This window comes from Saccharothrix obliqua (assembly GCF_019375475.1).
Classification (GTDB): Bacteria; Actinomycetota; Actinomycetes; order Mycobacteriales; family Pseudonocardiaceae; genus Actinosynnema; species Actinosynnema obliqua.
In genome coordinates this window covers 228562-285192 of record NZ_JAHXGQ010000006.1, presented here as the reverse complement: position 1 = coordinate 285192, position 56631 = coordinate 228562, and the positions used below count along the sequence as shown (strand labels likewise).

At 71.2% G+C, this 56631-nt stretch carries 56 protein-coding genes and 2 tRNA genes (2 of these 58 cut by a window edge); 22 read left to right on the top strand and 36 right to left on the bottom strand.

Annotation, left to right across the window (positions count from 1 at the left end):
- Positions 1–786, bottom strand: the 5' portion of a protein-coding gene (locus KZQ38_RS20875; RefSeq protein WP_219443806.1) for an SMP-30/gluconolactonase/LRE family protein. The gene continues 171 nt to the left of window position 1, outside the view; only the first 786 of its 957 coding nucleotides appear in the window; it begins with the start codon at positions 784–786; its stop codon lies off the left edge, out of view.
- Positions 787–865: 79 nt separating this feature from the next.
- Here KZQ38_RS20875 and KZQ38_RS20870 point away from each other — a divergent pair, with 79 nt between their 5' ends.
- Positions 866–1291 (top strand): MarR family winged helix-turn-helix transcriptional regulator, encoded by a 426-nt coding sequence (locus KZQ38_RS20870; protein ID WP_219443805.1) that lies wholly within the window; start codon positions 866–868, stop codon positions 1289–1291.
- Between the two features lie 55 nt (positions 1292–1346).
- On the opposite strand, the gene KZQ38_RS20865 is transcribed toward KZQ38_RS20870, so the two are convergent.
- The 6 genes from KZQ38_RS20865 to KZQ38_RS20840 form a co-directional block, all read right to left on the bottom strand.
- Positions 1347–4469, bottom strand: coding sequence for a carboxypeptidase-like regulatory domain-containing protein (locus KZQ38_RS20865; RefSeq protein WP_219443804.1), 3123 nt, complete (start codon positions 4467–4469; stop codon positions 1347–1349).
- A gap of 174 nt (positions 4470–4643) precedes the next feature.
- Positions 4644–5195 carry a GNAT family N-acetyltransferase gene (locus tag KZQ38_RS20860; RefSeq protein WP_219443803.1) on the bottom strand — a complete coding sequence of 184 codons (552 nt, stop codon included), beginning with the start codon at positions 5193–5195 and terminating at the stop codon, positions 4644–4646.
- Between the two features lie 886 nt (positions 5196–6081).
- Positions 6082–6825: an HAD family hydrolase gene (locus KZQ38_RS20855; protein WP_219443802.1), complete on the bottom strand. Its 744-nt coding sequence runs from the start codon at positions 6823–6825 to the stop codon at positions 6082–6084.
- Positions 6826–6885: 60 nt separating this feature from the next.
- Positions 6886–6967: transfer RNA gene (locus tag KZQ38_RS20850), tRNA-OTHER, on the bottom strand.
- A gap of 160 nt (positions 6968–7127) precedes the next feature.
- Positions 7128–7850 carry a GntR family transcriptional regulator gene (locus tag KZQ38_RS20845; RefSeq protein ID WP_219443801.1) on the bottom strand — a complete coding sequence of 241 codons (723 nt, stop codon included), beginning with the start codon at positions 7848–7850 and terminating at the stop codon, positions 7128–7130.
- Positions 7831–8397 carry a GntR family transcriptional regulator gene (locus tag KZQ38_RS20840; RefSeq protein WP_257901822.1) on the bottom strand — a complete coding sequence of 189 codons (567 nt, stop codon included), beginning with the start codon at positions 8395–8397 and terminating at the stop codon, positions 7831–7833. The genes KZQ38_RS20845 and KZQ38_RS20840 overlap by 20 nt, the downstream gene beginning before the upstream one ends.
- A 226-nt stretch (positions 8398–8623) precedes the next feature.
- On the opposite strand from KZQ38_RS20840, the gene KZQ38_RS20835 reads away from it, so the two are divergent.
- The 7 genes from KZQ38_RS20835 (at position 8624) to KZQ38_RS20805 (ending at position 14998) form a co-directional block, all read left to right on the top strand.
- Positions 8624–8839 (top strand): helix-turn-helix domain-containing protein, encoded by a 216-nt coding sequence (locus KZQ38_RS20835; RefSeq protein WP_257901821.1) that lies wholly within the window; start codon positions 8624–8626, stop codon positions 8837–8839.
- Positions 8836–9036, top strand: a complete 201-nt coding sequence (locus KZQ38_RS20830) for a hypothetical protein (RefSeq protein ID WP_219443800.1) — start codon at positions 8836–8838, stop codon at positions 9034–9036. Before KZQ38_RS20835 ends, KZQ38_RS20830 begins: the two co-directional genes overlap by 4 nt.
- Positions 9037–9494: 458 nt before the next feature.
- On the top strand, positions 9495–10964 hold the full coding sequence (locus KZQ38_RS20825; protein ID WP_219443799.1) for a hypothetical protein: 1470 nt from the start codon (positions 9495–9497) through the stop codon (positions 10962–10964).
- 471 nt (positions 10965–11435) lie between these two features.
- Positions 11436–11669: a hypothetical protein gene (locus tag KZQ38_RS20820; RefSeq protein WP_219443798.1), complete on the top strand. Its 234-nt coding sequence runs from the start codon at positions 11436–11438 to the stop codon at positions 11667–11669.
- 280 nt (positions 11670–11949) lie between these two features.
- Positions 11950–13182 carry a DUF3987 domain-containing protein gene (locus tag KZQ38_RS20815; RefSeq protein WP_308258507.1) on the top strand — a complete coding sequence of 411 codons (1233 nt, stop codon included), beginning with the start codon at positions 11950–11952 and terminating at the stop codon, positions 13180–13182.
- Between the two features lie 145 nt (positions 13183–13327).
- Positions 13328–13522 carry a helix-turn-helix domain-containing protein gene (locus KZQ38_RS20810; protein WP_219443797.1) on the top strand — a complete coding sequence of 65 codons (195 nt, stop codon included), beginning with the start codon at positions 13328–13330 and terminating at the stop codon, positions 13520–13522.
- A gap of 90 nt (positions 13523–13612) precedes the next feature.
- Positions 13613–14998 (top strand): tyrosine-type recombinase/integrase, encoded by a 1386-nt coding sequence (locus tag KZQ38_RS20805; protein ID WP_219443796.1) that lies wholly within the window; start codon positions 13613–13615, stop codon positions 14996–14998.
- 92 nt (positions 14999–15090) lie between these two features.
- On the opposite strand, the gene KZQ38_RS20800 is transcribed toward KZQ38_RS20805, so the two are convergent.
- Positions 15091–15175 (bottom strand) — tRNA-Ser (locus tag KZQ38_RS20800).
- 20 nt (positions 15176–15195) lie between these two features.
- Positions 15196–15666 (bottom strand): MarR family winged helix-turn-helix transcriptional regulator, encoded by a 471-nt coding sequence (locus KZQ38_RS20795; protein ID WP_308258506.1) that lies wholly within the window; start codon positions 15664–15666, stop codon positions 15196–15198.
- Positions 15667–15795: 129 nt separating this feature from the next.
- On the opposite strand from KZQ38_RS20795, the gene KZQ38_RS20790 reads away from it, so the two are divergent.
- Entirely contained in the window at positions 15796–17508 is a 1713-nt protein-coding gene (locus KZQ38_RS20790) for a bifunctional metallophosphatase/5'-nucleotidase (protein WP_219443795.1), read from the top strand.
- 523 nt (positions 17509–18031) lie between these two features.
- Positions 18032–18940: a KPN_02809 family neutral zinc metallopeptidase gene (gene ypfJ / locus KZQ38_RS20785; RefSeq protein WP_219443794.1), complete on the top strand. Its 909-nt coding sequence runs from the start codon at positions 18032–18034 to the stop codon at positions 18938–18940.
- A 33-nt stretch (positions 18941–18973) separates the two neighbouring features.
- On the opposite strand, the gene KZQ38_RS20780 is transcribed toward ypfJ, so the two are convergent.
- Together KZQ38_RS20780 and KZQ38_RS20775 are read right to left on the bottom strand one after the other, a co-directional pair.
- A complete protein-coding gene (locus tag KZQ38_RS20780) occupies positions 18974–20485 on the bottom strand; it encodes a M28 family metallopeptidase (protein ID WP_219443793.1) in 1512 nt (503 codons plus the stop codon).
- A gap of 65 nt (positions 20486–20550) precedes the next feature.
- Complete coding sequence (locus KZQ38_RS20775) at positions 20551–21198, bottom strand: GNAT family N-acetyltransferase (RefSeq protein WP_219443792.1); 648 nt, start codon at positions 21196–21198, stop codon at positions 20551–20553.
- A 56-nt stretch (positions 21199–21254) separates the two neighbouring features.
- On the opposite strand from KZQ38_RS20775, the gene KZQ38_RS20770 reads away from it, so the two are divergent.
- Entirely contained in the window at positions 21255–22226 is a 972-nt protein-coding gene (locus tag KZQ38_RS20770) for an NAD(P)H-quinone oxidoreductase (protein ID WP_219443791.1), read from the top strand.
- A 4-nt stretch (positions 22227–22230) separates the two neighbouring features.
- Here KZQ38_RS20770 and KZQ38_RS20765 read toward each other — a convergent pair whose 3' ends face one another.
- Both KZQ38_RS20765 and KZQ38_RS20760 read right to left on the bottom strand, forming a co-directional pair.
- Positions 22231–22869, bottom strand: a complete 639-nt coding sequence (locus KZQ38_RS20765) for a class I SAM-dependent methyltransferase (protein ID WP_308258505.1) — start codon at positions 22867–22869, stop codon at positions 22231–22233.
- An 11-nt stretch (positions 22870–22880) separates the two neighbouring features.
- Positions 22881–24080, bottom strand: coding sequence for a cysteine desulfurase-like protein (locus KZQ38_RS20760; RefSeq protein WP_219443789.1), 1200 nt, complete (start codon positions 24078–24080; stop codon positions 22881–22883).
- Positions 24081–24270: 190 nt separating this feature from the next.
- Between KZQ38_RS20760 and KZQ38_RS20755 the strand changes: the two genes are divergently transcribed.
- The 5 genes from KZQ38_RS20755 to glfT1 are packed head-to-tail and all read left to right on the top strand — an operon-like array spanning position 24271 to position 28382.
- On the top strand, positions 24271–24801 hold the full coding sequence (locus tag KZQ38_RS20755) for a bacterial proteasome activator family protein (RefSeq protein WP_219443788.1): 531 nt from the start codon (positions 24271–24273) through the stop codon (positions 24799–24801).
- A gap of 41 nt (positions 24802–24842) precedes the next feature.
- Positions 24843–25691 (top strand): class I SAM-dependent methyltransferase, encoded by an 849-nt coding sequence (locus KZQ38_RS20750; protein ID WP_219443787.1) that lies wholly within the window; start codon positions 24843–24845, stop codon positions 25689–25691.
- Positions 25692–25739: 48 nt separating this feature from the next.
- Positions 25740–26651, top strand: a complete 912-nt coding sequence (wzm, locus tag KZQ38_RS20745) for a galactan export ABC transporter permease subunit Wzm/RfbD (protein ID WP_219443786.1) — start codon at positions 25740–25742, stop codon at positions 26649–26651.
- A 14-nt stretch (positions 26652–26665) separates the two neighbouring features.
- Positions 26666–27481 (top strand): galactan export ABC transporter ATP-binding subunit Wzt/RfbE, encoded by an 816-nt coding sequence (gene wzt, locus KZQ38_RS20740; RefSeq protein ID WP_219443785.1) that lies wholly within the window; start codon positions 26666–26668, stop codon positions 27479–27481.
- Positions 27482–27485: 4 nt separating this feature from the next.
- Complete coding sequence (gene glfT1 / locus KZQ38_RS20735) at positions 27486–28382, top strand: galactofuranosyltransferase GlfT1 (RefSeq protein WP_219443784.1); 897 nt, start codon at positions 27486–27488, stop codon at positions 28380–28382.
- Positions 28383–28479: 97 nt separating this feature from the next.
- Here glfT1 and KZQ38_RS20730 read toward each other — a convergent pair whose 3' ends face one another.
- The 10 genes from KZQ38_RS20730 to KZQ38_RS20685 form a co-directional block, all read right to left on the bottom strand.
- Positions 28480–30369, bottom strand: a complete 1890-nt coding sequence (locus tag KZQ38_RS20730) for a glycosyltransferase (RefSeq protein ID WP_219443783.1) — start codon at positions 30367–30369, stop codon at positions 28480–28482.
- Positions 30370–30506: 137 nt separating this feature from the next.
- Complete coding sequence (gene glf / locus KZQ38_RS20725; protein ID WP_219443782.1) at positions 30507–31691, bottom strand: UDP-galactopyranose mutase; 1185 nt, start codon at positions 31689–31691, stop codon at positions 30507–30509.
- A gap of 47 nt (positions 31692–31738) precedes the next feature.
- A complete protein-coding gene (locus tag KZQ38_RS20720) occupies positions 31739–32128 on the bottom strand; it encodes a DUF2304 family protein (protein WP_219443781.1) in 390 nt (129 codons plus the stop codon).
- Positions 32129–32141: 13 nt separating this feature from the next.
- Positions 32142–32882: a glycosyltransferase family 2 protein gene (locus KZQ38_RS20715; RefSeq protein ID WP_372452266.1), complete on the bottom strand. Its 741-nt coding sequence runs from the start codon at positions 32880–32882 to the stop codon at positions 32142–32144.
- 10 nt (positions 32883–32892) lie between these two features.
- Entirely contained in the window at positions 32893–34158 is a 1266-nt protein-coding gene (locus tag KZQ38_RS20710) for a polysaccharide biosynthesis protein (RefSeq protein WP_219443780.1), read from the bottom strand.
- Positions 34155–35150 carry a glycosyltransferase family 2 protein gene (locus tag KZQ38_RS20705; protein ID WP_308258504.1) on the bottom strand — a complete coding sequence of 332 codons (996 nt, stop codon included), beginning with the start codon at positions 35148–35150 and terminating at the stop codon, positions 34155–34157. Before KZQ38_RS20705 ends, KZQ38_RS20710 begins: the two co-directional genes overlap by 4 nt.
- A gap of 27 nt (positions 35151–35177) precedes the next feature.
- A complete protein-coding gene (locus KZQ38_RS20700) occupies positions 35178–37091 on the bottom strand; it encodes a DUF6541 family protein (protein WP_219443779.1) in 1914 nt (637 codons plus the stop codon).
- A 43-nt stretch (positions 37092–37134) separates the two neighbouring features.
- Positions 37135–38100, bottom strand: coding sequence for a Gfo/Idh/MocA family protein (locus KZQ38_RS20695; protein WP_219443778.1), 966 nt, complete (start codon positions 38098–38100; stop codon positions 37135–37137).
- Positions 38097–39194 carry a DegT/DnrJ/EryC1/StrS family aminotransferase gene (locus KZQ38_RS20690; RefSeq protein WP_219443777.1) on the bottom strand — a complete coding sequence of 366 codons (1098 nt, stop codon included), beginning with the start codon at positions 39192–39194 and terminating at the stop codon, positions 38097–38099. The genes KZQ38_RS20695 and KZQ38_RS20690 overlap by 4 nt, the downstream gene beginning before the upstream one ends.
- A gap of 116 nt (positions 39195–39310) precedes the next feature.
- On the bottom strand, positions 39311–40123 hold the full coding sequence (locus tag KZQ38_RS20685) for an HAD family hydrolase (RefSeq protein WP_219443776.1): 813 nt from the start codon (positions 40121–40123) through the stop codon (positions 39311–39313).
- A 60-nt stretch (positions 40124–40183) separates the two neighbouring features.
- Between KZQ38_RS20685 and KZQ38_RS20680 the strand changes: the two genes are divergently transcribed.
- The 3 genes from KZQ38_RS20680 (at position 40184) to KZQ38_RS20670 (ending at position 43401) form a co-directional block, all read left to right on the top strand.
- Complete coding sequence (locus KZQ38_RS20680) at positions 40184–41059, top strand: LLM class flavin-dependent oxidoreductase (RefSeq protein ID WP_219443775.1); 876 nt, start codon at positions 40184–40186, stop codon at positions 41057–41059.
- 11 nt (positions 41060–41070) lie between these two features.
- On the top strand, positions 41071–42237 hold the full coding sequence (gene lhgD / locus KZQ38_RS20675) for an L-2-hydroxyglutarate dehydrogenase (RefSeq protein ID WP_219443774.1): 1167 nt from the start codon (positions 41071–41073) through the stop codon (positions 42235–42237).
- A 66-nt stretch (positions 42238–42303) separates the two neighbouring features.
- Positions 42304–43401: a UDP-N-acetylglucosamine 2-epimerase gene (locus KZQ38_RS20670; RefSeq protein ID WP_219443773.1), complete on the top strand. Its 1098-nt coding sequence runs from the start codon at positions 42304–42306 to the stop codon at positions 43399–43401.
- A gap of 330 nt (positions 43402–43731) precedes the next feature.
- Here the strand turns inward: KZQ38_RS20670 and KZQ38_RS20665 are convergent, their stop codons facing one another.
- Both KZQ38_RS20665 and KZQ38_RS20660 read right to left on the bottom strand, forming a co-directional pair.
- Positions 43732–43971 carry a DUF397 domain-containing protein gene (locus KZQ38_RS20665; RefSeq protein WP_372452265.1) on the bottom strand — a complete coding sequence of 80 codons (240 nt, stop codon included), beginning with the start codon at positions 43969–43971 and terminating at the stop codon, positions 43732–43734.
- Positions 43968–44852, bottom strand: a complete 885-nt coding sequence (locus tag KZQ38_RS20660; RefSeq protein WP_219443772.1) for a helix-turn-helix domain-containing protein — start codon at positions 44850–44852, stop codon at positions 43968–43970. The genes KZQ38_RS20665 and KZQ38_RS20660 overlap by 4 nt, the downstream gene beginning before the upstream one ends.
- Positions 44853–45036: 184 nt before the next feature.
- Between KZQ38_RS20660 and KZQ38_RS20655 the strand changes: the two genes are divergently transcribed.
- Positions 45037–45369, top strand: a complete 333-nt coding sequence (locus KZQ38_RS20655) for a hypothetical protein (RefSeq protein ID WP_219443771.1) — start codon at positions 45037–45039, stop codon at positions 45367–45369.
- Here the strand turns inward: KZQ38_RS20655 and KZQ38_RS20650 are convergent.
- The 10 genes from KZQ38_RS20650 to KZQ38_RS37180 form a co-directional block, all read right to left on the bottom strand.
- Positions 45341–46558: an acyl-CoA reductase gene (locus KZQ38_RS20650; RefSeq protein WP_219443770.1), complete on the bottom strand. Its 1218-nt coding sequence runs from the start codon at positions 46556–46558 to the stop codon at positions 45341–45343. The genes KZQ38_RS20655 and KZQ38_RS20650 overlap by 29 nt on opposite strands.
- Entirely contained in the window at positions 46555–47601 is a 1047-nt protein-coding gene (locus tag KZQ38_RS20645) for a LuxE/PaaK family acyltransferase (protein ID WP_219443769.1), read from the bottom strand. The genes KZQ38_RS20650 and KZQ38_RS20645 overlap by 4 nt, the downstream gene beginning before the upstream one ends.
- 28 nt (positions 47602–47629) lie before the next feature.
- Entirely contained in the window at positions 47630–49006 is a 1377-nt protein-coding gene (locus KZQ38_RS20640; protein ID WP_219443768.1) for an AMP-binding protein, read from the bottom strand.
- Positions 49003–49737: an SDR family NAD(P)-dependent oxidoreductase gene (locus tag KZQ38_RS20635; RefSeq protein WP_219443767.1), complete on the bottom strand. Its 735-nt coding sequence runs from the start codon at positions 49735–49737 to the stop codon at positions 49003–49005. The genes KZQ38_RS20640 and KZQ38_RS20635 overlap by 4 nt, the downstream gene beginning before the upstream one ends.
- The gene (locus KZQ38_RS20630) at positions 49730–49969 is read right to left on the bottom strand and encodes an acyl carrier protein (protein ID WP_219443766.1); all 240 of its coding nucleotides are present in this window, start codon (positions 49967–49969) and stop codon (positions 49730–49732) included. The genes KZQ38_RS20635 and KZQ38_RS20630 overlap by 8 nt, the downstream gene beginning before the upstream one ends.
- Before the next feature lie 24 nt (positions 49970–49993).
- Positions 49994–50692, bottom strand: coding sequence for an acyl-ACP--UDP-N-acetylglucosamine O-acyltransferase family protein (locus tag KZQ38_RS20625; protein ID WP_219443765.1), 699 nt, complete (start codon positions 50690–50692; stop codon positions 49994–49996).
- 94 nt (positions 50693–50786) lie between these two features.
- The gene (gene serS, locus KZQ38_RS20620; protein WP_219443764.1) at positions 50787–52037 is read right to left on the bottom strand and encodes a serine--tRNA ligase; all 1251 of its coding nucleotides are present in this window, start codon (positions 52035–52037) and stop codon (positions 50787–50789) included.
- A 61-nt stretch (positions 52038–52098) separates the two neighbouring features.
- Positions 52099–52545 (bottom strand): DUF350 domain-containing protein, encoded by a 447-nt coding sequence (locus KZQ38_RS20615; RefSeq protein WP_308258522.1) that lies wholly within the window; start codon positions 52543–52545, stop codon positions 52099–52101.
- Between the two features lie 14 nt (positions 52546–52559).
- Positions 52560–53723 carry a glutathionylspermidine synthase family protein gene (locus KZQ38_RS20610; protein ID WP_219443762.1) on the bottom strand — a complete coding sequence of 388 codons (1164 nt, stop codon included), beginning with the start codon at positions 53721–53723 and terminating at the stop codon, positions 52560–52562.
- On the bottom strand, positions 53724–54701 hold the full coding sequence (locus tag KZQ38_RS37180) for a hypothetical protein (protein WP_308258503.1): 978 nt from the start codon (positions 54699–54701) through the stop codon (positions 53724–53726).
- 159 nt (positions 54702–54860) lie between these two features.
- Between KZQ38_RS37180 and KZQ38_RS20600 the strand changes: the two genes are divergently transcribed.
- Both KZQ38_RS20600 and KZQ38_RS20595 read left to right on the top strand, forming a co-directional pair.
- A complete protein-coding gene (locus KZQ38_RS20600) occupies positions 54861–55892 on the top strand; it encodes a septum formation family protein (protein WP_257901818.1) in 1032 nt (343 codons plus the stop codon).
- Positions 55893–55896: 4 nt separating this feature from the next.
- Positions 55897–56247, top strand: a complete 351-nt coding sequence (locus KZQ38_RS20595; protein ID WP_219443761.1) for a metallopeptidase family protein — start codon at positions 55897–55899, stop codon at positions 56245–56247.
- Between the two features lie 266 nt (positions 56248–56513).
- On the opposite strand, the gene KZQ38_RS20590 is transcribed toward KZQ38_RS20595, so the two are convergent.
- Positions 56514–56631, bottom strand: partial view of a histidine phosphatase family protein gene (locus KZQ38_RS20590; protein ID WP_219443760.1) — the final stretch only. Its footprint extends 503 nt past the window's final position; only the last 118 of its 621 coding nucleotides appear in the window; its start codon lies off the right edge, out of view; it ends in the stop codon at positions 56514–56516.

The window sequence follows — 56631 nt, the reverse complement described above, 5'->3', positions numbered from 1 at the left end:
GCGGGACCGCAGCACGGTGACGCCGTTCTCGCCGGGCGAGCCGAGGTTGTTGGTGACGACCGCGAGGCTGCCGTCGGGTCGCAGGTCGACGCCGTCCGCGCCGACCACCGGGCGCTCCAGGGCGACCTCGGTGAACGCGGCGGGGTTGGTCAGCGGCACCCGGAACACGGTGCCGGTGTCGTAGCGGCCGACCAGGAGGTAGCCCGCGGGGTGCCAGGCGATGCCGTTCAGGCCGATGCTCGGGCTCTTGAACCGAGGGTCGCGCACCAGCACGGACGCGTTGCCGCGCGAATCGACCTTGTAGATCGCGTCGGAGGCGATGTCGGTGACGTACGCGTTGCCGTACCAGTCGACGGCCACGTCGTTGGCGGCGTGCGGGCCGTCGCCGATGGCCAGGTCGGTGAACCGCTTCGCCTTGCCGGTGAACAGGTCGAACACCGCGAGGCCGGAGGACTTGAAGGTCGTGTCGGGCGTGGAGCGGCGGGCCAGGCCCATGTCGGCGTAGGTGACGTAGAGCTTGGTGCCGGCGACGTGCAGGCCGAACGTGGAGATCATCCGGGGGTCGGCGGCGAGGGTCCGGGTGACGCCGTCACGCAGGACCTCGACGGTGCCGTGCCGGACGGAGCCCAGCAGGAAGGCGTTGCGGACCGGGTCCCAGGTGACTCCCTCCGGGTGAAGTTCGGCGGAGTGCCCGGTGATGACGTCGGAACGCTGGTGGGCGGAGGCCGGGGCGGCGGTCACGACCGATAACGCCACGACCAGCGGGATCAGGAGGCGCATACTCATCCATCCTCGTAGTCGGATCAGGGCGCGAAGCTATATCAGCCCTCTGATACGCGTCAACGGACCCATTACGATCACGAACATGGGTATGCCGTTCGAGGAACGCCTGGGCGGCGACGTCAAACGCGTCGAGCACGCCATGACGCAGGCCAAGCAGCAGGCCCTCCGGCCGACCGGCCTGACCGTGCCCCAGTACGTCGCGCTGCTGGTGCTGGCCGACGCACCCGGCATCTCCGCCGCCGAGCTTGCCAGGCGGTGCCGCGTGACGCCGCAGACCATGACGACCATCCTGCGCAACCTGGAAACGGCCTCGTTGATCGCGCGTGTGCCCCACGACGTGCACCGCAACGTGCTGGAAACCCGGCTCACCGAGGCCGGACGCCGGGTGTTCGCCGTCGCCGACGAGCACGTGACGGCCGTGGAGCGGCGGATGTCCGACGCGTTGAGCGCCGAAGAACGCACCGCACTACGTGCACTCCTGTCCCGGGTGGCGGACGCCCTGTCCTGACATGCGGAAGGGCGCGGCGCCTTGTCGGCACCGCGCCCCTCGGGGTCGAGCTGTGTCAGGCCGTGCGACGCCGTCCCGCGAACACCGCGCCCGCGCCGGCCGCCAGCACCAGCAGGCCGATGAGCCCGAGGCCGGTCACGCTCGCGCCGGTCGCCGCCAGCACGGGCGACGCGCCGGCACCGGTCGCCGCGCTACCGCCGGTCGCCTGACTACCGCCGGTCGCCGCGGCTTCGGCGGGCGGGTTCACGCCGGGCTGCTGCGGCGTCTCCGGGTAGCCCGGGTCGGCCACCGCGGGACCGGGGTCGACGTGGATGTCCCGCCGCTGCGCCCCGCCGGCGATCACCTTGAACATCGGGTACGGGCCCCAGTTCGTGTTGAACTTCCACGGGCCGACGACGACCGGCGTGTAGTAGCCGACCGGGATGTCCGTGAACGCGAACTCGCCGTTGCCGTCCGCCACCGCCCGCGCCACCGGCTTGTTGGTGAAGAAGTCCAGCAGCACGATCGTCACGTTCGGCACGGCGGGCGGGTTCACGCCGGTGCCGTTGAGCACCCGGCCGGACACCGACCACACCTGGCCGGGCACGCGTGCCACGTCCGACGCCTGCGGCAGGCCGACGACCGATTCCGGGCCGAACGAGCACCACGCGCCGAACATGCCGTACGCGGCGGCGTACTCCGGCACCGCGTTGTCGAACACGAACGACTTGGTCTCACCCGGACCGACGTCGACACCGGGACCGTGCCAGTCCAACGGGCCCCACGCCGCGTCGTTGAACACGGCGGGCAACTCCGCGCTGCCGCAGAACGCCTTGGCCCGGATCGTTTCGGAGCCCGTGTTCCACAGCTTCACCGCGACCTGCACGCGGTCACCTTGGCCGTACGAGTCGCGGTCGAACTCAAGCGACGCGTGCAGCTGGTCGGACAGCGGGCGCACCATCTCGTAGTGGACGGTGACCTCCTGGTCCGGCTGGACCACGAGGTCCACCGTGCCGGCACGCACCCAGCCGGTCTTCTCGTCGTGCAGCCGCACGACGTACTTGCCCGCGGGCGCGCCCTCCAGCCGGAACCGGCCCGACGCGTCGGTCGTGCCCTCGAACCAGCGGCGCGGCAGGCCGCCCTCGAACGTGATCCGCACGTTCGGCAGGCCCTCGCCCTCGTCGAACGCGGCATCGCCGTCGAGGTCGCCGTACGCGACCGTGGTCGCCGTACCGGTGCGGTGCGTGACCGCCGCGCTCAGGTCGAACCGGTTGTCGGCCGGGTCGACGTCCCCGGGCGTCGTGATGGCGCCCGCGAGCCGCACCACGTCGTCGGGCGACCAGCCGACGACACCGGTCAGCGTGACCACGTGCTCCTGACCGGGCGCGATCTCCACCCCGCCCGAGTACATGCCGCCCCACTGCATGAGGTCGTAGGCCAGCTGGCCCCGCGTCGACCAGTCGTTCTCGAAGCGCACGTACCGGGCGATCGCGGTGCCGACGTTGGCGACCTTGACCGTGACCTTGATCTGGTCGTTGATGTCGTAGGACGGCTTGTCGAACGACGCGGTCACCTTGATGTTCGGGACCGGGCGCGGTTCCTCCACCAGCGGGCCGTCCACGACCTCGAAGCCCCACTGGCTGACGTACCCGCCGTGCACCCGCAGCACGAAACCCGCGGGGTCGCGGCGTGGCTGGTACGGGCCGGTGACGAGAACGTCGTAGTCGCCGACCGGCACGTTGTCGAACTGCCACCAGCCGGTCGCGTCCGACTGGGTCCGTGTGACGACCTGCTTCGTGGTCTGGTCGAGCAGCAGGAGCGTCACGCCGGGCAGGGGCGCGGACTGTCCCGTGTAGAGGGTCACCATGCCCTTCGCCGAACCACGTGCGCCGACGACCTTCGCGTTGTCCGACGCGCTCACGTAGCCGTGGCCGTCGCTGTTGGCGCCGTCGTTGCCGAACTCGCACGCGGTGCGCAGCCGACCGCCCTCGTAGGCGGCGTTCGGGACGACGTCAGGGATGACGAAGTTCTTCGTCTCACCGGCGGCCAGCGTGGTGCCGGAGCCGCGGTAGTCCAGGGGCGCCCAGCCGGGGCCCGTGCCGTCGAGGACCCACGCCTCTCCGACGCGGTTGCACACGGCGATGACGTTCGTCAGCGGATCGATGCCCTTGTTGGTGAGCGTGATCAGGACGTTGACCTGGTCGTCGCGCTGGTACGAGTCGCGGTCGAACTCCATGCGCGCGTCCAGCACCTCCGACACCGGCGGGGCGGTGGGGATCGCCAGCTCGGTCGTCGCGTCGCGCTGGACGGTGAACCGGCCGAACCCGGGCCGCACCACGATCGAGGAGTCGGCCAGGGTCAGCGTGTACTCGCCGACCGGCAGGTTCTCGAAGGCGAACCGGCCGTCCTGGTCGGTCACGGCGTTGAGCGAGGTCGACGGACGGCCGCCCCACCCGCGCAGCTCCTGACCGGCCCGCTGCTCGCCGGCGTCGAACCGCCCGTTGCGGTTGGCGTCGGTGTAGAGCACACCGGCCGCCCGGCCGCGCAGCTGCGGGACGCTCGCCCGGGTGGTCGCCCGGTTGTCGGCGGGCGTCGGGTCGGTCACCGAGTGGTAGGCGAGGAGGGTGAACTCCGCGTAGTCGTCGTCCTGCCGGTGCTGGCGCGCGCCCAGCTCGAACACCAGCTTCCCGCCGGGTTCCAGGTCGTAGCTGCGCCCCAACTGCTCCCAGCCGCGGTCCAACGACACGTTGCCGCCGGTGCGCTGGAACGAGACGCCGGTGGCCTTCGTGCCGCCGACGTTCTCCACGGTGACCGTGAGGGGCAGCTCCGACGCGGGCTCGTACTCGGCCCGGTCGAATGCCGCGGTGAGCCGCAAATCAGCCGGGGCGGCGATTTCCGCGGCGGTCTTTTCCCCGGCCGGCACGGCAGGCGTTTCCGCCGGCGTCGTGACCGGCTCCTCCGGCTCTTGGACCGGCTCTTGGACAGGTTCCTGCCCCGGCTCCGTGGACTCGCCCTCAGCCGGTGTGCCCACCGGCACAACGGTTTCGGCCACGGTTTCGGTCGGGGTCTCCGGCGAACCGACCTCGTCCGCCCAGGCCGGCTGCCCGCCGACCGCGAGCAGGCCGACCAGCAACGCCGCCGTCGCCGTCCGCCACACCTGTCTGGCCGCGCGAGCGCGCGCGGCAGCACCAATCGACAAAAGAACTGTCCCCCGTTGAGATCTGGTGGCCCGCGGTCCCCGCGCCGTCCGGGCCGAGCACGTCTTTCGGGGGAAAGTTACTTGAGCAACCGTCCGGTGGACAGCCCAATACTGGTCACTTTTCCGAAACGACCCCGCTGCGCTCGTGCCGCGTGCCGCACCGGGCGGGGCCGCTCAGCCCTCTGCGTCTGATGTGATGCGGGAGTAGACGAGCACGTCGGCGCGGCGGGTGCCGAAGTCGAGGAAGCTGCGCAGCTTGCCCTCCAGGAGGTAGCCGTTCATTTCCAGCACTTGTTGCGACGCGTGGTTGTCCGGCTCCACCCACGCCTCGATGCGCGCGAAATTGCCCGCACCCAGGCCCCACGCGGTCATCAACGCGATCGCACGAGAACCGATCCCCTGCCGCCGGGCGGCGGGAACGATCCAGTAGCCGATGCCGGCGACGCCTTGCTGTGGGCGCAGCATCAGGTTGATGTGCCCCACCGCCTCATCGGTGTCCTGCCTGGCGATGGCCAACGACCAGCCCTGCCCCGAGGTGAGCCGCGCGTGCTGGCGAGCGATGTAAGCCAATCCCGCTTCCGGCGTGTAGTGCACGGGAACGGTCGTGCCCTGCGGAATCCGCGGATCCTGTGAGGCTTGTTCGACGCACGGCAGGTCGCTGTCGCGCCAGGGACGCACGCTGATGACCCCATCTCCAAGCGGGTCCGGGTAGGTCAGGTTGGTCATGACCAGCCATTTCAGCACAACGCGGCACAACGCTCACCTGGATTACGCGCCGTCCGGACGCAATCGCCACGGGACGGCGGCGAACCGAGAACACCGTTTGACTTGGATCGGGTGACTTTGTCACGCTTGACCGGTGCATACGATGCTTCTACGCAACTGAGCGTCTTGTGCACGAAGGGTCGAGCCGGCTGTCCAAGCCGACTCGACCCCTCGGTTACAGATCGCGGACGAGCCGGACCAGCACATACGCGATCTGTGCGACAGCAGCGAAGAGCCTGGCTCCCACAAGAGCTGGGCTCTCGTTGCGCAACACCTTGGGGCGTCCGCTCTTCGCTGCCTTCAACCGGCGACGCATTCACTACCTCTTTTCAGTCCGAAGCCGCAGCTCCGGGGCCGGTCCTTCCAGCCCCCGGGGGCCTGGAACGACGGAGGCGTGCTCGCCGATCGACTGAATTACACACGCACGAGCCAGGCAATGGCAAGCAGGTCGAGAGGGGCCAATTGAGGGCAACTGCGTGGTGTCTACGTATTTTCACCCGAGCGAGTTGACTCTCGCATGGCGGTGTGCGACACCCAGGACTGCTCGACTTAAGTCCCGCCTCGCTGCAAACTGCGACCCAAGAGGCTTGGGGCTGGTCACCCAGGATCGAATGCGGTTGATGGAGACACACCCCTCTGTATGTGCACGACTGAAGTTGCCGTGATAACACACACAAAGGTTCACCGAGAGTTGTGACGTTACTCACGGTTCGTAGAACGCGGTGGCGACACGGTCGGTGAGTCAATCCTGAGCCTTTGCGGCTTATGCAACTTGCCGATCAAGAAAATCACCTTTGTACGCCACGTGAGCCCATGACGTCACTGGCGAATCATCGAACCATGGCCGCTAGATTTTGCGCGAGCATTCCCAGCAGTCGCCCGTCCGCGGAGCGCTCTCCCGCCACGGCCCGAGGTCGCGCGCGCAGTCAACGGCGTCGTGGAGCGCGGTGACGACGAGGTCGGGCGCAGCCTCACGCAGGGTTCGCCGCTTGTGCACCTTGTTGGCAAAGGCGATGACCTTCGCATGCGCGCCACGTGAAGCCACGACATCACTCGCGGAGTCGCCGATGAGCGTCACGGCGCCGGGCGGGGTGCCGAACGTCGAGATGACCGCCTCAACGAGGTGCGGACTGGGTTTCAGGAGTCGCGGATCGGGCCCCGTGCGCGCGGACACCACGTGGACGTGCTGGGCGAGGAAGTGGCGGTGCAGGTAGGTGTTGACGGCCTCGCGCGAGTTGTTGCTGACGATCGCCAACCCGCGCCCGGTCTTGTGCCACGCGCGGACGAGGTTGTGTGCGTCGGGCGTGGGTGGCGCAAGCAGTGCGGCGTCGACCTCGGACGCTCGCAGGGCGGCTTCGACTCGGTGTGCCTCATCGGTGCCGAGCGTGGCGGCGTGGGCCAGCACGTCGAAGGGGTCGGGGGAATGCTCGATCTCCGGGGGCAGTCGGGTGCGTCCCCCGGAAAGCACGTCGCGGAGCCGGTCGGCCACGTGGGGCGCGGGGACCTCGGCGAAGAGCGCGCACAGCGGGCCGTCGAAGTCGAGCAGCAGCAGCTCGGTGGACCGCAGGATCCGGCGCAAGACATCGTCCACTGTTGGCACTCCGCACGGAGGGGGTGTGACCGGGAAACGGGGCCACACCCCTCCTACCTGCGGAAGCGGAGGGATTTGAACCCCCGGACGGTTGCCCGTCTCCCGCTTTCAAGTTCTCGGATGGCGTGTTCAGGGCGCTTCCCGTGTTGCTGCACTGCTGGTCACTGAGACATGAGAGAGATCAGTAGGAGGGGCGAACGGCCGTGAACTGAGACCCGAACCGAGACCCGCTGGGGCGGATCTCGGCTGTCCAAAGTGGTCACTTCAACCACCGGCCCTGTCACGAAAGCCCCGAACACTCGTCACGAAGCAGCCAGATCCACCCGGTAGAGCAGTTCGTAGAGGTGGCCCCCCTTGACCATGACCGTCGTCTCCACGGGGCGATCATCGTCGGTGTAGATCACGCGGAACTGGCGGATCACCGGCACCTCGGCGGGCAGGTCCAGCAGCTGCACCTCATCGGGGGTGGGCTGACGTACCGAAAGCCGATCGGTGAACCTCCGCTGCGGGCTGCCCAGGTCGGCGAGCGCCTGAGGCGCGCCACCTCGGATCTTGCCTTTGCCCGCCAACGGCGTCCCGATGGCGAGCCGGGCCGGGTAGTACGAGTGCGACAGCTCCACCGGCTCCCCGTCGTGGGACATGAGCCGGTGACGCACCACGGCCCGCTCCCTGTCGCCCAGGCCCAGGGCTGCGGCCACGTCGGCGGGCGGGTTCACCTCGGCGACGTCGAGGAGTTGGTAGGAGTAACCGCGGGCACTGGGCGCGAAGTAGTTGCCCGCCTCGACCACGAACGACTCGCGGTCGCGCACGTACACACCCTTGCCGGGGTGGCTGCGCAGGTAGCCCTCATCCTTGAGCAGGGCCAGCGCCTTCTGGATCGTCGGGTTGGACGCGCTGTAGGTCTCCACCAGCTGCGCGGTGGACGGCAGTTGGGTCCCCGAGGCGAGTTCACCGGCCATGATCTGCGCCCGCAGCGCGGCAGCCACCTGCTGATGCAGGGGACGGCTATCGGTTCGTCTGGGCATCGTGGCTCCCTACGGAGAACTCGTAGTGCAGGTGGCGCCCTGCGGCGAGCATGGTCATGACGCTGACTTCCACGTGCACGTCATCGTCTGTGCTGGAGGTCCGTCGCAGCAGGATCACCGGTTCCGGTGCCTCCAGCTCCAGCAGCCGCTGTTCCTCATCGGTGGCCAAGCGGGCCGATACGTCCTCGGCGACGTGGCGCAGCTCGTATCCCAGCTCCTTGAGCAGCGTCGGTGCGCCGCCGGGAATCTTCCTGGGCTCCGCCAGGCGGGTACCGCGCGCGATGGAGGGCGGATAGTAGGAGTCCGTCAGCTCGACCGGACGTCCGTCCAACAGCATCACGCGGCGGCGAACCACCACCGGCGCGCCGACCGGCAGGCCGAACGCCTCCGCCACTTCCGCCGACGCTGGGACCTCGGCAACCTCGCGCAACCGCTGCCCTCCGGAACGCTGGGCACCTGCCGTCGCTTGCGACCAGGCGTCGCGCTCGCCCGCACTCTGGGCCATCACGTACCCGGCCGAGTCATCCAGCCCGTTTTCGCTGCTCAAGGCCCCTCCCTTCAGCTCCCCCAGGCATCATCGCCGCAGCTCACCTACCAACCCTAACCGTAAGGCGATAAGGGCGACGCTCCGCAAAGCTTGCAACCTTTCGCGAAAGGCTATACGGTTGCCCACGTAGCGACCGCTGCGACGGTTGCAACGAAAGCAAAGAGCCCCGGCGGTGCTGGAACACCGGCCGGGGCGGCAGATCACATCGAGCCGTTGGGGGCTTTCGATGCAAAACGAGGGTACCCGGATGTACCGGGTCAAAGCAGTGGCGGAGATGTTCGACATCTCGCCGCACACGGTCTACCGGCTGATCAAGGCCGGTGAGCTGGACGCGCTCAAGGTCGGTGGCTCGATCCGCGTCCCGGAGTCGGCACTGGCGGTGTTCCGGGAGGCGTGCGCGGGCACTGGTGACGACGCGACGGCCGTGGAGGTGTCGGCGTGAGCGCACCCACCGCGAAGCGCGCGGGGAGCCCGGTCGCGGTACAGGCCGAGGTGGACCAGGTGCGCAAGGAGCTTGCGGAGATCTCGGCGGGGATTGATCACTTGATGGTGCTGCGTCGTCGGCAGTTGGCCGACGAACGGGCGCGAGCCGCGGGGCGTCCGGCGAACTCCGTGGCGTCCTACCTGGCGGGGAAGTAGCGACCCTGCGGTGGCGGTACTCGCCCGGTACCAGCACAGCGGTACCGGTCCCGTCCGGCCGGTACCGCCACCGTGGACCGGTCGCCCTTCGGTACCCGTCGCTCTCCTGTGGCGTTGTTCGACCCGGTGCCGGGGAAACGACCCGAGTACCGCAGTTCCGTTCAGGTCGCGCCTTGCCAGTTGTCGGAACGCCCCTCGCGTGAGCGACCCGAGGGGCGACTGATCGCTTCTCAAGTGCACAGGAAGGACGTCGAACTATGGAGCTTCGCACTCATCGCCGGGACGCGAGTTCCAAGGCGGTGCAGGTGGCGCAGGGCAGTGATGCCGCGCCGCGTCCCACCGCCGACCCTCAGCCGACTGGGCCGACCACCCCCAAGCCAAGCGGGTCGCGGGAGCACGCCGGTGCCGGTTCGCGACCCGCGGGGCTGGTGGTGCCGGGGGTTCCGGCGGTGGTGTCCGTGGCGGAACTGGTCACGATCGCGGGCAGTACCGCCGTGTACGTCGGCGGGGTACCGGGTCTGGTGGCCGCCGGCGCGGTGGCCGGCGCGAGTGCCGCCGTGGCCGGTGTCCGGCAGGCACGTGCCCGCCGTGCGGCGCGGTTCCGGTCCGCCGGTGGCCGGACCGGTACCGCTGCCCGCACCGGTACCGGCGACCGGCGTCGCGGCCGTGCCGCCCGGAACCGCAACGCCGCTGTCGGCTCTGCGGGTTCCACTGCCGGTACTGGCGGTGGCCGCCGGCGGGCAGGTCTGGTCGGCAGGGTGCGGGCTGCGGTGGCCCGCCGACGCGCCGCTGCCGGCGGTGTCCGTGGTGCCGCCGGCGGTGTGGCCGGTCGGAGGATTCCGCCCGGTGGCCGCACGGCGGCGGTGCACGCTCAGCGTGCCGGGTACGGCACTCCGCCCGTGACGCGAGCCGTCCCGCGCGGTGCTCGCGCAACCACCGCGGGCGGGGCCGCGAACACTGCGCGGCGCGCTGCGGTCGGACACCGAACCGGGGTGAATGCGTCCGGTGCCCGCAGCACCGGGCACGGCGGCGGCAGCAGCCGTGGCAGCGCCAACCGTCAGCACAAGCTGGCGGACACGGTTCAGCGGGCACAGCGCTGGTGGGACGCCGCACGCGACGTGTGGCACGACGCAGCGGAGTATCGCGCGCTACTGCACGACACCGCCCGCCGTGCCTACTGGGACGCCGAGTCGGCCCGCCGCCACCACCGGTGGGTCCGGCAGGTCGTTCCCGACGTTCCCTCCCCCGCAGCCACCGCCGGATCGGTCTACCGGCACGTCCGCACCACCACCGGCGACGACCGGCACACGCCGGTGGTGCGGATGCTCACCGCCACCGCGTGGGCCGCCGGCACCTTGCTGACCGCAGCCAGCTACGCGGCCTGGATACGGCACTGGGAGACCCAAGAACGCCTCGCGCTCATGGCAGCTGTTCCCGGCCTCCCCGTCGCCGACCACATCCGCACCCCGACCGCGGACACCTCCCGTGATCTGGTGCCGCCCGTGCCCGCCCGCAACCCCGTCCCGGTCCGGCCACCCCATCCCGCCAGCGTGGTCGAGGCCACCGACTCCACCGGAGGAACCCCCGTATCCGGTTTGGGCATCACCGATCTGGCCATGGAGCAGTCCGCCCGTGCGGCCCGGTACAGCCCTGACTCCATGGCCGACTTCGGCCACGACCTGAACCAGTGGCCCCAAACCATCAGCCACCTGGCGCTCGCCCTGGCCACCTTCGTCAAGAAGGGCAGCGCCGAATACCCCATCCACCCCACCGTCATGGACAAGCTCACCGAGGTCTACCAGGCACTTGGGGCCGCTGCTGCCGCCGCGACCGAGGTCCCCGCCGTGTTCACCCGCGCCCACGCCACCGACCTCGCCCGCCACCAGGCACCACGGCCCGGCGAACACCTCTGGAACACCCCCCGCTGAACCCGGCGGACACCGGCCTGGCGGAGCACTGAATCACCTGCACACCCGGTGTGTCGGGGGTGTGCAGGTGATCCCTCCCCGATACCCACCGGCACACCCCTCACACCCGGTTCAACCAGCACAAACAAGCACACAACACACCTGCACACCCACCTGTGCGGGGCGATCGGACTGGACCGGCACACCCGCACACCCACCGGCACACCCGCTAAAACCACCTCTGAGCTGCACAAACAGCCCCCCAGACCTGAGGGTGTGCAGGTGTGCAGGTGTGCCGGCCGCACCCCCTCCGACCCGCGTTTTCGCCCTGAAACCGGGGGGCTGCACACCCACACACCCGAATGGCTGTGTCACCCACCGAACCACCCGACTGGAGAACACCCCATGGCACCTCGGACAGGCCGCCGGCGCACCCGGTCGGCACCGCCTCCGCCCAGGACCGACACCGCAAGGCTGGACCTGGGCGCAGTCGTGACCCTGCTCTACGTCGGTCCGTTCAGCCCGGACGACTGGCACCGGTTGGGGCCGGTGAGGTTGGCCCGGTACTGCGCCACCGTGGCCGCCGACCCCCGGATGCGGGTCGCGCAGCTGCGCGCCGGGCTCCGCGCCGCTCGCCGCTCCCACTCCCACTTGGTCGACCACGCGCACCTGGCCGCCGCCGAACGCATCGCCCCGGCGGTGCTGGCCGCGATCGCCGCCGCCTGACTGGAGAACCGACGTGATCCACCCCGAGCACGCACCACGACCCGTACCGCCGGTGGCGCCGGACGGGCGGTGGCTGCACCCGGTCACCACCACGGCACAAACGGCTCTAGACGAGGGGGGCGCGTCCACCCGTCCCACTGGCGACCGCGGACCCGTCGTGGCCGGACCCGATCAGCCCTCCGCCGCTCCCCTCCGTCTAGAGCGGTCCTTCAGCCGCGAGGTGGCCGAGTTGGAGCGGCAGGGAGCCGCCCAGGTCGCCCGCGCTCGGGCATGGCTTCCGGTGGCAGACCCCGCCGCGTTCGCCTGCTACCTCGGACATCTCGCCCGACGGATCGACCCGCACACCGAGGGAGACCCGGTCGGAGTGCTGGCCACCCTGGTCGGCGCGGCCGGCGTCCACCTCGGTCCCGGTCCCCACCTCGAACTCGGGTTCGGGGAGCGGCACCCGCTGTTGGTGTGGCCGATGCTCATCGGCGCGACCGGCATCGGCCGCAAAGGCACCGCCACCAACGCCGCGCTCGCCCTGTTGACCGAAGCCGATCCGGACTTCGTGGCCCGCAACAAGCACTCCGGCCTGTCCAGCGGTGAAGGGCTCGCCGCCGCCTTCACCGACGCCACCGACACCGAGGGCAACAACGCCAGGCCCCGCCTGCTGCCCGAGGGCGATTGCCGACTGCTTGCGTTGGAGACCGAGTGGTCCTCGGTCATGGCCCGGATGAAGCGCGAGGGCAGCACCCTGGGCGCGCTGCTGCGCCAAGCGTGGGAAGGCGGGAACCTCTCCACCCTCAACGTCGACGCGCGCATGGCCCGCCGCTCCCACCTCGGCATCATCGCCCACATCACCCCCAAGGAGTTCCGCGGCAAGGTTTCCGCCTCCGACCTCGCCGGCGGCACCTACAACCGGTTCCTCCCCGTCGCCGTGGCCCAGTCCAAGCACTTCCCGCCCGTGCCCGAACCCCGGCTCATGACCGACCTGGCCGCTTCCCTCGCCGCGCGCCTGGACCACGCCGCGCACCTGGGCACACTCGGCTTCACCGACGCCGCGCACCTGGCCTGGCGACACCTCCAAGTCGAGTTCAACGGCCACCTGGGCGGAGACGGGCCGGTCGAGGAGTTCATCTCCCGCGCAGCGGCCAACTGCGTCCGCATCGCGGCCATCCACGCCGCACTCGACCGCACCCCGCTCATCACCCCCGACCACTTGCAGGCAGCCGCCGCGCTCGTGCGCTACTCGATCGACTCCGCCCGCGCAGTCCTGGGCACCGACGCCGACGCCAACCAACTCGCCGCGTTCATCACCGCCGCCGGACCTCAAGGCCGCACCCGGAAGGACATCACCACCGTCCACTACGGAGGCAACGCCAAGCGACGCGGGATCGACCCCGCGCAGCTGCTCGACCAACTCACCCAGTCCGGCCGCGTCACCCGCACCCTGCGCCCGCCCGCCGGCGGAAGGGGGCGACCCACCGAGGTCTACACCGCCGCCCAGCCTCCGACGAACCCGACGAACTAACGAACTATGCCGCCGACCAGGGCGAACCCACTGGGCTTAGTTCGTCGGCGACGAACTAAGCCCGGCACGGAAGCGCAGGTCAAGTCCTTGGTTCGTTAGTTCGTCAAGTTCGCCGCAGTGCCCACCACAACACGAGGACACCACCATGGCCACCACTGCGAGCCGGACCCTGCTCAGCGTCGAGGAAGCCGCCCACCAACTCTCCGTCAGCCGCACCACCATGTACGCCCTGCTCAAGTCCGGTGACGTCACGAGCGTCCTGATCGGACGCCTCCGGCGCATTCCCCTGGACGCGCTCCGGGCGTACATCCAACGCCTTACCGCTCAGCAGAACACCTGAGCCCTGCGCGAAGTTCACCGGACAAACCTCTGGCGCCACATGACGTCACGACCTCGCACATCCGAAAACCCCAGAAAGGCACGTCTGTCAATGCCGCGCAAAAAGCGACCCGAGGGCACCCGGAGGCCGAACGGAGCCAGCACCATCTACGAAGGTTCCGACGGAAAATGGCACGGTCGCGTCACCATGGGTGTCAAAGACGATGGCACGCCCGACCGACGGCACGTCAAGCGCAAGACCGAAGTGGAGGTCATCAAGCGGGTACAAGAGTTGGAGCAAGAGCGGAACTCCGGGCAGGCAAGTGCGCCTGGCCGAACCTGGACCGTTGAGGAGTGGCTACGTCACTGGGTGGAGAAGATCGCGGCACCATCCGTGAGGTTCAAGACGTTGGAGGGCTACCGCAACGCGGTCTACAACCACCTGATACCAGGCATCGGAGCGCACCGGATGAACAAGCGCTTCACCGCCGAACACCTGGAGTCGCTGTACGCGCGGATGCTGGCGGCGGGCCACTCCCCCGGCAACGTCCACCAGGTACACCGCACGGTCAAGACCGCGCTGAACGAGGCGGTCAAGCGTGATCGACTCACGAAGAACCCCGCCAAGGTGGCGAAGCCGCCACGGCTGGAAGAAAAAGAGGTCGAGCCGTTCACACCGGAAGAGTCGCAGCTCCTGCTCAAGGCGGCGGGTAACCGCCGAAACGGCGTGCGGTTCAAGGTGGCACTCGCACTCGGTATGCGCAAGGGCGAGTGCCTTGGCTTGAAGTGGCCACGGGTGAACATCTCGTGCGAGCACGGGTGCGAACCGCACTGTAGCGAAACGTCCGCGACGAAGTGCCCGCAAGCAAAGTGGACGGGGTCGCTGAGAACGCCCCGACAACTCCAACGACGGCCGTGGAGACACGGGTGCCCGGACGCCCACCGGTGCGGCAGCGCGTACCACAAGACCAAGCCTTGCCCGAAGCGGTGCGCGAGACACAAGAAGTGCCCACCGGTGTGCACGGAGGACTGCACCAAACATGCGGCCCGCTGCCCGGATCGGCACGGCGGCGGACTGCATTGGGTCGAAGTGAAGTCGGACGCGGGCAAAAGGTCCGTGCCCATTCCCGCACCCCTGGTACGGGAACTGTTCGCGCACCAGGCGGCCCAGGAAGTCGAACGCGAGCAAGCGGGCGACCTCTGGCGCGACGAAGGGTGGGTCTTCGCCCAGCCTGACGGCAGGCCGATCGACCCGAGGTCGGACCACAACGAGTGGAAGGCCCTGCTCGCGGAGGCCGGTGTGCGAGACGCCCGACTGCACGACTCGCGCCACACCGCGGCCACCACGCTCATGGTCCTGGGCGTGGATCACCGGGTGATCATGGACATCATGGGGTGGTCGTCCGGTTCGATGCTCAAGCGCTACATCCACGTGTCGGACGAGATCCGCGACGACGTCGCGGGGAAGCTCGGAGGGCTGCTCTGGGGGGACAAGTGAGCCCCGCAATGAGACCCCAGCCCCGCTGAACGTCGAACGGGTCGGTCCCGGCAACCGCTGGGACCGACCCGTTTTCGCTGCTCAGAACCCTGCGGAAGCGGAGGGATTTGAACCCCCGGACGGTTGCCCGTCTCCCGCTTTCAAGGCGGGTGCATTCGGCCGCTCTGCCACGCTTCCCGGTGTCGCGGTGCGAGAGGTTACCCGTCCAACCCCCTCAGGTGTGTGATGACCCGGTCGAACACCTTGGCCAGGACCTCGTGCTCCTCACGCGTCAGCAGGTCGATCATGTGCTCCCGAACGCCCTCGACGTGGGTTGGCGCCGAACCCTCCAGGGTCGCCATCCCCCGGTCCGTCAGCTCGGCGAAGACGCCTCGGCCGTCCTCGGGGCACTCGCGACGGGTCAGCAAGCCCTCCCGCTCCATCCGCGCCACCTGGTGCGAGACGCGGCTCTTGGACGACGCCACCTCCTCCGCCAGCTGCGACATGCGCATCCGCCGCCCCGGCCGCTCGGACAGGCGGACCAGGATCTCGTAGTCCGCCAAGGACACGCCGTGCCGGTCCTGGAGTTCGCGGTGCAGGCGGTCGCCCAGCATGGCCGCCCCGACGACGTAGTTCCGCCAGGCGCGCATCTCGCCTTCGTCAAGCCACCGGGGCTCCTGTTGCGTCACCTCTCCAGGCTATGCCCGCACATCTCCGTTAACGGACGATCCACGCGCATGTCTGGTGCACGTCAGCTGCGAACGGCAAACTCCCTGCCCTGGTGCGCCCCTACCAGGGCGCGAACAGGGGAGAAAACCATGACCTCGTTCAGGCGGACCACGGTCGCGCTCGCCCTGAGCGCCGCGGCCGGACTGGCCGTCACGTTCGCGCAGACACCCGCCCTGGCCGACCACCGCGCCGTGGACGTCCGGCTGATCGGCATCAACGACCTGCACGGCAACATCGAACCGCCGACCGGCTCCTCCGGCCGGGTCACGCTCTCGGACGGCACCCAGGTCGACGCGGGCGGCGCGGCGTTCAACGCCACGCACATCCGGAACCTGCGCGACGAGGTGCGCAACTCGGTCGTCGTCGGCCAGGGCGACCTGATCGGGGCCTCGCCCATCGTCTCCGCCCTCTTCCACGACGAACCCACGGTGGAAATCCTCAACCGCGTCGGCATGGACGCCACGGCGGCCGGCAACCACGAGTTCGACGAGGGCTACCGGGAACTGCTCCGGGTGCGGCGCGGCGGCTGCCACCCGGTGGACGGCTGCCAGTTCCGCGACTCGTTCCCCGGCACGCACTTCCCCGTCCTGGGCGCGAACGTGACCCTGGCGAAGAGCGGCCTGCCCGCGTTGCCGCCGTTCTGGGTGGAGTTCCGCGACGGCCTGCCGATCGGCTTCATCGGGATGCCGCTCAAGGACGTCCCGACCCTGGTCGACCCGAACGGCATCAAGGAGCTGGCGTTCGGCGACGAGATCGCCGCCGCGAACCGGTACGCGGACCTGCTGAACCGGCTGGGCGTGAAGGCCATCGCGCTGCTCGTGCACCAGGGCGACAACACGCAGGGCGGCGGCCCGGACGACTGCCGGCTGGGCTCGGCCAAGGGCCCGGGTCAGCTCATCGCGGAAGGCGTGTCGCCGAAGATCGACGTCGTCTTCTCCGGCCACAGCCACCAGCACTACAACTGCGTCGTCCAGGACCCGGCGGGCAACCCGCGCCCGTTCATCGAGGGCCTGGCGTTCGGCCGTGAGCTGTCCGTCGTGGACCTCAAGATCGACCGCCGCACCCGCGACGTCATCCGCTCCGCCACGGTGGCGCGCAACCACGTGGTGACCCGCACCGTCACGCCGGACCCGGCCGTGCAGGCCGTGGTCGACCTGGCCAAGACCAAGGCGGGCCCCATCGCGAACCGCCAGGTGGGCACCATCGCCGCCGACATCCCGCGCAAGCAGAACGAGGCGGGCGAATCCGCCCTGGGCAACCTGATCGCCGACGCGCAGCTCGCCGCCACCGCCGGCAACGGCGCGGTGCTCGCGTTGATGAACCCCGGCGGCGTGCGGGCCGACCTCACCCACGCGTCCTCACCCGCGGGCGAGGGCGACGGCGTCGTCACCTACGGCGAGGCGTTCACCGTGCAGCCGTTCGGCAACATCCTCCAGACGGTCACGCTCACCGGCGCGCAGCTCAAGGCGGCGCTGGAGCAGCAGTGGCAGGTGGTGAACGGCACGCCGAAGCAGATCGTGCTCCAGCCCAGCGCCGGCCTGACCTACCGCTGGTCGGCGTCCGCGCCGATCGGGGCCAAGGTGTCCGACGTCGTGCTGAACGGCACGCCGCTCGACCCGGCCGCGAGCTACCGGGTCACCATCAACTCGTTCCTCCAGGGCGGCGGCGACGGGTTCAGCGCCTTCACCGGCGGCACGGACCTGGCCGGCGGGGGCATCGACCTGGACGCCTTCGCGGGCTACCTGGCCGCGCACCCGGGCACGGCACCGCCCGCGCTCAACCGGATCACCGCGGCACCGTGACCGGGCGCGACCACGTTTCACCAGTTCAGGGCTTGCGCGAACGGTTGAACAACCGGCCGATCAAGCGCATCCTCGGAACCAGGACCTGCCGTCCGGGGGCAGCGCGAGAAAGCCCGGGGCGGCACGCCCGGAAGGGGTAGGTGGTGCGGTGCTGAGAAGTCCTCGCAGCGACGATCCGCGTTCGGCCGCAACCCCGCGGGCGGGATGGCGAAGAACGTCCCGATCGCGATCGTGAGCGGTTCCACCGGGGTTCCGGGCACGCGGCGCGACCACGGGGTCGTGTCTGCCGCGCTTGACGCTGTTGACCGCGGTGGTCCGGGGCACCGGTCTCGCACGGCGGTGTCCGGCCGCGGTCCACGCCACCACCGGTGACGGACCGGACCAGTCGCTTCCACAGTGGAGAGAAACCCGGGTGCGGCGCCCTGGCACAAGGGCGTCGCACCCGGTCGCTTCGCATCGCACGCACCGGGCCGGGTGGGTCTATCGTGGTGCCGCCTGTGCAACGGCCTTTGGAGGGCGAGCGGTGCAGTTCAACGAGGACGCGGAGCTGGACACCTCCCAGGTCTCCGACCAGCGCGGCGGCGGTGTCGGCGGCCGGGTGGCGCTGGGCGGCGGCGGCCTGGGTGTCGTGGGCCTGATCATCTACTTCGTGCTCTCCCAGCTCGGCGGTGGCGGCCAACTGCCCGCCGGGTCCGGTTTCAGCGACGTCAACGCCAACCAGCAGGTCGGCTCGGACGCCATCAAGACCAAGTGCCGCACGGGCGCGGACGCCAACAAGAACGCGGACTGCCGCGCGGTGGCGTTCATCAACTCGATCCAGGGCTACTGGACCGACCAGTTCGCGCGTTCCGGCCGCACCTACCAGCAGGCGCAGACGAACTTCTTCTCCGGCGGCGTGCGCACCCGCTGCGGCAACGCCACGTCCGCCGTCGGCCCGTTCTACTGCCCGGCCGACTCGCAGGTGTACATCGACCTGGACTTCTTCCGGGAACTCCGGCAGAAGTTCGGCGCGACCGGCGGGCCGTTCGCCGAGGCGTACGTGCTGGCGCACGAGTACGGCCACCACATCCAGAACCAGCTCGGCACGTCCGAGCGGGTGCGCACGCGCAGCGGCCCCAAGTCGGACTCGGTGCGGCTGGAACTCCAGGCCGACTGCTACGCGGGCGCGTGGGCCAACCACGCCTCGACCGTCCCGAGCGCGTCCGGCAAGCCGCTGATCACCGGTGTCACGCGGGAGGACGTGGCGGCGGCGCTGGACGCGGCGGCCCGCATCGGCGACGACTACATCCAGCAGGAGCTGGGCGGCGGCCGGGTCGACACCACCCAGTTCACGCACGGTTCCTCGGCGCAGCGCCAGAAGTGGTACACGACCGGCTTCGAGACGGGCGACCCGACGCGCTGCAACACGTTCGACACCGACAACCTCGGCTGACGGGGGCCGGCCCGCCGGACCGGCCCCCCGCGCTCACGCCACCGCGGCGTGCGACTCGACGTGCGCCACCCGTGCCGACGCGGCCCGCGCCTCGGCACGCCGCGGGCGCGACGGCACCCCGTTGACGTCCTCGGTGCTGATCGCGTACGACGCGGTCACCCACGCCAACGCGTCGGAGTTGCGGTCCAGCGCCCGCCGGTCCACGTTGCCCAGGTTGTCACCGGGCAGGTGGTAGTTCGGGTCGTACGCGACGCCCGACCGGCCACCCCACTTCGCCGCCTGCGCCGGCGTCTTGACGCCCTCCGCGCCGGTGAACAGGCCGCCCGCCGGGATGCCCTGGCGGATGAACTCGCCGTAGTCCGACCGGCCGGTGAAGTCGGTGCCCTCGACCTGGACGCGCTTCTCCACCGTCAGGTAGTCGACGAACGCCCGCTCGATCTGCCCCGAGCCGTACGGGCCGGGTCCCGCGCCGACGCCGTCGGAGTCGTCGCCGTCGTAGACGAAGTAGGCCGCGTTCGGCGAGCCGATCATGTCGAAGTTCAGGTACAGCGCGATGTCGAGCTGCTGCTCGAAGGTCAGCGACCGGACGTAGGCGGTCGAGCCGAGCAGGCCCAGCTCCTCCGCGCCCCACCAGCCGAACCGGACCGCGTTGTGCACCCGCGGCGAGCCGCCGAGCCGCAGCGCGGTCTCCAGCAGGCCCGCCGAGCCGGTGCCGTTGTCGTTGATGCCGGGCCCGACCCCGACGCTGTCCAGGTGCGCGCCCGCGAACACGACGTTGTCCTGGCGACCGGTCCGCGTCTGCGCGATGACGTTGCGGGACACCCGGTCCTCCTGGTGGAACCGGAGGTCCGCGGTCACCTGCTGCCCGGCGCGGGCGCGCAGGGCGTCACCGTCGGCCTGGGACACCCCGCCGGTCGGGACGACGCCGGGCGAGCCGAGCGTCCCGCTGTCGAGGTGGCCGGGCACGTTGTTGGCGATGACGACGGCGACCGCGCCCGCCGCCGCCGCGTTGCGGTGCTTGACGTCGAACGAGCACGCGCCGCGCCGGACGAGCGCGATCGCGCCGGTGAAGTCCTGGCCCGCGAAGTCGGCGGCCTCGCAGCCGGGCGTCGCGTCCTCGGGCACGGCACGCAGCACGGCCGTGACACCGCCGACGGGCGTCTGCGGCGTGTACGTCATCGGCAGGAACTCGTAGGACGTCGCGCCCACCTTCACCACGGCCGCGTCGTTGACCTGCGCCTGGTAGGTGAACGTCGGCGTGCTGACGTCGAAACCCGCGCCCTTGAGCCTGCCCACCACGTAGTCCACGCTCGCGTCGTAGCCGGGCGTGCCCGCCGCGCGGTTGCCGCCGTTGCGGTCGGCGATGCGCTGCAAGGCGATGAGGTGGCGGTTGACGCCGTCCACCGTCACGTCCCTGGTGAGCTTCCTGGCCAACGCGGGGCCGTCGAGGCCGGGCGCGGCGTCGGCGGCCGGCGCGGTGGCCAGCGCGAGGGACGCCGCCGCGGCGACGACCGCCACGCGCCGGATCCCGGTGCTACCTGACATGAGCGAACTCCCCTCCAGTCGGGCTGCCGGGAACCCTCACCCGTGGGGCGCGCGCCGGCAATCCCTCACTCGGCGGTTTCTCGCCCCGTGAGCACGGGCAGGCACGGCTCGACACCGGCCACCTCGAGCTGCCACTCCGGTCGCGCGAACCACTCGCGGGTCAGCAGCAGCCGCGTCTGGGTGGCCACCGCACGCCGCCGGACCTGGAGGTACGTGCCGTCCGGCCGGTAGCCGAGCCGGCGGCTGACCCCGAGCGACGCCGGGTTGTCGGTGAAGGCGCTCGACCGCGCGGTGAGCGCGTCGAGGTGGTCGAACGCGAACAGCAGTACGGCGGCCCGCATCTCCGTGCCGAGCCCCCGGCGCTGGTACCGCTGCCCGATCCACGACCCGGTGCCGACCTCCCGCACCACGGCGAAGTCGTCCGCGTGCAGGCTCTGCACGCCGATCACCCGGCCCTCCAGGCGCACCAGGAAGTTCAACGTCCAGCCCTCGGCGGACAACGCGGACCGCACCGACCAGTAGTGCTGCATGGTCTGCACGCCGAGCTTCTCGCGCGGCTCGTCGGTCCACTCCACGCCGAACGGCATCTCGTCCGGCGGGTGGATGCCGCTCAGCGTCACCTCGGCCAGTTCGAGCAGGCCGGCGTCGTCGTCCGGGCGCAGCTCCAGGCGCGGCGTGCGGAGGACGAGGTGACGGTAAGGCCAGGGGTCCATGCCCGTTGATGGTGCCCGCGCCGCGGGCGGACGGCGACCGGATTACCGTCGGTGCCATGCGCGCGATCATGATTCGTGAACCGGGCGGTCCCGACGTGCTCCACTGGGCGGAGGCGCCCGACCCGGAGCCGGGTCCGGGCGAGGTGCTGCTCACCGTCGCCGCCACCGCGGTCAACCGCGCCGACCTGCTGCAACGGCAGGGCCACTACCCGCCGCCGCCCGGCGCGTCGGAGATCCTGGGCCTGGAGTGCTCCGGCACGGTCGCCGCGCTCGGCCCCGGCGTCACCGGCTGGCAGGTGGGCGACGAGGTGTGCGCGCTGCTCGCGGGCGGCGGTTACGGCGAACGGGTGGTGGTGCCCGCGGGCCAGCTCCTGCCGCTGCCCGCCGGTGTGGACCTGGTGACCGCCGCGTCGCTGCCCGAGGTGGCGTGCACGGTGTGGTCCAACGTGGTGATGGGCGCGGGCCTGCGCGCGGGCGAGACGTTCCTCGTGCACGGCGGCGCGGGCGGCATCGGCACGCACGCGATCCAGGTCGCCAAGGCGCTCGGCGCGCGGGTGGCGACCACGGCGGGTTCGGCCGAGCGCCTGGCGCGCTGCCGGGAACTCGGCGCGGACATCACCGTGAACTACCGGACGCAGGACTTCGTGGCCGAGGTCGGCGCGGCGGACGTCGTGCTGGACAACATGGGCGGCTCCTACCTGGGCCGCAACGTGGACGTGCTGGCGCGGGACGGCAGGCTGGTGGTGATCGGCCTCCAGGGCGGCGCGAAGGGCGAGCTGAACGTCGGCGCGCTGCTGACCAAGCGGGCGAGCGTCACCGGCACCGGGCTGCGTGGCCGGCCGGTGGACGGGCCGCACGGCAAGGCCCGGATCGTGCGGGACGTCCGCGACCGCCTGTGGCCGCTGATCGCGGCGGGCGACGTGAAGCCGGTCGTGCACGACGTGCTGCCGATCCAGCGCGCCGCCGACGCCCACCGCGCCCTGGAGGACGGCCAGGACGTGTTCGGCAAGCTGGTGCTGGCCTTCTGAGCGCTCAGGCCAGCGCGGTCGCGCTGGCCAGCGACGTGCGGGGCGCGGTGCGGAAGCGGAGCGCGAACTCGTCGGCCCACCGCCCCAGCACGGTCCCGTCGGTGGTCTCGGCGTCGTCCACCAGCACCGCCGCGCCCGGCGCGAGGACGGCCCGGAACACCGGCAGCGCCGGGTAGCGCGCCTCGCCCGGCAGCGGGCCGTCCACCAGCAGCAGGTCCACCAGCCCGTACCGCTCCACGTACGCCGAGACCTCGTCGTGCACCAGCCGGGGGTGGTACCACCGCGCGCCACCCAGCGCGGCCGGGTGCGCCGCCAGCGGCGCGTGCACCACGCGTGCCACGTGACCCAGCCCCTCGCGGCGGAGCTGGCTGGCCACGAACGCGCCCGTGCGCTCGTCGTGCTCGATGGACAGCAGGTGCCCGAACCCGCGCCGCGCCAGCAGCCGGGCCAGCACCACCGAGGACGCGCCGCAACCGCACTCCACGATGACCGTGCGCGACCCGAGCAGCACCTCGTCGACGACGGCCGCGAGCGCCGCCGGGCGCAGCTCGTGCGCCGTCGACGGCAGGTACTCGGACATGAGGGGGCTGAGGCGGTGCAACGCGGCGATGTCGGCCAGTTCCCTGGTCAGAACGTCGTCCACCACACCTCCGGCTAACCCAGCTCGGCGACCGCCCGCACGAGTTCGTCCACTTCGACCGCGTTCGTGTAGTGCGCCAGGCCGACGCGGACCGCGCCGCCGACCTCGCCCACCCCCAGGACCGAGAACACGCCGTGCTGACCCGAGTCGGCGAACGCGCAGACCCCGCGCTCGGACAGGTGCTCGACGCCATCGGTCGACTTCACGCCGGCCACCGTGAACGCCAGCGCGGGGACCCGCCGCATGGCGTCGCCGATCACCATGACGTGACGGAGCGATCGCAGTTCGTTGATGAGATTAGCCAGAAGTCCCGCCTGGTACGCCTTCACCGACCCCAAGGAGGTGAGCAACCGCTCCCGCCGGGGACCCACGGCGGCGTCGTCCAGACCCGCCAGGTACTCGATCGACGCCACCAGGCCGGCCAGCAGCGGGTAGGCGTGCGGCCCGAGTTCCAACCGTTCGGGACCCCGCGCGCCGGGCTCCACGGCGACCGAGGGCAGCAGGTCCAGCCGCGCCGGGTCGCGGAACACCAGCGCGCCCACCGGCGGGCCGCCCCACGCGTTGGCCGACACCGCCACCACGTCCGCGTCCATCGCCGTGATGTCCAGCGGCACGAACGGCGCGGCCGACGAGGCGTCCACGACGACCAGCGCCTCGGTGCGGCGGGCCGCGGCGGCGATCTTCGCCAGGTCCGGGCGGGTGCCGACGGAACCGGCGGCGGCGGTGACCGCGACCAGCTTGCACTTGTCGGTGATCAGCTCGTCGTACTGCCACGCGGGCAGCTCGCACGTCTCGATGTCCACCTCGGCCCAGCGGACCACGCTGCCGGTGCGCTGGGCGGCGCGCTGCCACGGCGCGATGTTGGACTGGTGGTCCAGGCGCGACACGACCACCTCGTCGCCCAGGAACCAGCTCTCGGAGACCGCGTCGGCGAGGCGTTGCAGCAGCACGGCGCTGCTCGGACCCAGCACCACGCCCGCGGGGTCGGCCCCGACGAGGTCCGCGACCGCCCGGCGGGCCGCGTCGACGATGGCCTCGGCGCGTTGCGAGGCCGGGAATATGCCGCCCGGTCCGGAAACCGGTGCGCGCAGCGCGGTGGAGACGGCCGTGGCCACCTGTTCGGGGACCTGCATCCCCGCCGGCGCGTCCAAGTGAACCCAGCCGTCGCCGAGCGCGGGGAACAGCCCACGGACCCGTGCGACGTCGAACGCCATGCCGCACACCGTACGGAGGACGCCGGGACGGGCGACAGCAGGGGCCGCACGTGGCGCGCCGACGTGACCAGGCGCACTGCCCGCGGGTCGGCCATTTGGGTGCCGATGATCCTTTTGCCGGGCTTCGGGGCCGCTCGCGCGGGCGGCACCCGGTTCGCGGGGCGGGGTGTGACCGCGTCAGGATGGGGGTATGAGCGAGGCAGCGGAGAACGAGCGTCAGGTCTTGGTGGTCGGGCCGGACGGCACGCCGGTGGGCGCGGCCCGGGTGCCCGCCGCGGGTGAGGAGGGCACGGACGTCACCGACCTGGTCGAGCAGCCGGCCAAGGTGATGCGGATCGGCACGATGATCAAGCAGTTGCTGGAGGAGGTGCGGGCGGCCCCGCTGGACGAGGCGTCCCGCAACCGGCTCAAGGAGATCCACAAGCGGTCCATCGACGAGCTGGAGGACGGGCTCGCGCCGGAGCTGCGCGAGGAGCTGGAGCGGCTGTCGCTGCCGTTCACGGAGGAGGGCACGCCCTCGGACGCGGAGCTGCGCATCGCGCAGGCCCAGCTCGTCGGCTGGCTGGAGGGGCTGTTCCACGGCATCCAGACGGCCCTGTTCGCCCAGCAGATGGCGGCACGCGTGCAGCTGGAGCAGATGCGCGGCCGGGCGCTGCCCGCCGGGTCGGGTGCTGCCGAGCACGGCGACCACAGCCAGCTCCGGGGCGGCCAGTACCTCTAGGCCCGCCGGCGGTGGGCCGGCGAGCGGGAGGAGGGGTCGACGTGCTCGACCGGTGGAAGAGCGGGGTGCGCGCGAAGTTGGCGCGGGTGGTGGGCGAGGCCGTCGCGCCGCACCACCGCGCCACCGCGGAGCGGGTCGACCGGCTCCAGGCGGAGGTCGACCGGCTGCGTGGCGAGGTGCTGCGCGGCCTCGACCGGGTCTCCGACGACCTGCGGCGGTTCGAGGTGCGGTCCCGGCGGGACATCGTGTTCGCGGGCGAGCGGGAGGCGGCGGCGGACAGCGCCCGGTTCGTCCGCGACGAGATGACCGCCGCACCGCACTTCGACCACCCCCGCGCGACCCTGGAGCACGCCCTCACGCTGGTCGAGGCCAGGGGCATGGCCCTGGAGTTCGGCGTGTACGCGGGCGCGACGCTGGAGGTCATCGCCTCCGCCCTGGCCGGGCGGGAGGTGTACGGGTTCGACTCGTTCCAGGGCCTGCCCGAGCACTGGCGCAGCGGGTTCCCGGCAGGCGCGTTCGACGTGCCGCGGCCACCCGACGTGCGGGGCGCGGAACTGGTCGTCGGCTGGTTCGACGAGACCCTGCCCGGCTTCCTCGACCGCCACCCCGGCCCGGTGGCGTTCCTGCACGTCGACTCCGACCTCTACACGTCCGCGCGCACCGTGCTCGACCTGGTCGGACCCCGCCTGGTGGAGGGCAGCGTGGTGGTGTTCGACGAGTTCTTCAACTTCCCGGGGTGGCGAGACCACGAATACCGGGCGTGGACGGAGTACGCGGAACGTGCCGGCGTCGCTTTCCGCTACGCGGGATACACCTACGACCACGAACAGGTGATCGTGAAAATCACCAGCGCGTCGGACGGCAGGTCGACGGCGGTGACCGCACCGTGACAGCCCGGCGACAGGTGGACCTCCCCGTCGCCGGTAGTCTCAATACTCGTGCAGCAGACGAGTACGGTCGACTCTCCAGCGGCTCCCCTCGCATCCGACTCGCGCACGCTCGGACGCGCGTTCGGCGACGTGCGCGACGCATGGCGGCAGCGGGAGCTGTGGGAGCACCTCGGCTGGCAGGACATCAAGCAGCGCTACCGCCGGTCCATCATCGGACCGTTGTGGATCACCATTTCGATGGGCACCACGGCGGTCGCGCTCGGTCTGCTGTACTCCCAGCTGCTGGGCCAGGAGCTGGGCACCTACCTGCCCTACATCACCGTCGGGTTCATCGTCTGGAACTTCATCCTCGGCTGCGTGACCGAGGGCACCGAGGTGTTCATCGCCAACGAGGGCCTGATCAAACACCTGCCCGCGCCGATGACCGTGCACGTGCTGCGCATGGTGTGGCGGCAGGTGTTGTTCTTCCTGCACAACCTCGTGGTCTACGTGGTCGTGCTGGCGGTGTTCTTCCCGACGCTCACGCACGAGTACAAGATGGACGGGGACATCGTTCCCCACCCGGGCATCTCCTGGACGGTGCTGCTGGCCATCCCCGGGTTCGCGCTGCTCACCGTGAACGCCGTCTGGGTGGCCCTGCTGTTCGGCATCATCAGCACCCGCTTCCGGGACATCCCGCCGGTCATCCACAGCTTCATCCAGCTCGTGTTCTTCATGACGCCGATCGTGTGGCCGGTGGGCGTGCTGAACAAGTTCACCAACGGCGAGGCGAGCTGGAAGGTGCTCATCGCCGAGTTCAACCCGATCTACCACTTCCTGGAGATCGTGCGCGCGCCGCTGATCGGCCACGCGCTCAGCTGGCACCACTGGGTCGTCGTCGGCGCGTTCACCGTCGTGGGGTGGGCGCTGGCCATCCTGGCGCTGCGCAACTACCGTTCCCGCGTCTCCTACTGGGTCTGAGTGAGGCCGAACCTATGGTCAGCATCGACGTCTGGAACGCCTCGGTCGACTTCCCGATCTTCGACGCGAAGTCGAGGTCGCTGAAGAAGCTCGCGCTGGGCAAGGTCGGCGGCCGGATCGGCGCCGAGGGCCGCGTCCCGATCATCGAGGCGCTGCACGACATCACCCTCTCGCTGCGGCACGGCGACCGCGTCGGCCTGGTCGGCCACAACGGCGCGGGCAAGTCCACCCTGCTGCGCCTGCTGGCGAACATCTACGAGCCCACCCGGGGCAGCTCCCGCATCCAGGGCAAGGTGGCGCCCGTCTTCGACCTGGGCGTGGGCATGGACCCGGAGATCTCCGGGTACGAGAACATCATGATCCGCGGCCTGTTCCTCGGCATGGGCCGCAAGGACATGGAGAAGCGGGTCGACGACATCGCCGAGTTCACCGAGCTGGGCGACTACCTCTCGATGCCGCTGCGCACGTACTCCACGGGTATGCGGGTGCGGCTCGCGCTGGGCGTGGTGACCTCCATCGACCCCGAGATCCTGCTGCTGGACGAGGGCATCGGCGCGGTCGACGCGGCGTTCCTGGAGAAGGCCCGCGACCGGCTCAACGACCTGGTCAAGCGGTCCGGCATCCTGGTGTTCGCCTCGCACTCGGACGACTTCCTGGTCGAGCTGTGCAGCTCCGCGATCTGGATGGACGAGGGCCGGTTGAAGATGCACGGCTCGCTGCGCGAGGTCGTGAAGGCGTACAAGGGCCGTGACCCGTACGAGCACCTGAGCCCGGACACACTGGAGCGCATCGGCCAGGCGCCGGTGATGAGCGGGAACGGTGGCGAGTAGAGCCGTGAGCGGGTTGCCGAAGGGGTCCGTGGTCGGGGTCGTCGTGACCCGCCACCGGCGCGAGCTGCTGGCCCAGTCGCTGAAGGTGCTGGCGTCGCAATCCCGACCGCTGGACCACCTGGTCGTCGTGGACAACGGTCCCGACCAGCCGGTGGCGGACCTCGTCGAGCAGTGCCCGATCCCCACCACCTACCTCGCGTCGCACCGCAACCTGGGTGGCGCGGGTGGTTTCGCGCTGGGGATGCTGCACGCCCTGTCGCTGGGCGCGGACTGGCTGTGGCTGGCCGACGACGACGGCCGCCCCGCCGACGAGACGGTGCTGGAGGTGCTGCTCGCCGAGGCGGAGCGGCGTGGGCTGGCGGCCATCTCGCCCGTCGTGTCCAACATCGACCAGCCGGAGAAGCTCGCGTTCCCGCTGCGCCGCGGCCTGACGTGGAAGCGCCGCGCGGCGGACCTGGGCGTGGACTTCCTGCCCGGTATCGCGTCGTTGTTCAACGGCGCGTTGTTCCGGGCCTCGACGGTGGACGTCGTCGGCGTGCCGGACTACCGCCTGTTCTTCCGGGGCGACGAGGTGGAGGTCCACCGCCGCCTGGTCCGCAGCGGCGTGCCGTTCGGGACGTCGCTGAAGGTGGCCTACCTGCACCCGGACGGTTCGGACGAGTTCAAGCCGATGCTCGGCGGCCGGTTCCACGCGCAGGACCCGGAGAACCCGGTGAAGCGCTACTACACGTACCGCAACCGCGGCTACCTGCTCTCCCAGCCGGGTATGCGCAAGCTGGGCGCGCTGGAGTTCTTCCGCTTCGGCCTGTACTTCATCGGCGTGCGCAAGGACCCGAAGGCGTTCCTGGAGTGGGTGCGCCTGGTCCGCCAGGGGCAGCGGGAGAAGTTCTTCCGCAAGTGACCGGCTCGGCCGACCGGCCGAGCCCGCACCACCCGATTCCCGGTCGAGACCGCGCGGCAACCGGGTGGGAGCGGCGCGTGCGCCGCTCCCCCGGTGGTCAGTTCTCGAAGACCTTCCGCCACGCCTCGACCGACGTCAGCTCCGGCAGGGCGTCCCGGTAGAGCTGCTTCATCCGCGGCCACTCCTGGCCCAGCCGGCGGTAGTTGCGCACCGCCCGCGCCATGAGCTGGCGGAACTCCTTGGGGTCGCGCTTGCGGAACGCCACGCCCGACCCGTCCGCGTTGGAGACCGTCGCCGAGTCCAGGTTGCCCAGCAGGAACCAGCGCGCGTTGGTCGCGGGCACGTTGATCTGCGGGCGCTCCGCGGTCGAGATCTCCGGCGCGCGCAGGTTGTGCACCAGCGCCTTCGCCGCCTCGGCCGCGATGGTCGCCGGGTTCGTCGGCGGCTTCAGCATCGCCTCCGCGCGCACCATGTCGAACGTGGGCGGCGGGAACTCGCGGGCCGACGGGAGGACCTGCGCGTCCGTGTAGGTCCGGCGCAGCGCCTGGATCTCCGGCAACGCCGTGCGCAGCGAGTCGAACAGCTTCGACGGGCCCGCCAGGAAGTCCTCGATCGCCTTCTGCTGCACGGCGACCGTCGAATACTCCATCGACAGCAGGTGCCGCAGCGACAGCTTCATGCCCTGCTTGAGCAGCGTGGACCGGATGTCGTACGGGCTGTGCAGCGCCGCCATCACCAGCCGGTTGCGGGTGTGGAAGTACGCCTGCCAGTCGGTCGCGTCGTTCTTGTCGGTCCACGGCATGTGCCACACCGCCGAACCCGGCAGCGACACCGTGGGGTAGCCGTTCTCCAGGGCGCGCAGCGAGTATTCCGCGTCGTCCCACTTGATGAACAGCGGCAGCGGGTAGCCGGTGCGCTGCACGACCTCGCGCGGGAACAGGCACATCCACCACCCGTTGTAGGTGGAGTTGATGCGCAGGTGCAGTTCCTCGGTCTCGCGCAGCGACTCCTCGCCGAAGTCGTGGTCGGTGACCGCGCCCGGCGCGGGGCGCCAGTAACCCGACGCGAGGTCCACGACCTCGCCCATGCTGTGCAGCCGGGCACGCGCCTGGAGGTTCAGCATGTGGCTGCCGACGATGACCGGCTGCGCCGCCGCACGGGCGAACGCGTTGGAGCGCAGCACCGCGTCCGGCTCCAGCCGGATGTCGTCGTCCATCAGCATGATCTGGTCGACGTCGGTGTGCTCGATCGCCTCGTACAGGCCACGCGTGAAGCCGCCGGACCCGCCGAGGTTGTCCTGCTCGATGACCTCCAGCTTGTCGCCGAGCAGCTTGACGGCCTCGGCGTAGCCCTCGGTGTCCCGGACCTTCACGGCGCCCTGGTCGGCGACGAAGACCTTCCCCACCACGTCCAGCACGGCCGGGTCCTCGCCCAGCGCACGCAACGCGATGACGGCATCCACCGGGCGCATGGTGGTCATGCCGATGGCGACCTGCTGCGGCGGGAGCACCTGGTCGGTGGTCCACGCCGCCTCGCCGATCTCCAGCGTCGCGTCGTCGGTGAACACGTCGAACCAGATCCAGCCGCCGTCCTCGAACGGCTTCAGGCTGATCCGGAACTCCACGTCGGTCCACCCGTCCGCGGAACGGAGCGGGCGGCCGTCCAGGTGGATCGGGTCGCCGTTGGGCTTGGACCGGTACACGTCCAGCCGGCCCGCGCCGCGCACGTGCAGCCGGAGCACGACCTCCTCGACCACCGTCCAGCGCTTCCAGTAGCTGGCCGGGAAGGCGTTGAAGTAGGAGGCGAAGGACACCTTCGCCGACGCCGGTACGGTCACCGAACGGCGCGACGCCACGTGCGAGTGCACGTTCTCGGGCTCGTCCAGGTAGAGCGGACGGACGTCCAGCGGGTCCTCGTCGCGGGGCAGGATCACCCGCTGGAGCACCTGGCTCTGGTCGATTCCGCCACTGGAGCTGTGCTCGGTCACGTGCTTTCCTCCGGCGAACCGGCGGCGCGGTTCGAGATCGGGTCCGGGCGGCCACGCGTACCGGTGGCCGTGCGGGTTCAGGTGATACCAGCGACCATACCGCGTCGCCCGCCAGGGGCGACGCGGTGGCGGGCGGGTCAGTCCAGGGCGCCGTCGAGGGGCGTGCCCTCGGTCAGGTGGGGCGCGATGCGGTTGTCGAACGCGGTCAGCGCCGACCCGATCGCCATGTGCATGTCCAGGTACTTGTAGGTGCCCAGCCGGCCGCCGAACAACACGTTGCGCTCGGCCGCCTCGCGCTTGGCCAGCTCGCGGTACCGCTCCAGCTTGGCGCGGTCCTCGGGGGTGTTGATCGGGTAGTACGGCTCGTCGTCCTTCTCCGCCGGGCGGGAGAACTCGCGGACGATGACCGTCTTGTCGGTCGGGTAGTCCCGCTCCGGGTGGAAGTGCCGGAACTCGTGGATGCGGGTGAACGGCACGTCCGCGTCGTTGTAGTTCATGACCGAGGTGCCCTGGAAGTCGCCGATGGGCAGGACTTCCTGCTCGAAGTCGAGCGTGCGCCAGCCCAGCCAGCCCTCGGCGTAGTCGAAGTAGCGGTCGACCGGGCCGGTGTAGACGACGGGCGTGCCCTCCGGGATCTCCGCCTTGACGTCGAAGAAGTCGGTGTTCAGCCGCACCTCGATGTTCGGGTGGTCCGCCATCTTCTCCAGCCACGCGGTGTAACCGTCGACCGGCAGGCCCTCGTAGGTGTCGTTGAAGTAGCGGTTGTCGAACGTGTAGCGGACCGGGAGCCGGCTGATGACCGCGGCCGGCAGCTCCTTCGGGTCGGTCTGCCACTGCTTCGCGGTGTAGTCGCGGATGAACGCCTCGTAGAGGGGGCGGCCGATCAGCGAGATCGCCTTCTCCTCCAGGTTCGTCACGTCCTTGGCGTCGACCTCGGCGGCGTGCTCGGCCACCCACGCGCGTGCCTCGTCCGGCGACAGGTAGCGGCCGACGAACTGCGTGATCAGGCCCAGCCCCATCGGGAACTGGTACGCCGTGCCGGCGTGCATCGCGAACACGCGGTGCTGGTAGCCGGTGAACTCGGTGAACTGGTTGACGTAGTCCCAAACCCGCTTGTTGGAGGTGTGGAACAGGTGCGCGCCGTACCGGTGCACCTCGATCCCGGTCTCCGGCTCGGCCTCGGAGTACGCGTTGCCACCGATGTGCTCACGCCGTTCGAGGACCAGTACGCGCTTGTTCAACTGGCTGGCGGCACGCTCGGCGACGGTCAGGCCGTAGAAGCCGGAACCGACCACGATCAGGTCATATCCTGCGAAGCTCACGGCACTTGAGGGTACGGCAGTGACCCGCCGTGACAGCTCCCGGGGCGCTACCGCCGGAGCTGCTCCTCGGTCGCCGCGACCCGGGCGTCCAGCTCGCGTTTCACGTCCTCCAGCTCGCACCTCAGCAGGGCGATCTCCTCCACCGTGGTGCGCACCTCCTCCTCCAGGTGCCCCACCTCGCTGCTGAGCTGCAACACCACGAACAACAGCACCACGGCGGCGACCGCGAACAGGAAGTTCGCGGCGAGCTGCACGCCGGTCAGCCCCGCGAGCCACGTCGGCAGGCCGGGCACCGCGCCGAGCACCACGACCCCGAGGCCGACGAGCAGCCACATCGCCGCGTACTTCTCACGCAGCTTGCGCCGCCGCATCATCTCCACGACGACGAGCAGCACCGCCACGGCGAGCACGACGATCAACAACCGCCACTGGGGCATGGCGTCCGACCTCCTAGGCGGCTTCGTGCGGGTTCATCGCGGGCTTGCGGCGCATCAGCGCCAGCAGCAGCGCCAACGACGCGCGCATCAGGTAGACGGCGGACTTCACGGGCGACGTGCTGGGCGTACCCGCCATCCGCACCCGCATCGCCACCGGCACCTGGCGCACCTTCAGGCCCGCCCGCACGGCCATGACCAGTGACTCCAGCGTGTCACCGAGGTACTCGGCCGGGTAGTGCCGGGCGAACAACGCCACGGCACGCGGCCCGGCGGCCTTGAACCCGGACGTCACGTCGGTCAGCTTCGTCCCGGCGAGCGCGGACAGCACGACGGAGAACAACTTCATCGCCCAGCGGCGCGGACCGCGGGCCCGGTAGTCGCCCTTGCCCGCGAACCGCGCGCCGATCACCAGGTCGGCGTGCGCCAGCTCGCGCAGCAGCTCGGGCACCTCGGCCGGGTTGTGCTGGCCGTCCGCGTCGACCTGCACCACCACGTCGTACCCGTGCCGCACGGCGTACCGGAAGCCGGTGCGCATGGCACCGCCCACGCCGAGGTTCACGGCCAGCCGCGCCACGTGCGCGCCGCTCTCCCGCGCCCGCGCGCTGGTCCGGTCGGTCGAGCCGTCGTCCACCACGAGCACCCCGGCGTCGGGGAGCTGGGCCTTGACCTCGGCAACGATCTTGTCGATGTTGTTCTCCTCGTTCAACGCCGGGAGAACGACCAGCACGCGACGCAGGTCGACCGAGTCAGACACGCTGAACAGCCTAACGAGTGCCGTCGGCGGCGTTGTCGGCACGCTCCCGCAGCACCAGCCACCCGCCCAGCGCGAGGCCGGCCGTCGGCGCGACGACGAGTCCCAGCACGGCGCGCACGACGATGTCACCGGGCGACAGCCACAGCACCAGCACGCTCAGCACCGCGACCAACGCCCACAGCAGCAGCACCGCGGTGACCCGCTGCCGGGCCACCAGCACGGCCGCGAGCAGCATCACCGCGCCCAGCAGGATCGACGACCACACCAACCCGGCCACGGCCCACGGCTCGACCACGTACTCCGCGCCGAACACCAGCCGCACCACCCACGGCCCGAGCAACGCGCCGAGCGCCGCGCCGACCGCCGCGACGCCGACCGCGCCCGCCGCGCCCTTGGCCAGCAACACCCGCAACCGCCGCCTGCCGTCCGCGTCGGCGGACAGGCGCACCACGGCGGGCACCGCCATCGCCTGCACCGGCGAGAGCAGCAGCAGCGGCAGCCGCGCCACGGTGAGCGCGAGGAACAGCCCGGACAACGCGTCGCCGTCCTCGGGAACCTTGAACAGCCGCACGACCGCCGGGTAGCCGGTGAGCACGCTCGCGGTCAGGCCCGCGCCGAGCACCAGCACGAACATCCGCCGGGCGACCACGCCCCACGGCTCGCGCCCGGTGCCCGGGTCCAGCAGGTCCCGGCCGCGCACCGCGAACACCAGCCACGCGAACGAACCGGCGGCCACGGCGGCGGTCAGCGGCACCAGGCCGCTCAGCCCGGCCACCGCGAACCCGCCCAGCAGGACCGCGCGCACCAGCGCCTCGGTCACCACCAGCCCGCTGTACGGCTTGACCCGGTGGTGACCCACCAGCAGGCCGCGCAACCCGAACTGGGCGGCGAACCCGAGCGCGCCGACGGCCGCGACCACCGCCACCGCGCCGCCGCCCGCGCCGAACAGCCGGTCGCTGACCGGCGGCAGCAGCACGACCAGGCCGAGCAGCAGCACGCCGACCGCGCACACCGCCGCCACCTGCACGGCGGCGAACCCGGTGCGGCGGCCCGCCACGTCGGCCAGCGCCGCCTGCCGCGACACCTCCTGCTCGATCGGGGCCAACGCCGAGCCGGCGCCGAACAGCAGGCCCCAGAAGGTCAGGAAGACCTCGGCGTCGGCCTGGGACAGCACGCGCGCGGCGACGATCAGCAGCGGGTACCCCAGCCCGGCGGCGACCAGCGTCGCGATGCCGACCGCGCCGAGGGACCGGCCCGCCACCGGCGCGGTGCTCACCTGCCGAGCCGCTTCCGCACCGCCAGCGCGAGGCCGCGCAGCACACCGGCCCCGAAGCACGCGGCGAACAGCGGCAGCAGCTTGGCCACCGCGAGCGACTGCGTCGTGGAACCGCCGCACTTGCGCACCACCGCGCCGGCCGCCGCGGAGCCGCCGACCAGCAGCGGGAGCGCGGTCTTCGGCTTGCGCAGCGCCAGCGCGACGCCCGCGACGCCGACGCCGGCCGCGACGAACGCCGCGTTGCGCACCGGTCCGGGCGAGTCGAGGTAGCCGTCCACGAACGTGCTGCCGCGGAAGTAGGCGTGCCGCGTGAACTTCCCCAGCGACTCGCGGCTGTGGTAGTCGGCGGCGAAGTCGGGCGCGATGAAGATCGGGCCCTGCTCGGCGATCCACCGCAGCATCCGGGTGTCGTCGCTGGCCAGCCGCACGTCGTCGTACAGCGAGGAGAACGACGTGGTGGCCTCCTCCAGCAGGCGGCGCGGCGCGAGGAACAGGCCGGTGCCCTTGGGGAACGCGTCGAACTCGGCGGCGGTGAACGACGTCAGGCGCGGGTTCGCCACGTACCGCCGCCACCCGACGGCCACCAGGCCCTGCATGAACGCGCCGTACGGGTTGTCGGGGTCGTCGCTGTTGACGTGCCCGTTCCACACCGTGCGCTCGGGGTGCCGGAGGATCTGGTCGCGGAGGAACACCAGCGAGCCGGGCGCGAGGACGACCCGGCTGTCCAGCATCAGCACCAGGTCGCCGGACGCCTTGGCGATACCGGCGGCGCGGGCGGCGAACCGGCCGCCATTGGGCTGGGTCAGGACGGTGATGCCGGGCAGCTCGGCCAGGCGTGCCGGGGTGTCGTCGGTGCTGCCGTCGTCGACCACGACGATCTCGGCGTCCCACCGCGCGTTGTCCAGCGCGACGCGCAGCGCGCCGACCGATCGGGTGATCCAGTCGGGCTCGTTGAACACCGGGATGACGATGCTGAGGCTGGGCGGGCTCACGCCGCACAGTATCCAGCGGCCGTCCGGTCAGGGGGTGATGGCCCCCTCCGGCAGCACCTCGTAGATCACCGCGTCGGGGTTCTCGTAGACCTTGTTCAGGTGCCGCACCCGGTTGAGGCCCACCAGGCCCGGCGCGCGTTCACCCGTCCGCTGCACCATGCCCTCGCCGAGGATCACGTAGCGGATGTTGTTCCGGTCGACCAGCTCCCGGACCTTCGGGTCGACGTCGATCCGGTTGAAGTTGTGCTCCAACCACCACGCGTCGCTGTTCTCCGGCGGGCCGTAGTAGTTCCAGTTCAGCGGCGTCACGCCCGCCAGCGGGTACATCCACACCGCGCCGTCGCGCACGTCGTTGGCCACGACCTCGCCGGGCCGGACGTGCTCGCCCAGCCACCGGTACGCCTCGACCTCCGCGTCGCTGACGACGTCGCCGTTGAAGTGCCAGCCCAGGCGCTTGGTGTTCGGGCCGAGGTAACCGCCGCTGCCCACCGCCAGCACCGCCACCAGCACCGCCGCGCCCGCCACCGGCAGCGCGGCCACCAGGCGCGGCCGGTTCGCCCGACGTGCCAGCAACGCCGCCGCACCCGTGCCCGCCGTGTGGACGAACTCGCCCACCGCGATCGCGCCGACCAGCGGGAACAACGCCGCGATGCGCCACGCGTCGTTGTAGAACGGCCCGGTCAGCACGGACAGGAACGGCACCATGTGCGACACGGCCGAGATGAACATCGCCGCGAACACGCCGTACGCCGCGACCGCCCACACCACCCGCCGCCGCCACAGCAGCAGCAGGCAGCCCAGCAACGCGGGCACGCCCAGCCAGTAGAACGGCGGCGCGTCGCTGGACGAGAACAACGCCGCCTGCTTGAACCCGCCGAACGCGGTGCCCAGCACCGGCCACTCGGCCCCGGTGATGCCGCCGACGTTCACCAGCGCGGGCAGCACCACGGGCACCGCGAACACGCCGCAGAGCACCACCGTCAGCACCAGCGGTCGCCACGACCGCCGCCAGTCGGTCTTCTCCAGCCTCAACAGCATCGCGAGCACCAGCAGCACGCCGTAGATCGCGACCACGAACGCCAGGCTGGTGTGCAGCCCGACCAGGCCCGCCAGGGACACCGCGATGGCGACCGGCGGCCCGATGCCCCGCCGCCCATCCACCACGGGTCGCAGCAGCGCCAGCACCGCGGGCATCAACGCCACGGCCGTCACGAACGGCCACAGCGGACCACGCCACAGCAGGTCGTACGGGAACGTCCCGAACCACGTCGACACCAGCGCCGCCACGGCCACCGCGACCGGCGGCAGCCGCCACGCCAGGCCGAACGCCGCGATGCCCAGCGGCCACATCAGCAGCACCATCAGCGCCGACACGTTCAGCAGCACGGCCATGTCGAGCCCGCCGACGTCGAACACCGGCGCCAGCAGCGAGTGGAACGTGTTCGGGTAGAAGTAGTTCTCCTTGCCCGGCGTGTTGGCGAGCGTCGCCAGGTCCGCCGGCGCGAGGTTGCCGTGCACGCCGATCCGCCGGATCGCGGCGGCGTGGTACGGCGCGTCCCAGTCCTGGCTGACCGCGTGCAACGACTTCACGCCCCGCAGGTACGTGAACACCGCCCACGCCATGCCGAGCACCACGCCACCGCCGACCAGCAGGTGGTCCCGCCGGCTGTGCGCCGGCTCGACGGCGTCGGTGTGGTCGGGCGCGCGGCGGTGCACCAGCCAGGTGGCCGCCGCGGCGACCGCGACCAGCACCGCCGACCACAGCAGCGCCGTGCCGAGGTGCCAGGCCACGCCCAGCCGGGGCAGCACGACCACGGCCAGCGACACCATGCCGAACGACAACGCGGGGGCGATGGCGGCCAGGGTCCAACCCCGCAGCCGCAACGCGAGCCCCAAGGCGAGTCCCGGCACCCAGTAGGCCAGGACGACCAGGGCGATCATCTGCGGTTCCTCTGCGCTCTCCGTGCTCCGGTGGTGGTGCTCGTCATGCGCCGGACTGGGCGCGCACGGCGGCCACGGCCCGGTGGGACGGCAGGATCGACGCGCGTTCCGCGTCCGCGTCGACCCGGCCCTCGATCAGGTCCAGGAACCGGTCGAGCTGGGTGGCCAGCGGTTCCCGCGCGGTCACCAGCTCCGGGATCTCGATGATCGCCTGCTGCCGGTAGCCCCGGCCGTCCGGCGTCGCCGCGTCCTGGGAGACGTGGTGGTAGATCGTGATGTTGCGGGTGAGCAGGTCGACCTCGATGAGGCGGTCCAGCTCGGTGATGGACAGCGTGCGGATCTTCCGCTGCCCGATGCGGCTCGCGGACACCGCGGCGAGCGCGCCCGACGGGAAGCCCATCAGGGTGTTCACCAGGTCCTCCGCGCCGGGCGCCGAGTCCGGGTGGAACTGGCCGACGCCCGCCGAGAACCGGACCGGCTCCGCGCCGCCCATGCAGCGGATCGCCAGGTCGACGTCGTGCACCAGCAGGTCCCACGCGACGCCCGTGCGGATGCGTGGCGCGTACGGGGAGTGCCGCACCGCCGACACGTACACGGGTTCGGTGATCAGCTCCAGCGCCGTCATGACCGCCGGGTTGTAGCGCTCCAGCAGGCCGCACATGATCGGCAGGCCGCGGCTCTCGGCGAGCGCCAGCACCTCCTCGGTCTCGGCGAGGTCGGCGCACACCGGCTTCTCCACCAGCAGCGGCTTGCCCTGCTCCAGCACCTGCAACGCGAGGCCGTGGTGCGTCTCGGTCGCGGAGGCCAGCACGACCGCGTCGATGTCGGACAGGTCGCCGACCTCGGGGGTCCAGGCCGCGCCGTAGGTCTCGGCGACGGCCCGGCCGACCTCCTCCCGCGGGTCGACGATCCTGGCCAGCTCGCAGCGGTCGTTCTGGCTGGTCACGCGGGCGTGCAGGGAACCCATCGAACCCACGCCGACGAGGGCGATGCGGGGAGTGCCGCTCATGCGCCGAGCACCTCGCGGACCGCGCCGACGATCGCGTCCACGTCGGCGTCGGTGAGCTTCGGGTGCACGGGAAGCGACAACGCCTGCCGCGCCACCCGCTCGGCCACCGGCACGTCGGCCGCGACGACGTTCGGGTTGTCCCGGTAGCAGTCGTAGTCGAACACCGTCTTCGGGTAGTACACGCCGTTGCCGATGCCCTTCTCGGTGAGCTTCGCGGCGAACTCGTCGCGGCTCACCGGGGCGTCGTCGGTGACCAGCACCGTGTACTGGTGCCACACGTGCGTGCGGCCCGGCAGCACCGCCGGCGTCTTCAGGCCGCGCACGTCGGCCAGGCCCTTGGTCAACGCCTCGGCGTTGCGCTGCCGCGCCTCGGTGACCTCCGCCAGCCGCTCGAGCTGCGGGATGCCGATCGCCGCGTGCACGTCGGTCATGCGGTAGTTGTGGCCCGCCACCTCGTACTGGTAGCGCGCCCTCATGCCCTGGTTGCGCAGCACGCGCAGCCGGTCGGCGAGGTCGTCGTCGGACGTGGTGATCACGCCGCCCTCGGCGGTGGTGATGTTCTTGGTCGCGTACAGCGAGAAGCAGCCCAGGCCGTAGCTGCCGGCGGGCCTGCCCTCGAACGTCGCGCCGACCGCCTGCGCCGCGTCCTCCACCACCGCGAGGCCGTGCTCGCGGGCCAGTGGCGCGAGGCGGCCCATGTCGGCCATCTGCCCGTACAGGTGCACCGGCATCAGGACCTTGGTGCGCGGCGTGACGGCTCGCGCCGCGGCGGCCGGGTCCAGGTTGAAGTCGTCCTCGGAGATGTCGGCGAACCGGGCCGTCGCGCCCGCCTCCAGGATCGCGTTGAGCGTCGCCACGAAGGTGAACGGCGAGGTCACCACCTCGTCGCCGGGCTGGAGGCCGAGCACCTGGAGCGACGCGACGAGCGCGGTGGTGCCGTTGTTCACGGCGACCGCGTGCGGCACGCCGGCGACCTTGCCGAACTCATCCTCGAACCGCTTGACCATGGGGCCCTGCGCGATGGCTCCGGAGCGCAGCACCTGGAGCACCAACTCCTCGGCCGCCGCCACGTCAACGACAGTGATGGGGATCATTCAGCAGTCTCTCCGCACTTCGGGACAACGGGCACGGCGCTTCGGCCTGGTACGCGGGGCACCACGCTACCTCCCGGGACGTGCGGCACCCGGCGTGGGTTGACCGGCGTGCCGGGTCAGAACCACCGTTCGAGGACCATCGCGACGCCGTCCTCCGCGTTCGGCCCGGTGATCTCGTCGGCCGCCGCCAGCGCTTCCGGGTGCCCGTTGGCCATGGCCACGCCGTGACCGGCCCAGCCGAGCATGTCCACGTCGTTCGGCATGTCGCCGAACGCCACGACCTCCGCCGGGGCCACGCCCAGCCGCTCGGCGACGTCGGCGAGACCGGTCGCCTTGGTCACGCCCGGCGCGGCCAGCTCGACCAGACCCAGGCCGGTGGAGAACGTCACGTCCACCTGGTCGCCCAGCACGCCGGTCACGGCCTCCGCCATGGCCTCGCTGGTCATCGCCCGGTGCCGCACCAGCAGCTTGACCACCGGCACGGTGAGCAGCCCGGTGCGGTCGCCGTCCGGTTCCGGGCCCTCCGGCCACGGGTGGGTGTAGCCGTCCTCGGCGATGAACTGCGGCACGGTCTCGTCGAACGCCGACGCGCCGGTGCGCTCCACCGCGAACGCCACCCCCGGCAGCAGGTCGTCCAGGGCGGTCATGATGTCGCCGACCAGCACCGGGTCCAGCGTCTTCTGCCAGATCACCCGGTCCTGGCCCACGTGGTAGAGGACCGCGCCGTTCGCGCACACCGCGTACCCGTCCAGGCCCGCGGCCTGCGCCACCTCCGGCACCCAGCGCGGCGGGCGGCCGGTGGCGAGCACGAACGGGACGCCCGCCGCCACCACGCGGCGCACCGCCTCCGCCGTGCGCCCGGTCACCTCGTGCAGCGGGCTGAGCAGGGTTCCGTCGACGTCCGAGGCCACCAGTCCAGGTCTTTCCACACCACCGATGATGCCCGGTCCGGCTGCGGGGCGGGACGTGCGCCTGGCTACCGTACGTCCGTGCGCACCGGCATCGTCATCCTTCCCGAGCACCGCTGGTGGTTCGCCGAGCCCAAGTGGAAAGCCGCCGAGGAGTACGGCTTCCACCACGCCTGGACCTACGACCACCTGGGGTGGCGCTCCCTGGTGGACGGTCCGTGGTTCGGCGCGGTGCCCACCCTGACCGCCGCCGCGATGGTCACCGAGCGCATTCGGCTTGGCACGTTCGTGGCATCCCCGAACTTCCGGCACCCCGTGCCGTTCGCCCGCGACCTGCTCGCCCTGGACGACATCTCCGACGGCCGGTTCACGCTGGGCGTCGGCGCGGGCGGCGGCGGTTACGACACCGAGGTGCTCGGCGAGCCGGCGCGGACGCCCGCCGAGCGGACCGCCCGGTTCGCCGAGTTCGTCGAGCTGCTGGACGAGCTGCTGCGCAAGGACCGCACCACGTACCGGGGCGAGCACTTCAGCGCCGTCGACGCGCGCAGCGCGCCCGGTGGCGTGCAGCGGCCCCGGATGCCGTTCCTGGTGGCCGCGAACGGCCCGAAGGCGATGCGCGTCGCCGCCGAGCACGGCCAGGGCTGGGTCACCACCGGCCCGGTGGTCGACGACCTCGACGCCTGGTGGCGCGGTGTCGCCGAGCTGGCCGACCGGTTCGCCGAGGCGCGGCACGCGACGGGTCGGGCCGTCGACCGGTACCTGAACTTCGACTCGGCCCCGGTGTACTCGCTGTCCAGCGTCGGCGCGTTCCAGGACGCGGTGGGCCGGGCGGAGGAGCTGGGCTTCACCGACGTGGTCGTGCACTGGCCGCGGCACGACGGCGTGTACGCCGGGCGGGAGTCGGTGCTGGAGGAGATCGCCGCCGAAGTGCTGCCCGCGTTGGCCGGGCACGCGTAGATTCACCGCCCGTGCGGCACATCGTGGTGGTCGGTGGCGGGATCGTCGGCTTGGCCGTGGCGAACGAACTCGCCACGCGTGGCGACCGGGTCACGGTCCTGGAGAAGGAAGGCCGCTGGGGCGCCCACCAGACCGGCCACAACAGCAACGTCGTCCACGCCGGCCTGTACTACCGGCCGGGTTCGCTCAAGGCGCGGATGGCCGTGGCGGGCAACCGGTCCATGATCGACTTCGCACGTGCGCACGGCGTACCGGTCGAGGTGTGCGGCAAGCTCGTGGTCGCCACGGATCGCGATGAGCTGCCGCGCCTGCACGCCCTCGCGGAGCGGGCCGAGGCGAACGGCGTGCCGGCGGAGCTGATCTCCGCCGAGGAGGCCCGCTCGCACGAGCCCGAGGTGGCGTGCGTGCGGGCGTTGCGCGTGGAGAGCACCGGCATCATCGACTTCGCCGCCGTGTGCGCCGCCCTGGTCGAGCGACTCAAGGAACACGATTTGCGATTGCACTCACCGGCGCTCGCGATCCGGTCGCGGGGCGGGCGCGTCGAGGTCGCCACGCCGCAGGGCGTCGTGCGGGCGGACGTGCTGGTGAACTGCGCGGGCCTGCACAGCGACCGGGTGGCGGGGTTGGCCGGGCTGACGCCGTCGGCGCGCATCGTGCCCTTCCGCGGTGAGTATTTCGAGCTGCGCCGGCCCGAACTGGTGCGCGGCCTGGTCTACCCGGTGCCGGACCCGGCGCTGCCGTTCCTGGGCGTGCACCTGACCCGGATGCTCGACGGCACCGTCCACTGCGGGCCGAACGCCGTGCTCGCCCTGCGTCGCGAGGGGTACCGGTGGCGTGACTTCTCCGGCCGCGACGTGCTGGAGGTCGCGCGGTTCCCCGGCACCTGGAAACTGGCCCGCCGGTACGGCCGGACGGGGTTGGGCGAGGTGTTGCGGTCGCTGTCGCGGAAGCGCTTCGCGGCGAGCCTGGCCCGCCTGGTGCCCGCCGTGCGGGAGGACGACCTGGTGCCCTCGACGGCCGGGGTGCGCGCGCAGGCGATGCGGCCGGACGGCTCGCTGGTGGACGATTTCCTGGTGGAGACCGCGCCCAACCAGGTGCACGTGCTGAACGCACCCTCGCCAGGGGCGACCGGTTCGCTGGAGATCGCGAAGCACGTCGCGGACCTGACGCGGCACTAGGAGCCCGGACCGCCCTCACCGGACGGGCACCGGGGCCGCGCGCGTGCCCCGGTATCCTTGCCCGTCGTGATCTCCTTCATCCTCGGCACCACCGCGGAACTGATCAAGATCGCTCCGGTGTTCCACGCCATCTCCGACCGGGGCACGAAACCGCAGATCTGGTTCACCGCACAGCACGTCGACCACGTCGCCGAGACGCTGGCCGACCTCCGCCTGCCGGAGCCCGCCGTGTGGTTGGTGCCGAAGGAGCAGGCCGTGCACATCGAGCGCCCCGCGCAGGTGCCCGGCTGGGCCGCCGCGGTGCTGCGCAACGCGTGGACCCGGCGTGCCGAGCTGCGATCGATCCTGACCGACGACGGCCGCCCGCCGCTGGTCATCGTGCACGGTGACACGTTCACCACGCCGTACGGCGCGTTGATCGGCAAGCGCATCCTCAAGTCGCGGGTGGCGCACGTCGAGGCGGGCGCGCGTTCCGGCAGCCTCCTGTCGCCGCTGCCCGAGGAGCTGAACCGGAAGCTCGCGGCGAAGATCGTGGACCTGCACTTCGCGCCCACGGCCAAGGAGGTGAACAACCTCCGGAACGCCCGTGGCGCGGTCGTCAACACCGGCGCCAACACGGCCATCGACGCCATGCGCCTGGCCATCGACGCGGACCCGACGTTCCCGCTGCCCGAGGAGTTCGGCCTGGCCACCCTCCACCGGTTCGAGCTGGTGTCGAGGGCGGACAAGTACCGCGAGGCCCTGGAGCTGCTGCGCGCGGCGAGCGAGCGGATGCCCATCCTCTACCTCGCCGGACCCCCCGAGCAGGACCGGATCAAGCAGTACGGCCTGGGCCACCTGTTCGACAACGAGCGCTTCATCCTCAAGCCCAAGCTCCGCTACCTGGCCTTCCTGCCGATCATGGCCAGGGCCAAGTTCGTCGTCACCGACTCCGGCGGCCTCCAGGCCGAGTGCAACTACCTCGGCGTCCCCTGCGCCATCCACCGCGAGCGCACCGAGGACAACCACGGCCCCGGCACCACCCTCCTGCTGACCGGCATGAACGGCGACAAGCTCCGCTCCTTCCTCGACAACTACGAGGACTACCGCCTCCCCAACCGCATGGACCAGTTCCACCCCAGCAAGGTCGTCGTCGACACCCTCTCCCAACTCGGCTACTGCTGACGGGACGGGCGGCCACGGGGCGTCGCTCGGGGAAGTCGCGGCACAGGAGGCCGAGCAGGCCCGAATCATGCTGGAGCGGGCCGAGGACTCCGCGCTGGACGCGCACGCCCTCCTGACCGCGAGGCCGCGACTCACCTCGCGGCGGCGGACTGCGCGCACCGGCCCGGGTAGTGCGAAGCGGTGGGGGTGGAGCGCGAGGCCACGGGCGCGCGGGGTCCTCCAGTACGCGCGGGCTTCACGAGCAGCGACACCGGTTGGCCGAGCGGGGTCGGGCTGGGAGTGACCGCCGTATGGCCTGCGCCGGCGCGCAGGCCATACGGGGAAACGCTTTTACACCACCGCGTCGTTCTTCACCAACGCCAGGAACCGGTCGAACGTCGCACCGGCCACGGCAAACCCGGCAGCCGGGTGCTTCGAGTCGCGAACACCGACAAAACTCCCGGCGTGGGCGACCTCTACGCAATGGGTGCCGCCGCCCCCGTTGCTGGCTCCGCTCCGGGTGCTCTTGCGCCACGTGGCAGCGGAGAAGTCAGGACCGATCATGTCGAGCCACCTTCCGTCCTTGGTCACTGAGGCTCTTGGGTGAGTTCGCCGATCACGCGGTGGATCAGTGCGACCGACTCCGTCGTCGTGAGGGCTATCCCGAGCAGATGCCCGAAGACGAGCGTACAGCCGCGAACGTCTTCGGGGTCCTCCAGATACAGGCTGCCGTATACGCCATCCGTGTACGCGATGTCAGCCGAATCGTCGGGAAATTCCATCAGTGAGAACCAACCGGTCAACCCCGGATGAGGGCCGGCACCGGCCGCGACGACCTGGAGCGTCACGTTGTCCCGAGCAGCCAGGTTCACTAGATGGTGGAGCTGTTCAACCCGGACTTCACGTGGCCCGACCACGCCTCGCAGCACGCGCTCGTCCAGCAGCACCCACAGCTCCTGGGGGTCTTCGCGGTCGAGGACCACCTGACGCCTGAGCCGCGCATCGACGCGGCGCTGCAACTCCTCCTCGGTGATGCTCCGCTCAAGCCCGAGGATCACCGAGGCGGCATAGCCCGCGGTCTGACACATCGCAGGCACGAGGAGCGGTTCCCAAACCCGCTGAACCGAAGCAAGTTCCTCGTATTCCACGAAATCGCGGATGCTCTCGGGCAGATCCCGCCCGTGTTGCTGCCAACGCCCCTTACGCCGAGCCGCCTTCGCCCACAACTTCAGACGGGACAGCAATTCCTCATCCCGAACGCCGAACACCGCGAGGAGGTCCTCGACCTCGTCGGGCTGCACCCGCGCCTGGTTGTTCTCGACCTTGCTCAACTTCGACGCCGACCAACTCCCGCTGCCCGGGATCTCCAGCAGCGCCCGGACCACGTCCTCCTGCCGCCGCTCACCACGCAGCGCCTTCAACTCGGCGGCCAACCGCTTCCGCACGTTCGGCGGCACGTTCTCCTCGGTCACCACTACCCCTCACCGCCTCGCCCGACCGGGTGAAACAGGCGCGACTTCCAGCGCGGAACTTGCGCCGCCCGAAAGTTTCCACCCAAGCTGGGCACGTACTGATCAAAGGACAAGTGTAGCGAGCACACAACATACCGCGTCGCCCGTCCAGGCCACGCGCAGCGATCACACGAGAGGCGAAGCGATGCCGGATTGCGCACCCATCGACCACGACCCCGAACCGCTCTGGGACGAGGCCGGCTTCACCGCGTTCCTGGAAGGACTGGCCACCGACGACGCCCCGCGCCTGTTCGCCGTGGCCGTCGAGCACGGGCACCGCCACGACGGCCACATCGCGGCCTACGGCATGGCCTTCCACGACCACGCCGAGATCGTGTCCACGGCAGGCGACTTCCGCGCGCACCTGCAAACGCCGGAGAACGCCCTGGCCTACTTCCAGGACGACGAGGACGACACGCCACGACTCGTGTGGCTGTCGAGCACGTGGCTCAGCCGCTCACCGTCACCAGGCGCGTGAACTCGGCCATCAGGTCGTACCCGTCCCACAACCCGGAGAACGTCAACGCCGACCCGAACGGCACGATGCGGTCGATGCCGCGGCCCGCCAGGGACACCGCCAGCGCCTCCAGCTCCTCACCCGAGAAGCCGAACACGGACAGCGTCTGGTCCTTCCGCCGCACCAACGGCACCAGGTCGGCCAACGACGACAGCGTCGCCAGCGGGAACGTGCCGGCGCCCAACCACTCACGGGGGACGTCGGCGGGCGAGGTCAGGTCGAGCGTCGCGACGGCGTTGCCGGAGAACCGGATCGCCGTCGCGTGCCCGTCCGCCGCCACGCCGTACGCCGACACGCGCTTCTGCACGGCCATCGCCGGGTCCACCACGACGCCCTTGCCCGCCAGCACCTCGTCCAGCACCGCCAGGAACTCGTCCCGCGCGTGCCGCGCGCGCCCGGCGTCACCGACCCAGAACAACGCGCGCGGCGAGGCGCACGCGGCCTGGTCGAACCAGTAGGCGTCGTTGTAGAAGCCCACGACCACGTCGCGGCGGCGGTCGGCGGACGCCGCCTCCCAGCCGGCCACCGAGATGGCCGCGAACGACGCGCGGTCGGGGAACGTGACGTCACGCGCGTGCGGCGCCAGCGGGTGCTTGCGCACCTCCGCCACGGCCCGGTCGCCACCCCAGATGACCCGCAGGTCGCAGGCCGCCGACAACGCGGCCGTGACCGCGTCGTCCCGGTCGTAGGTGATCATCGCCTGGGTGCGCGCCACCACCGGGTCGGCCGACGCCAGCGCCTCGTTCAACGCGTCGACCACGGCCTCCGCCGCACCCGCCGACCGCGGCGAGATGCGCACCACGTTCCGGTTGCCGGCCAACGCGGACAACGCCCACGAGTACACGAAGATCGTGTCCACGTTCGCCGGCGGCACGTGGAAGACCAGGCCGCGCGGGAACCGCAGCACACCCGGCCGCTCCGGCGCGGCCAGCGCCTTCGTGATCTCGCCACGCCGCAGGAAGAACCCGAGCGAGGCCAGCTCCGGGTACCGCCGCGCGACGGCGGGCGCGAGCAGCTTGCGGGCGAACGCCACCAGGAAGTCCACGACCCGCTCGTCACCGACGCGCAGCGGGTCGTCGCCGAGACCACCCAGCAACTCGGCCGCGGACACGTCCGGCCCGGCGGGGAACCGCCGCCGCAACGCGCTCACGACGCGGCTCCCGCGAACGTGTCCGAGCAGCCGCGCGCCTCGGCGCGGGGCAGCCGCCCGAGCACCGAGAACCGCTTGCCCGGCCAGTCGCCGTCGTCCACGCCGTGCACGACACCCAAATCCTCGGTCAGCAGCACGTGGCCCGGGTACGACCGGGGCAGCGTGGACAGCACCTGGATCACCCCCGGCTCGCCCACGGGCTGCTCCTCCCACGTGTCCGGGTTGCGGATGATGACGTCCGCGAAATCGGGGCAGTACAACGAGTTCCCCGAGGGGCCTTCCAGGAACACGGTGCCGATCTGCTCGATCATCCCGTAGTAGTTGTGGATGCGGGTGAGCCCGGTGTCCTCGGCGAACCGCCGCCGGAACTCCGCGTTGTCCACCGCGATGTCGACCAGCTTCTTCCACCCGCCGGAGTGCACGAGGATGCCGTTGGACAGGTCCAGCGAGTGCTCGCGCGCCACCTCGTACAGGTACTGCCACACCATGAACGTGAAGCCGAAGATGAGGAACGGCTCGTGGCCGTGCTTCTCCAGGAAGCCCTTCACCGCCGCCACGTCCGGCCGGTCCTGCTCGTCCAGCGCGTACACGTGGGCGCGCCCGAAGTTCGCCATGCCCAGCACACCCGCGCCGCGTGCCGAGAACGACCGCCGGTTCTTGATGATCCCGACGGTGTCGACCATCAGCATCGGCAGCCGCTTGCCGCCCAGCACCTCGCGCAGGGTCGCGCCGAGCTGGCGCGGCTGCTCGGCGGCGGCGTCCTTGTCCAGGTAGATGCGTGACGCGCCGGCGCCCGTCGTGCCCGACGACGTCAGCACCTTGAACACCTCGTCGTCCGGGATGCTCTTCAGGTCGTGCGTCTTGAACATCCGCACGGGCAGCCACGGCAGGTCCGCCAACGACCCGAACTCCGCCGGCGTGCCGAGCGACGACAGGACGCGGTCGTACGGCGCGCAGCGCGCCCGGTGGTGCGCGGTCAGCTCGGTCAGCTCCGCCAGCAACGCGGCTTCCCGCTCGGCCTGCGGTCGGGCGAAAACGCTCATGCCTGTGCCTCCACGGCGCGTGAGGCGGTCATACCCGCGCCTCCAGCGCCCGGTAGTCGATCTTCCCGCTGGGCAGCAGCGGGAACCCGGCGACGGGCCGCACGTCGAAACCCGTTATGTGCATGTGCAAAGCCGCTGCCAACGCCCTGGCCGCCGCCTTGCAGTCGTCCGCCGACGCGCCGTCCAACCACACCACGACCTTGTCGCCCGCGGGCACCGCCGCCGCCGCGCCCAGGTGCTTCACGAGCTGCTCCAGGTCGTCCAGGCTGACCCGGTTGCCGAACACCTTCCCGATCCGCTTCAGCCGGCCGGTGACGTACAGGTAGCCCTCGTCGTCCAGGTACCCCAGGTCGCCGGTCACCAACACGCCGCCGAGCCCGTCGGGCAGCGCCAGCTCCGCCTCCGACTCGGCGTAGCCCATCATCACGTTCGGGCCCCGGTAGACGATCTCGCCCACGACGCCCGGCGCGGTGGTCTCCGCGCCGTCACCGGTCCGCACCGCGAACGACCCGCCGGGCAGCGCCAGGCCGGCCGAGCCGGGCTTGTCCGCCAGCCGCGCCGCGGGCACGGTGGCCATCCGGGGCGCGGCCTCGGTCTGCCCGTACATCACGAACATCCGGCCGCCCACGGCCGTCATCTTCGCGTTGAACTCGCTCACCAGCTCGGTGCGCAGCTTGCCGCCCGCCTGCGTCAGCGTGCGCAGCGTGGGGTACTTGGCCGGGTCGAACCGCAGCCGCCGCAGCATCTCGTAGTGGTACGGCACCCCGGCCAGCGACGTGGCGCCGTGCTCGACGACCGCGTCCCAGAACGGCCGCGCCACCACGCCCGAGCCCTCCAGCAGCACCGTCGCGCCGCGGCGCAGGTGGCTGTTGAGCACCGACATCCCGTAGCTGTAGTGCAGCGGCAACGTCGTCGGCGCGACCTCGTCGGGTCCGATGTCCAGCACCTCGGCGATGGCGTCCGCGTTGGCGAGCACCGCCGCCCGCGACAACCGCACGAACTTGGGGTTGCCGGTGGAACCGCTGGTCGGCAGGAGCACCGCCAGGTCGGGGTGCGGCACGACGCCGCCGGCGTCCACGCGCACCCAGTCGTCGGTGTACCCCGGCGCGGCGCCCGGCGGCCCGCCGACGACCGCCGCCGGCCGGAACCGCGTCACCAGGTCGTCCAGCACGGCGCGGTCCTGCGCCGGGTCGAGCAACGCCACCGCGCGACCGGCCTGGAACGCGCCCAGGTACGCCAGCACGCTCGGCACGTCCAGCCCGACCCGCAGGAACAGCACGCCGGGCGGCAGGTCCGCGTACGACTCGGCGACCCGCGCCACCCGCTCGGCCAGCTCCGCGCCGCCGACCAGCTCACCGGTCGCCGCGTCCCGCAGCCGGGCCCCGGGGTGCACCAGCGACGTCACAGCACCAGACCCCCGTCGACGCCCAGCACCTGCCCGGTGACGAACGACGCCTCGTCGCCGACCAGGAACCGGATGACGGCGGCCACCTCCTCGGCCGTGCCGAGCCTGCCCAGCGCCGTGTCCCGCTCGATGCCCGCCAGCACCTCGGCGGACTGGTCCGCGATCAGGTCGGTGCGGATCACGCCCGGCGCGACGGCGTTCACCCGGATGCCGTGCCTGCCCAGCTCCTTGGCCGCCGACTTCGCGGTCGCGGACAACGCCGCCTTGGACGCCGCGTACACGGTCTGGCCCGCGTTGCCGCGTTCGCCGACCACGGAACCGAGCAGCACGATCGAGCCGGTCCGCTTGCGCATCATGACCCGCGCCGCCGCCTGCACGCAGTTGATGGTCCCCGCGACGTTCGTCGCGAGCGTGCCCGCGATGTGGTCGTCGGTGAGCATCCCGATGAGGCCGCCCTCCAGCACGCCCGCGCTCGCCACCAGCACGTCGAGCCGGCCGTGCTCCTTGGCGACGGCCTTGAACACGTCCTTCACCGCGGCCGAGTCCGTCACGTCCAGCGCCACGCCGGACGCCGCGGGCCCGAGCGCCGCGGCCCGCTCCGCCGCCACCGCGCCGTCGCGGCCGGTGATCACCACGGTCGCGCCCGCCGCCACCAGCGCGGCGGCCGTCGCGTGCCCGATGCCGCGCGTGCCGCCGGTGACGACCGCGACCCTGCCGTCGAAGCTACTCACCGACGCCGAAGCCCCGCAGCATGTCGACCGCGACCTTGAAGCTGCTCAGGTCGATGACCTGCTCGGTCTCGAACTGCACGTCGAACTCGTCCTCGATGGCCGCGACCAGCGCCATGTGGCCGACCGAGTCCCACGCATCGATGTCGCGGTACTTCAGGTTCTCCACGTCCGCGTCGGCGTCGAGCTGGAGCGCTTCGGTGAAAACGGAGCGGAGGCGGTCGTTAAGCGACATGCTGCTCTCAATCTCTGGTCTGGTTCAGTGCCCCGCGCCGCGCGCGGCCCACGCCTCGAGCAGCGCGGCCAGCTCGTCCGGCAGGTCGCCGGGCGGCTCGGGGTCCTTCCCGGTGAGGAAACCCGTCAGGGCGGCGATGGATTCCTCCGAGCAGCCGCGCCGCTGGAGGCCGATGGTGTTGACGCCGGTGGTGCGGGCCGGGTTGCCCACCGTGATGGTGAACGCGCCGACCTCCTTGCGCACCGCCGAGCCCATGCCGACCATCGCGCCCGGTCCGATGGTGGTGCGCTGGTGCACCACCGTGCCCAGGCCGAGGTTCGCGCCCGACCACACGTGGCAGTGGCCCGCGACCTGCACCGCGCTGGTGACCACCACGCCGTCGTCCACGCGGCAGTCGTGGGCGATGTGCGCGCGGCCCATCAGGTAGCAATCGTCGCCGATCCTGGTCGGCTCGGTCACGCCCTGGTTGACCGTGACGAACTCGCGCACGCGGTTGCGGTCGCCGATCACCACGCCGGGGCCGCCGACCTCGTCGTCCCAGCCCGCGAGGTGGTCCGCGCCCAGGTACTCCGGCGGGCCGCCGATGCTCACGTGCGGCCCGATGTAGTTGCCGTCGCCGATCCGGGCCGGGCCCGCGATCACCGTGTACGGACCGATCACGTTGTCGTCGCCGAGTTCGACCCCCGCGCCGATGATCGCGGTCCGGTGAATGCGGTTCGCCACCTGCTGTCCCTGCCCCGTGGATGATGTGTGTCACCCACGTCACCAGCGGTTACGCACCGACGAGGGTCGGTGCACCACTGTACCGGAGGGGTTCTCAGGCGGGCTGGAGCACGTCCAGGCCGAGGAACGGGCGCAACGCCTCGGGCACCGCGACCGAGCCGTCCGCCCGCTGGTGGTTCTCCAGGATCGCGACGATCCAGCGGGTGGTGGCCAGCGTGCCGTTGAGCGTGGCGGCGATCTGCGGCTTGCCGTTGTCGTCCCGGTAGCGGACGTTGAGCCGGCGGGCCTGGAACGTGGTGCAGTTCGACGTGGAGGTCAGCTCCCGGTACACGCCCTGGGTCGGGATCCACGCCTCGCAGTCGAACTTGCGCGCCGCCGACGTGCCCAGGTCGCCCGCCGCCGTGTCGATCACCCGGTAGGGCACCTCGATCTTGGCGAGCATCTCCTCCTCCCACGCCAGCAGGCGCGCGTGCTCGGCCTCCGCGTCCTCGGGCCGCACGTAGGAGAACATCTCGACCTTGTTGAACTGGTGGACGCGGATGATGCCGCGGGTGTCCTTGCCGTACGTCCCGGCTTCGCGGCGGTAGCACGCCGACCAGCCCGCGTAGCGGCGGTCGCCGTCCAGGATCTCGTCCGCGTGGTAGCCCGCGAGCGGCACCTCCGACGTGCCGACGAGGTACAGGTCGTCGTCCCGCAGGCGGTAGACCTCGCTCGCGTGCGCGCCGAGGAAGCCCGTGCCCGCCATGATCTCCGGCCGCACCAGGGTCGGCGTGATCATCAGCGTGAAGCCCGCGCGGGTGGCCTGCGCGACGGCCATGTTGAGCAGCGCCAGCTCAAGCTGCGCCAGCACGCCGGTGAGGAAGTAGAACCGCGAGCCCGACACCTTCGCGCCGCGCTCCATGTCGATGCCGCCGAGCCGGGTGCCCAGGTCCAGGTGGTCCAGCGGCGTGAAGTCGAACTCGCGCGGCGTGCCCACGTGCTTGAGCACGGCGAAGTCGTCCTCGCCGCCGTGCGGTGCGTCCGGGTGGACCACGTTGGGCACGGCCCGGTGCAGCTCGTCCAGCTCGGCCTCGGCCCGCGACTGCTCGGCCTCGGCCGCCTTGACCTCGGCGGCCAGCTCCTTGCCCTTGGCGAGCAGCGCCTCGCGCTCCTCGCCGCGTGCCCGGCCGACCTGCTTGCCGAACGCCTTCTGCTCGCCGCGCAGGGCGTCGGCGCGGGCCACGGCCGCGCGCCGGCGCTCGTCGGCGGACAGCAGCGCGTCGACCACGGCTTCGTCCTCGCCACGCGCACGTTGCGACGCGCGGACGGCTTCCGGGTTTTCGCGCAGAGCCCTGAGGTCAATCACGAGGGGAAAGGGTACTCATCGCACCCCCGGGCGCGCGCGTGCGTTCCGGCACCGGGTCGCGCTAGCTGATCGCCACGGCGACCACGAGACCGAGCGCGACGTGCGCGCTGGCCACCACGACGCTCGCCGGCGCGAACACCTCGGACTCGATCAGCCGGCCGATGTCCAGGCGCGTGACCCACTCCAGCAACCGCACCGCGATCACCTGCACGATGATGCCGACGAACCCGAAGATCAGGGCCATCAGCAGGCCCTCCTCCAGCTTGCCGGCCGCGTTGTAGATCGCCACCACGACGATCATCGCCATGCTGACCAGGCCCGCGGCCGTGACGATGACGGCGTTCGGGGCGCCCGACCGCACCAGCGCCGACAGCTTGCCGGGCGTGGTGAAGTCGATGGCGTAGAAGCCGACGACCATCAGCACCAGGCCGACGATCGCGTACAGGGCGATCGCGCCGATGCCCTGGCCGATCCGCGAGCCGAAGCCCGGGTCCAACGCGAGTTCGATCACTGCCACTCCATTCATTCGACAATCCGATGCGGGACGAACGCCGCGCCGTCGTCGGTCACCAGGCCGACCGTCTCGCGGATGCCGAGCCCGGCCGCCGTGTCGCCGACCACCCACGCGCCCAGCGCGGGCCGGTAGCCGTCGAACTCGGGCAGCGGGTCGAACAGCTGGTAGACGAAACCCTCTTTGCCGTACACGCCGCCGGTCTGCGTCTCGTAGCCCGGCGCCACGATCTGGATGTTCGCGCCCTCCCGGCCCAGCCGGGGCTTGCGCACGTACTCGGTGAGCAGGCCCGGGTCGTCCAGGTAGGCGGGCAGCAGGTTCGGGTGGCCGGGGTACATCTCCCAGAGCACCGCGAGCAACGCCTTGTTGGACAGCAGCATCTTCCACAGCGGCTCGACCCACAGGGTGCCGGGCTGGCTCTGCACGGCGAACCGGCCGAACTGCTCCTCCACCACCCATTCCCAGGGGTAGAGCTTCACGACCGTGCCCATCGGGGCCTCTTCGAGGTCGACGAACCGGTTGAGCGCCGAGTCCCAGCCGATCTCCTCGATGGCCAGGCCGACGGTGTTCATGCCCGCCTCGGCCGCGGTCTCCTGGAGGTAGGCGACCGTGACGTGGTCCTCGCCGGACGGGTCGGCGGCGGACCAGGTGAAGTGCAGCTCGTTGGACGGCAGCCGGTCGCCGATCTCCGCCCAGCGCTCCACCAGCTTCTCGTGGATGGAGTTCCACTGGTCGTCGTCGGGGAACACGTCGGTCTTCCAGTTCCACTGGACGACCGCCGCCTCCAGCAGCGACGTGGGGGTGTCGGCGTTGTACTCCAGCAGCTTCGCCGGGCCGCGCGCGTCGTAACGCAGGTCGAACCGCCCGTAGACGTGCGGGTCGCGGCGCTTCCACGACTCGGCGATCGCCGGCCACACCCACTCCTGGATGCCGAAGTCGCGGTAGCGCTCGGTGAGCACCACGTTGTCCACGGCCTCCAGGCACATGCTGTGCAGCAGCTCGACGTCCGCTTCGAGGGACAGCACGTCGCTCATGTCGAACACGTAGTGCGCCGACTCGTCCCAGTACGGGCGGGGGCTGCCGTCGGCGGCACGGGCGGGCGAGCCGAACACGAGGCCCTGATCGGAGACCGTGCGCTGCCAGTTCGGCCGCGGCGCGGAGGTGTCCCGACGCACTCAGCTACCCCCGCTCTTGCTGCCGCCGGTGACGCCGAACCCACCGCGCTGGATGGTCGTGCCGGACTTGGTGGTCACGTTCGAGCCCTTGGGGATCGTGTAGCTGCCGCCGCTGACCTTCTGGCCGACGGGGACGCTCGACCCGCCGTAGTGGTAGCGGTACGACGAGCCGCCGATGTAGATGAACCCACCGCTGACGTGGCCGCCGTGGGTGCGCGCGTAGTTCTCGTCGCAGTATTGGTCCTCCACGACGACGCCGTCCTGCGTGCACTGCGCCTCGACCTCGTCGGGGCTGGAGGCGGCGTACCAGATGGCGACCAGGCCGGCCACGCCGACCGCGGCCCCACCCCCGATCAGCAGCCGCTTGCGCAGCTTCTTCTTGCGGGCGGCCTCCTGCTCCAGGGCCAACTCCTCGTCCCGCTGCCGCTGGATGGCCTCGGCGCGGGCGCGCTGCTCGGCCAACGTCGGCGGCCGGGGCTGCGTGACACCCGCCTCCTGGCGGCGGACGGCACCGCGCTTGGGCGGCACGTACGGCGGCGGCGCGGCGGGTCCGGCGCCCTTCGCCGGGGCGGGCTTCGCACCTCCCGGCGCGGACCGGCCCACCTCTCCCGACGTGGCCGGGTCCGCCCCTTCTGACGCGGCCGGCACCGCCCCTCCCGGCGCGGCCGGCACCGCCCCTCCCGGCGCGGCCGGCACCGCCCCTCCCGGCGCGGACCGGCCAGCCCCTCCCGACGCGGCCGGGTCCTGGCCGGCGCCCGCCGACGTGCCCGGGTTCTCACCGGGTGGCACGGCCGGACCACCCGCCGGTTGGGCGGGGCTTCCGCCCACCGGGCGGGCAGCGCTACCATCGGGCACAGCGTCACTACCGGGCGTGACATCCCGGGGCGTCGCGCCACCCGCCGCCCGTTCCGGGCGGGCGGTCGGTTCGTCGCGGCCCTCGCCGTGGTCGTTGCGGTCGTTGCGCTCGTTCTCAGTCATCAGCCACTCCCGGCGGGGACGGTACAGAGATCGGCCGCCGAATGGGTGACGAGTGCCCGAAACGCAACACACGCCACCCGCCCGGTTGGTTCCGGCGTCGGCTTAGGCATCATGGTGTAGATGTCCGCGACGGCCCGTTGGTTTCGCCGAGGTGACCACATGGTCATGATCGGCGCGTTCGTCGGCGCGTTCGCCCTGCTCGGCCTGAGTGCCTTCACCTCCTGGCCGGTGGGCGCGGGCGGCCTCGCCTCGACGACGGCGGAGCCGGTGAACCCTGTTTACACCACGCAGGCGGGTGACTGCCTCAACTGGACCAAGAAGAACCTCTCCGACGTGGTCAAGGTCGACTGCGCGGCGCAGCACATGTTCGAGGTCACGGGCGTGGCCGACATCGCGCCCGCCTTCGGGCCGCAGGCGCCGTACCCGACCGACGAGCAGTGGCAGAAGATCAGCCAGGAGCACTGCGCCAAGACGTCCCTGGACTACCTGAACGGTCGGCTCGACCCCGCCGGCAAGTACACCGTGGGCCCGATGAACCCCGGCGAGCGGCTGTGGGCGTCCGGTGAGCGGACGGTCCGGTGCGGTCTCCAGGTCACCGGCCCGGCCGGCGGGATGCTGCCCGCGTACGGCAGCGCCCGCACGCAGGACCAGTCCGACGTCTACGACCCGGGCGTGTGCCTCGGCATCACGGACGCGAACGGCGTCGGCGACCCGGTCGACTGCGCGAAACCGCACACGTTCGAGATCGTCGGCGTGGTCACCCTGCCCGCCGGCGAGTTCCCGCCCGTGGAGCGGCAGGACGACACGCTGTCCGCGGAGTGCACCCGGATCGCCGCCGAGTACAGCGGCGGCGCGGACTTCAAGGCCAAGGGCCTCATCGTCACCTGGGACAACCGGACGCCCGAGAGCTGGGCCGCCGGCTCGCACCGGGCGAACTGCAAGGTCGGCGCGAACCCGCCGCCGGGCAACACCGGGCTCGCCGCCTGGGAGGGCAGCGTGCGCAACCCCAACGCGCCGCCCCTGGCCACCTCGAACCCGCCGCAGACGACCGCCGTGCAGCAGGACGAGGCCACCGGCGCGCCGTTGCACTCGTCCAGCTCCAACCCCCCGTCGAACACCAGCTCGGTGCCGACGTCGACGTCGGAGAAACCCACCGGCACGACGACGACCGAGCCGTCGCCCCCGAGGTGAGACCGTGCCGGTGGAGATGTCCAGACAGCGCTTCGAGGAACTGGTGTCCGAGGCCCTGGACCTGGTGCCGCCGGAGTTCGCGGCGGCGATGAACAACGTGGTGGTGCTGGTCGAGGACCGCCACCCGGACGACCCCGGGTTGCTCGGCCTGTACCACGGGATCGCGCTGACCAGGCGGACGTCGGACTACGGCGGCGTCCTGCCGGACCGGGTCACCATCTACCGCGAGGCGATCCTCGACATCTGCCGCACGGAGGACGACGTGGTCGAGGAGGTGGCGATCACCGTGATCCACGAGATCGCCCACCACTTCGGCATCGACGACGCCAAGCTGCACGAACTGGGCTGGGGCTGACCGGCGAGGAGCCGTCCGCAAAGCCGAAGCGCGCCCCAGCCCGCCCCCGCCGGCACAGCGGACACGCCGGTCGGGCAGAGCCCTAATTATCAGGCAGGCTCCCTGAAAGTTTCGCGGGGGCGGCAGCCTCCAGGACCACCCCGCCGCCACAGCGCACACGCCGGCCGGGCAGAGCCCTAACTTTCAGGCAGGCTCCCTGAAAGTTTCGCGGGGCGCTATCTATCAGGCAGGCTCCCTGAAAGTTTCGGGAGGCCGCGGATCAGGACCTAGCGGCCGGGCAGCGGGTCCACCCCGGTCCACGAGGTGCACACCCAGCCGTCCTCCCCGTCCTCCAGCACGACCCGGCCCGTGTTCGGCAGCAGGCCGGTCTCGGCGAGCACCGGC

Excerpts from the sequence above, each read along its gene's own strand:
- KZQ38_RS20655 (WP_219443771.1), top strand. The coding sequence starts at position 45,037 with ATGCCGGATTGCGCACCCATCGACCACGACCCCGAACCGCTCTGGGAC.
- KZQ38_RS20695 (WP_219443778.1), bottom strand. The coding sequence starts at position 38,100 with ATGAGCGGCACTCCCCGCATCGCCCTCGTCGGCGTGGGTTCGATGGGT.
- KZQ38_RS20720 (WP_219443781.1), bottom strand. The coding sequence starts at position 32,128 with ATGCCCCAGTGGCGGTTGTTGATCGTCGTGCTCGCCGTGGCGGTGCTG.
- KZQ38_RS20700 (WP_219443779.1), bottom strand. The coding sequence starts at position 37,091 with ATGATCGCCCTGGTCGTCCTGGCCTACTGGGTGCCGGGACTCGCCTTG.
- KZQ38_RS20805 (WP_219443796.1), top strand. The coding sequence starts at position 13,613 with ATGCCGCGCAAAAAGCGACCCGAGGGCACCCGGAGGCCGAACGGAGCC.
- KZQ38_RS20690 (WP_219443777.1), bottom strand. The coding sequence starts at position 39,194 with ATGATCCCCATCACTGTCGTTGACGTGGCGGCGGCCGAGGAGTTGGTG.
- KZQ38_RS20645 (WP_219443769.1), bottom strand. The coding sequence starts at position 47,601 with ATGAGCGTTTTCGCCCGACCGCAGGCCGAGCGGGAAGCCGCGTTGCTG.
- KZQ38_RS20760 (WP_219443789.1), bottom strand. The coding sequence starts at position 24,080 with ATGGCGTTCGACGTCGCACGGGTCCGTGGGCTGTTCCCCGCGCTCGGC.
- KZQ38_RS20790 (WP_219443795.1), top strand. The coding sequence starts at position 15,796 with ATGACCTCGTTCAGGCGGACCACGGTCGCGCTCGCCCTGAGCGCCGCG.
- KZQ38_RS20845 (WP_219443801.1), bottom strand. The coding sequence starts at position 7,850 with ATGCCCAGACGAACCGATAGCCGTCCCCTGCATCAGCAGGTGGCTGCC.
- wzt (WP_219443785.1), top strand. The coding sequence starts at position 26,666 with ATGGTCAGCATCGACGTCTGGAACGCCTCGGTCGACTTCCCGATCTTC.
- KZQ38_RS20860 (WP_219443803.1), bottom strand. The coding sequence starts at position 5,195 with ATGACCAACCTGACCTACCCGGACCCGCTTGGAGATGGGGTCATCAGC.
- KZQ38_RS20775 (WP_219443792.1), bottom strand. The coding sequence starts at position 21,198 with ATGGACCCCTGGCCTTACCGTCACCTCGTCCTCCGCACGCCGCGCCTG.
- KZQ38_RS20780 (WP_219443793.1), bottom strand. The coding sequence starts at position 20,485 with ATGTCAGGTAGCACCGGGATCCGGCGCGTGGCGGTCGTCGCCGCGGCG.
- KZQ38_RS20835 (WP_257901821.1), top strand. The coding sequence starts at position 8,624 with ATGCAAAACGAGGGTACCCGGATGTACCGGGTCAAAGCAGTGGCGGAG.
- KZQ38_RS20630 (WP_219443766.1), bottom strand. The coding sequence starts at position 49,969 with ATGTCGCTTAACGACCGCCTCCGCTCCGTTTTCACCGAAGCGCTCCAG.
- KZQ38_RS37180 (WP_308258503.1), bottom strand. The coding sequence starts at position 54,701 with ATGACTGAGAACGAGCGCAACGACCGCAACGACCACGGCGAGGGCCGC.
- KZQ38_RS20755 (WP_219443788.1), top strand. The coding sequence starts at position 24,271 with ATGAGCGAGGCAGCGGAGAACGAGCGTCAGGTCTTGGTGGTCGGGCCG.
- KZQ38_RS20810 (WP_219443797.1), top strand. The coding sequence starts at position 13,328 with ATGGCCACCACTGCGAGCCGGACCCTGCTCAGCGTCGAGGAAGCCGCC.
- KZQ38_RS20870 (WP_219443805.1), top strand. The coding sequence starts at position 866 with ATGGGTATGCCGTTCGAGGAACGCCTGGGCGGCGACGTCAAACGCGTC.
- KZQ38_RS20770 (WP_219443791.1), top strand. The coding sequence starts at position 21,255 with ATGCGCGCGATCATGATTCGTGAACCGGGCGGTCCCGACGTGCTCCAC.
- KZQ38_RS20600 (WP_257901818.1), top strand. The coding sequence starts at position 54,861 with ATGGTCATGATCGGCGCGTTCGTCGGCGCGTTCGCCCTGCTCGGCCTG.